Source organism: Duganella sp. CF458, assembly GCF_900113115.1.
Taxonomy (GTDB): Bacteria; Pseudomonadota; Gammaproteobacteria; order Burkholderiales; family Burkholderiaceae_D; genus Rugamonas.
Genome location: NZ_FOOF01000016.1, coordinates 57,672 through 115,342, shown reverse-complemented (window position 1 = coordinate 115,342; position 57,671 = coordinate 57,672). Strand labels below are relative to the sequence as shown.

Annotated in this window: 44 protein-coding genes, 4 tRNA genes and 2 riboswitches (2 of these 50 cut by a window edge); of the genes, 25 read left to right on the top strand and 23 right to left on the bottom strand. The window is 61.0% G+C overall.

The window, feature by feature from the left end; genetic code table 11:
- A protein-coding gene (locus BM269_RS22955) for an oligosaccharide flippase family protein (protein WP_090442683.1) crosses the window boundary here: on the bottom strand, positions 1-60 show its start. The gene continues 1,368 nt to the left of window position 1, outside the view; the window shows 60 of its 1,428 coding nt (coding positions 1-60); the start codon lies at positions 58-60; its stop codon lies off the left edge, out of view.
- A 1-nt stretch (position 61) separates the two neighbouring features.
- Positions 62-2,143, bottom strand: a complete 2,082-nt coding sequence (locus BM269_RS22950) for a glycosyltransferase (RefSeq protein WP_229204760.1) — start codon at positions 2,141-2,143, stop codon at positions 62-64.
- 98 nt (positions 2,144-2,241) lie between these two features.
- Here BM269_RS22950 and BM269_RS22945 point away from each other — a divergent pair, with 98 nt between their 5' ends.
- The gene (locus BM269_RS22945) at positions 2,242-2,946 is read left to right on the top strand and encodes a GNAT family N-acetyltransferase (protein WP_090442680.1); all 705 of its coding nucleotides are present in this window, start codon (positions 2,242-2,244) and stop codon (positions 2,944-2,946) included.
- Positions 2,931-3,551, top strand: a complete 621-nt coding sequence (locus tag BM269_RS22940; protein WP_090442678.1) for a hypothetical protein — start codon at positions 2,931-2,933, stop codon at positions 3,549-3,551. The genes BM269_RS22945 and BM269_RS22940 overlap by 16 nt, the downstream gene beginning before the upstream one ends.
- On the opposite strand, the gene prsR is transcribed toward BM269_RS22940, so the two are convergent.
- Positions 3,525-4,871: a PEP-CTERM-box response regulator transcription factor gene (gene prsR / locus BM269_RS22935; protein ID WP_090442806.1), complete on the bottom strand. Its 1,347-nt coding sequence runs from the start codon at positions 4,869-4,871 to the stop codon at positions 3,525-3,527. The two genes, BM269_RS22940 and prsR, sit on opposite strands and share 27 nt — an antisense overlap.
- Positions 4,872-4,972: 101 nt before the next feature.
- Between prsR and nadB the strand changes: the two genes are divergently transcribed.
- The gene (gene nadB, locus BM269_RS22930; protein WP_090442675.1) at positions 4,973-6,580 is read left to right on the top strand and encodes an L-aspartate oxidase; all 1,608 of its coding nucleotides are present in this window, start codon (positions 4,973-4,975) and stop codon (positions 6,578-6,580) included.
- Here nadB and BM269_RS22925 read toward each other — a convergent pair.
- Positions 6,577-7,320: a substrate-binding periplasmic protein gene (locus BM269_RS22925; protein WP_090442673.1), complete on the bottom strand. Its 744-nt coding sequence runs from the start codon at positions 7,318-7,320 to the stop codon at positions 6,577-6,579. The genes nadB and BM269_RS22925 overlap by 4 nt on opposite strands.
- 39 nt (positions 7,321-7,359) lie before the next feature.
- Between BM269_RS22925 and BM269_RS22920 the strand changes: the two genes are divergently transcribed.
- Positions 7,360-7,902 (top strand): GNAT family N-acetyltransferase, encoded by a 543-nt coding sequence (locus BM269_RS22920; protein ID WP_090442669.1) that lies wholly within the window; start codon positions 7,360-7,362, stop codon positions 7,900-7,902.
- Here BM269_RS22920 and BM269_RS22915 read toward each other — a convergent pair whose 3' ends face one another.
- Both BM269_RS22915 and BM269_RS22910 read right to left on the bottom strand, forming a co-directional pair.
- Complete coding sequence (locus BM269_RS22915; protein WP_090442666.1) at positions 7,903-8,136, bottom strand: hypothetical protein; 234 nt, start codon at positions 8,134-8,136, stop codon at positions 7,903-7,905. It abuts the gene before it with no gap.
- 87 nt (positions 8,137-8,223) lie between these two features.
- Positions 8,224-10,311 (bottom strand): 3-hydroxyacyl-CoA dehydrogenase NAD-binding domain-containing protein, encoded by a 2,088-nt coding sequence (locus BM269_RS22910; RefSeq protein WP_090442663.1) that lies wholly within the window; start codon positions 10,309-10,311, stop codon positions 8,224-8,226.
- Positions 10,312-10,625: 314 nt separating this feature from the next.
- Between BM269_RS22910 and BM269_RS22905 the strand changes: the two genes are divergently transcribed.
- The 3 genes from BM269_RS22905 (at position 10,626) to BM269_RS22895 (ending at position 16,708) form a co-directional block, all read left to right on the top strand.
- Entirely contained in the window at positions 10,626-12,377 is a 1,752-nt protein-coding gene (locus BM269_RS22905) for a S8 family serine peptidase (RefSeq protein WP_090442660.1), read from the top strand.
- Positions 12,378-12,572: 195 nt separating this feature from the next.
- Positions 12,573-12,659, top strand: a riboswitch (cyclic di-GMP riboswitch).
- Between the two features lie 109 nt (positions 12,660-12,768).
- Positions 12,769-14,520 (top strand): S8 family serine peptidase, encoded by a 1,752-nt coding sequence (locus BM269_RS22900; protein ID WP_090442657.1) that lies wholly within the window; start codon positions 12,769-12,771, stop codon positions 14,518-14,520.
- Between the two features lie 243 nt (positions 14,521-14,763).
- Positions 14,764-14,850, top strand: a riboswitch (cyclic di-GMP riboswitch).
- A gap of 94 nt (positions 14,851-14,944) precedes the next feature.
- Positions 14,945-16,708, top strand: a complete 1,764-nt coding sequence (locus tag BM269_RS22895; protein ID WP_090442654.1) for a S8 family serine peptidase — start codon at positions 14,945-14,947, stop codon at positions 16,706-16,708.
- Positions 16,709-16,774: 66 nt separating this feature from the next.
- Here the strand turns inward: BM269_RS22895 and BM269_RS22890 are convergent, their stop codons facing one another.
- Positions 16,775-17,653: a PEP-CTERM sorting domain-containing protein gene (locus BM269_RS22890; RefSeq protein WP_090442651.1), complete on the bottom strand. Its 879-nt coding sequence runs from the start codon at positions 17,651-17,653 to the stop codon at positions 16,775-16,777.
- Between the two features lie 233 nt (positions 17,654-17,886).
- On the opposite strand from BM269_RS22890, the gene BM269_RS22885 reads away from it, so the two are divergent.
- The 8 genes from BM269_RS22885 (at position 17,887) to BM269_RS22850 (ending at position 23,954) form a co-directional block, all read left to right on the top strand.
- A complete protein-coding gene (locus tag BM269_RS22885) occupies positions 17,887-19,350 on the top strand; it encodes a protein adenylyltransferase SelO (protein WP_090442803.1) in 1,464 nt (487 codons plus the stop codon).
- A gap of 9 nt (positions 19,351-19,359) precedes the next feature.
- Positions 19,360-19,758: a peptide-methionine (R)-S-oxide reductase MsrB gene (msrB, locus tag BM269_RS22880; protein WP_090442649.1), complete on the top strand. Its 399-nt coding sequence runs from the start codon at positions 19,360-19,362 to the stop codon at positions 19,756-19,758.
- Between the two features lie 4 nt (positions 19,759-19,762).
- A complete protein-coding gene (locus BM269_RS22875; RefSeq protein WP_090442646.1) occupies positions 19,763-20,392 on the top strand; it encodes a septation protein A in 630 nt (209 codons plus the stop codon).
- Entirely contained in the window at positions 20,389-20,661 is a 273-nt protein-coding gene (locus BM269_RS22870; protein ID WP_090442643.1) for a BolA family protein, read from the top strand. The genes BM269_RS22875 and BM269_RS22870 overlap by 4 nt, the downstream gene beginning before the upstream one ends.
- Before the next feature lie 119 nt (positions 20,662-20,780).
- Positions 20,781-21,560: a peptidylprolyl isomerase gene (locus BM269_RS22865; RefSeq protein ID WP_090442639.1), complete on the top strand. Its 780-nt coding sequence runs from the start codon at positions 20,781-20,783 to the stop codon at positions 21,558-21,560.
- Between the two features lie 64 nt (positions 21,561-21,624).
- Complete coding sequence (locus tag BM269_RS22860; protein ID WP_090442636.1) at positions 21,625-22,401, top strand: peptidylprolyl isomerase; 777 nt, start codon at positions 21,625-21,627, stop codon at positions 22,399-22,401.
- Positions 22,402-22,432: 31 nt separating this feature from the next.
- Entirely contained in the window at positions 22,433-23,128 is a 696-nt protein-coding gene (locus BM269_RS22855) for a DNA alkylation repair protein (RefSeq protein ID WP_229204758.1), read from the top strand.
- Between the two features lie 145 nt (positions 23,129-23,273).
- Positions 23,274-23,954, top strand: a complete 681-nt coding sequence (locus BM269_RS22850; RefSeq protein ID WP_139232838.1) for a hypothetical protein — start codon at positions 23,274-23,276, stop codon at positions 23,952-23,954.
- 3 nt (positions 23,955-23,957) lie between these two features.
- Here BM269_RS22850 and purL read toward each other — a convergent pair whose 3' ends face one another.
- Positions 23,958-28,001 (bottom strand): phosphoribosylformylglycinamidine synthase, encoded by a 4,044-nt coding sequence (purL, locus tag BM269_RS22845; RefSeq protein ID WP_090442627.1) that lies wholly within the window; start codon positions 27,999-28,001, stop codon positions 23,958-23,960.
- Positions 28,002-28,220: 219 nt separating this feature from the next.
- Between purL and BM269_RS22840 the strand changes: the two genes are divergently transcribed.
- Both BM269_RS22840 and BM269_RS22835 read left to right on the top strand, forming a co-directional pair.
- Positions 28,221-29,831: a tetratricopeptide repeat-containing response regulator gene (locus BM269_RS22840; protein WP_090442624.1), complete on the top strand. Its 1,611-nt coding sequence runs from the start codon at positions 28,221-28,223 to the stop codon at positions 29,829-29,831.
- A 12-nt stretch (positions 29,832-29,843) separates the two neighbouring features.
- Positions 29,844-31,481, top strand: coding sequence for a response regulator (locus BM269_RS22835; RefSeq protein ID WP_090442621.1), 1,638 nt, complete (start codon positions 29,844-29,846; stop codon positions 31,479-31,481).
- On the opposite strand, the gene BM269_RS22830 is transcribed toward BM269_RS22835, so the two are convergent.
- The gene (locus tag BM269_RS22830) at positions 31,478-35,095 is read right to left on the bottom strand and encodes a hydantoinase B/oxoprolinase family protein (protein WP_090442617.1); all 3,618 of its coding nucleotides are present in this window, start codon (positions 35,093-35,095) and stop codon (positions 31,478-31,480) included. The two genes, BM269_RS22835 and BM269_RS22830, sit on opposite strands and share 4 nt — an antisense overlap.
- A 54-nt stretch (positions 35,096-35,149) precedes the next feature.
- Here BM269_RS22830 and BM269_RS22825 point away from each other — a divergent pair, with 54 nt between their 5' ends.
- Positions 35,150-36,676, top strand: coding sequence for an NAD(P)H-hydrate dehydratase (locus BM269_RS22825; protein WP_090442615.1), 1,527 nt, complete (start codon positions 35,150-35,152; stop codon positions 36,674-36,676).
- A gap of 4 nt (positions 36,677-36,680) precedes the next feature.
- Here the strand turns inward: BM269_RS22825 and BM269_RS22820 are convergent, their stop codons facing one another.
- Positions 36,681-37,379: an ABC transporter ATP-binding protein gene (locus BM269_RS22820; protein ID WP_170860458.1), complete on the bottom strand. Its 699-nt coding sequence runs from the start codon at positions 37,377-37,379 to the stop codon at positions 36,681-36,683.
- A 4-nt stretch (positions 37,380-37,383) separates the two neighbouring features.
- Here BM269_RS22820 and BM269_RS22815 point away from each other — a divergent pair, with 4 nt between their 5' ends.
- Complete coding sequence (locus BM269_RS22815; protein WP_373994406.1) at positions 37,384-38,013, top strand: arylesterase; 630 nt, start codon at positions 37,384-37,386, stop codon at positions 38,011-38,013.
- The gene (gene mnmH / locus BM269_RS22810) at positions 38,010-39,065 is read left to right on the top strand and encodes a tRNA 2-selenouridine(34) synthase MnmH (RefSeq protein ID WP_090442606.1); all 1,056 of its coding nucleotides are present in this window, start codon (positions 38,010-38,012) and stop codon (positions 39,063-39,065) included. The genes BM269_RS22815 and mnmH overlap by 4 nt, the downstream gene beginning before the upstream one ends.
- A gap of 217 nt (positions 39,066-39,282) precedes the next feature.
- Here the strand turns inward: mnmH and BM269_RS22805 are convergent, their stop codons facing one another.
- From BM269_RS22805 to BM269_RS22750, 12 genes are all read right to left on the bottom strand, one after another.
- A complete protein-coding gene (locus BM269_RS22805) occupies positions 39,283-41,184 on the bottom strand; it encodes a SurA N-terminal domain-containing protein (protein WP_090442604.1) in 1,902 nt (633 codons plus the stop codon).
- Between the two features lie 126 nt (positions 41,185-41,310).
- Positions 41,311-41,387: transfer RNA gene (locus tag BM269_RS22800), tRNA-Asp, on the bottom strand.
- A 24-nt stretch (positions 41,388-41,411) separates the two neighbouring features.
- Positions 41,412-41,488, bottom strand: a tRNA-Asp gene (locus BM269_RS22795).
- A 27-nt stretch (positions 41,489-41,515) separates the two neighbouring features.
- A tRNA-Val gene (locus tag BM269_RS22790) sits at positions 41,516-41,591 on the bottom strand.
- A 41-nt stretch (positions 41,592-41,632) separates the two neighbouring features.
- Positions 41,633-41,905, bottom strand: coding sequence for an HU family DNA-binding protein (locus BM269_RS22785; protein WP_055927923.1), 273 nt, complete (start codon positions 41,903-41,905; stop codon positions 41,633-41,635).
- A gap of 212 nt (positions 41,906-42,117) precedes the next feature.
- Complete coding sequence (lon, locus tag BM269_RS22780; RefSeq protein WP_090442601.1) at positions 42,118-44,526, bottom strand: endopeptidase La; 2,409 nt, start codon at positions 44,524-44,526, stop codon at positions 42,118-42,120.
- A 235-nt stretch (positions 44,527-44,761) separates the two neighbouring features.
- Positions 44,762-46,030 carry an ATP-dependent Clp protease ATP-binding subunit ClpX gene (gene clpX / locus BM269_RS22775; RefSeq protein WP_090442598.1) on the bottom strand — a complete coding sequence of 423 codons (1,269 nt, stop codon included), beginning with the start codon at positions 46,028-46,030 and terminating at the stop codon, positions 44,762-44,764.
- Positions 46,031-46,164: 134 nt separating this feature from the next.
- Positions 46,165-46,782, bottom strand: a complete 618-nt coding sequence (clpP, locus tag BM269_RS22770) for an ATP-dependent Clp endopeptidase proteolytic subunit ClpP (protein WP_090442595.1) — start codon at positions 46,780-46,782, stop codon at positions 46,165-46,167.
- A gap of 57 nt (positions 46,783-46,839) precedes the next feature.
- Positions 46,840-48,177, bottom strand: coding sequence for a trigger factor (tig, locus tag BM269_RS22765; RefSeq protein WP_090442592.1), 1,338 nt, complete (start codon positions 48,175-48,177; stop codon positions 46,840-46,842).
- A 36-nt stretch (positions 48,178-48,213) separates the two neighbouring features.
- Positions 48,214-48,300 (bottom strand) — tRNA-Leu (locus BM269_RS22760).
- Between the two features lie 183 nt (positions 48,301-48,483).
- On the bottom strand, positions 48,484-51,609 hold the full coding sequence (locus BM269_RS22755) for an efflux RND transporter permease subunit (RefSeq protein WP_090442589.1): 3,126 nt from the start codon (positions 51,607-51,609) through the stop codon (positions 48,484-48,486).
- Complete coding sequence (locus BM269_RS22750) at positions 51,606-52,679, bottom strand: efflux RND transporter periplasmic adaptor subunit (protein WP_229204754.1); 1,074 nt, start codon at positions 52,677-52,679, stop codon at positions 51,606-51,608. The genes BM269_RS22755 and BM269_RS22750 overlap by 4 nt, the downstream gene beginning before the upstream one ends.
- A 166-nt stretch (positions 52,680-52,845) precedes the next feature.
- Between BM269_RS22750 and hpnC the strand changes: the two genes are divergently transcribed.
- From hpnC to BM269_RS22725, 5 genes are all read left to right on the top strand, one after another.
- Positions 52,846-53,670 carry a squalene synthase HpnC gene (gene hpnC / locus BM269_RS22745; RefSeq protein ID WP_090442586.1) on the top strand — a complete coding sequence of 275 codons (825 nt, stop codon included), beginning with the start codon at positions 52,846-52,848 and terminating at the stop codon, positions 53,668-53,670.
- A gap of 38 nt (positions 53,671-53,708) precedes the next feature.
- Positions 53,709-54,542, top strand: a complete 834-nt coding sequence (hpnD, locus tag BM269_RS22740; protein ID WP_090442584.1) for a presqualene diphosphate synthase HpnD — start codon at positions 53,709-53,711, stop codon at positions 54,540-54,542.
- The gene (gene hpnE / locus BM269_RS22735) at positions 54,535-55,881 is read left to right on the top strand and encodes a hydroxysqualene dehydroxylase HpnE (protein ID WP_090442581.1); all 1,347 of its coding nucleotides are present in this window, start codon (positions 54,535-54,537) and stop codon (positions 55,879-55,881) included. The genes hpnD and hpnE overlap by 8 nt, the downstream gene beginning before the upstream one ends.
- A 126-nt stretch (positions 55,882-56,007) precedes the next feature.
- Positions 56,008-56,793, top strand: coding sequence for a DUF1700 domain-containing protein (locus BM269_RS22730; RefSeq protein WP_090442579.1), 786 nt, complete (start codon positions 56,008-56,010; stop codon positions 56,791-56,793).
- An 11-nt stretch (positions 56,794-56,804) separates the two neighbouring features.
- On the top strand, positions 56,805-57,620 hold the full coding sequence (locus tag BM269_RS22725; protein ID WP_307154360.1) for a head GIN domain-containing protein: 816 nt from the start codon (positions 56,805-56,807) through the stop codon (positions 57,618-57,620).
- Here BM269_RS22725 and BM269_RS22720 read toward each other — a convergent pair.
- Positions 57,594-57,671: the final stretch of a TIGR03862 family flavoprotein gene (locus tag BM269_RS22720; protein WP_090442577.1), read on the bottom strand. 1,143 nt of this gene lie beyond the right edge of the window; 78 of the gene's 1,221 nt are visible here — the last part of the coding sequence; the start codon falls outside the window, past its right edge — the gene reads right to left on this strand; the stop codon is at positions 57,594-57,596. The two genes, BM269_RS22725 and BM269_RS22720, sit on opposite strands and share 27 nt — an antisense overlap.

Here is a 57,671-nt window from a genome sequence, read left to right as displayed (position 1 = left end):
GGTGGCCTGCAGGTATTTCTCGGCAAAGCCGAAGGCAAAGTTGCGCGCCAGGCCGCGCATTTCATGTCAACCCGTCGTAGAAGGCCTCTACCTGCGCGCCGATCACCGGCACTGCGTACCTCGCCTCCACTTCGGCCCTGCCCCGGCGGCCCATTTCGCAACGACGCGCAGGGTCGTCAAGCAATGCGGTGATCGTGCTGACGGCGCCATCGATGTCACCAGGCGCAAGCAACTGTCCGCCGGCGCTGCCTTCCAGGATGTCTTCACTGCCGGGCACGCGTGTCGCCAGCGCGGGTACGCCGCAGGCCATGGCTTCGATGGTCGCGATGCCGAATCCCTCGCGGCGGCTGACCAGCAGGTGCAGGTCCATGGCGGGAATAATTGACTCGACCTTCGACTGGAAGCCCGTGAAGATGACGCGCCGTGTCAAGCGCTGGCGACGGACCAGGTCCCGCAATGAAGACTCCAGTGGACCGGTCCCCACCAGCAAGAGCTTCAACCTGGGCCGCGATTTCGCCAGGAGGGCGAAGATCGCCAGCAATTCCTCCGGACGCTTCTGCACAGAGAGGCGGCCTACGCTGCCAATGACCTCGTCGTTGTCGGCAATGCCCCACTGCCGCCGTGCGGCCGCGCGGCGCCGGGACGACGCCTGGAAGCGCCGCAGGTCGACGCAGTTCGGAATCACGGCCAATCTAACGTGCGCAGGCAGCCATTGGCGGTACAGCGCCAGGAAATGCTTCATCGCAGAGTCGGACACGGCATACACACCCTTCACTCCCGACATCGCGCGCTGCAGCAGTCCGCGCTGCCACTCATTGAATTCCGTGTGCGGGAATGCATTGTGCACGCTGATGACGGCCGGCACCCCGCAATGCTGCGCCAGCCACAAGGCGCTGGCGCCGTAAGTGGTCCAGCAGAACGCCACATGCACCAGGTCGGGACGCAGCTTGCGCAGGGCCGGCGCGCTGAATGCCATCGCACGCACGCGGTTGAGACGCCGCCAGGACCATTCCTCCAGCATGGGCGGTACATTCAGGTCGGCTAACTCGACGCATTCATCCTGTGCCGACTGGCGCCAGCGTTCGTCACCGACAAAACGCGGCGGCGCCAGTACGCAGTCGTAGCCAACCCCCTTCAGGAATCGTGCCTCGTCCAGCATGCGTAGTTCCATGCCGCCAAGTTCGCCGGAAAAGCTGGTCAGGACGATACGACGGCTGGCAGGACGTTTGGTGGCGGCCGCCGCTTCGGCGATGTAGCCGCCAAGGTAAGCCAGTTCCCAGCGCCGCTGGAAAATCCGTTCCGGATGGCGCAACAGCATGGCTGCGGCCAGGCCGCACAACTCCTCTGCGTATTTGCGCAGCATCCAGCGCGGCGCGCCGAACAGCTCGGGAAACTGGCCAGGCTTGGCCAAGCGGCAAGCGCCGCGCCCGTAGCGCCGGGCGCGCGCCATCACCCAGTCAGGAGTCAGTTGCACCGGGCGGATGTGGTGGGCGACCCGGGCCGTGGGACAAAACCAGGACTGGAAGCCCGCTCCTTCCAGCAGCCGGGTGAAACTGACTTCGCCGCCCATTGCGTATTCACCGGCCGCCGGCCCGATCGATTCGTCGAATCGGTAGCCGTGGCGGAACACCTCGCCGCGCACCGCCATGTTGGCACCCCACACCAGTCCCGGATAGACCGGACCCTCCGGCAGCAACGGGTCGGTCAGGCCGTACGTCAATCCGCAAGGCACCAGGCGCAGCAACCACTCCGGCGGCGCCTCGCTCCAGTCCGGTACGATACTGCCGCCGAAAATCGCGAAGCCCTGCCGTTCGTTCGCTGCGTCGGCATAGCGGACAAGCCAGTCGCGGTCAGGCGTGGCGTCATCGTCGGTGAACACGAACAGGCGGGTTTCCGGCCCCTTCATGGCCAGCGCCAGGCCATGGTTTAGCGCCGCGTTCTTGCCGCGCCGGGGTTCGTAGGCATAGTGCAAAGGGAGCCGGCCGGCATAAGACATCAGCAATTCGCGCGTACCGTCGTCACTGCCGTTGTCCACGACCAGCAGGCGCCACCCCTCTTCCGGGCTATGCAACTGCGTGTAGGCGTCCAGCACCTGCGGCAAAGTACGCACGCCATTGAACGTAGCCATCAGCACAGTCAGCATGATGATTCCTCCCTGGAGGTCCCAGTCTATGCAAGGCGCCGGCGCAAGCGCTTGCGTTAGCTCAAAGAGCCCGCGCGAAGCTTTGCTGTAATGGCTGTATGTCCACGCACTTCCTGCACACTGTTTCGGAACTCGGCGCCGGCAATGCGGCCTGGTACGCCGCCGCGCGCCTCCTGCGCATCGTTGGCCTGCCTATGTGGCGCTACCATTTCGTCGCGCAGCGTGTAGCGCCGGCCGCAATGCGTAACTCACCCGGAAAGCTTGTGATGTGCCCCATCGCCAGCCTGGCCGACTTGCCGTGCCAGTATCCCCGTCCGCGCGAAGTTGTTGCGGCACGCTTTCGCCAGGGCGGCTACAGCATCGCGGCCTGGAAAGGCCGGGAGCTCGCCGCAATCCTGTGGTACCAGTTCGGCGCCTACGAGGAAGATGAAGTGCGCGCGCGCTACTGCCTGCCTTCGCCTCGCTCATGCTGGGACTACGATGTCTTCGTGCAGCCGAACATGCGCCTGGGGACGGCCTTTTGCCGCCTTTGGGACGAGGCTCACCGGCGCATGCATGCGCGCGGCATTGAATGGACCTGCAGCCGGATCTCAGCCTTCAATCCCGGTTCGCTGCGGGCACACCGCCGTCTCGGCGCCGTGCATCTTGGCAGCGCCACATTCATCGCACTGGGACGATGGCAATTGATGCTTGCCAGCCATGCGCCATACATCCATCTGTCTGCCGGACCCCATTCGCGGCCACAACTTGTATTCGATACGCGCCCGCTTGAACATGGAGAACAGCAATGTCGGCTTACCTGATCCTGCTCGCCGCCCTCGCCGGCGATTGTCCGCCCTACAGCAAGGGCGCAACCGGTGGCGATTACTACGACGTGGAAGACGCCAAAGGCCTGGCAGTGGTCGAAACTTTTCATTTCGGTCCCCAGGTCGAGTCCCTTAAGCAGGGGGCGTCAAGCATGTTGGGAGGCGACATCGGCTACACGCTGGAGCACTTTCCCAACCATCCGCGCGCCTTGGCCGCGATGGCCCGCCTGGGCTTGCGCGTCAAGAAAGTCCAGGCGCCGGGCGCGCATCACACGGTGGAGTGCTACTTCCAGCGCGCGATCGCCTTCGTACCCAACGACGGGGCGACGCGCGCCCTGTTTGGCGCCTACCTGCTGTCCCTGCGGCGCGACGCCGACGCCATCGGACATCTGCAAGCGGCGCTTGAACTGCAGCCCGGAAATGCAAGCGCATGGTACAACCTGGGCCTGGCCGAGGTGCGCCGGAAGAATTGGGGGGCCGCATTGGAAGCTGCACACAAGGCGTATCGCCTCGGATTCCCTCTCCCCGGGCTGCGCCAGCAACTGAAAGCCGCGCGACAATGGCGCGAAGCGGAATCACTTGATCCCGTGGTGGCTCATTAAGTCATACAGCGTGGGACGGCTCACGCCAAGCAGTTCCGACGCGCGCGCAATATTGCCCCCTGTTCGCGCCAGCGCCTTCACCATCACCCGATATTCGGCGGCATTGCGCGCATCGCGCAAATCGATGTTTTCCGCCTGGGGCGAGCCGGCCGGAAGGCCCAGGTCTTCCAGGGTGATATGCGGCCCTTCGCTCATGATCACAGCACGCTTGATGCAATTCTCGATTTCGCGCACATTGCCCGGCCAGCCATAGGCTTCGATGGCGGCCAGCGCATCGGGGTGGAATGGCAGCGCCGGGCGCCCTTCCGCCTGCAGGAAGCGATGCCGGAAATGTTGCGCCAACAGCAGCGCGTCCCCGATCCGCTCGCGCAGCGGCGGCACCACCAGTACGATTTCACTCAGGCGGTAGAACAGGTCTTCGCGAAAGCGGCCCTCATCCACCATGACCTTCAGGTTGCGGTGCGTGGCGCATACGATGCGCACGTCCACCGCGATTTCACTGCGGCCGCCCAGGCGCTCGATCACGCGCTCCTGCAGGAAGCGCAGCATCTTCGCCTGCAGCGGCAAGGCCATGTCTCCAATCTCATCGAGGAAGAAGGTACCCCCGGCCGCCAGTTCGATCTTGCCCAGGGTTTGCCTTTCGGCGCCGGTAAACGCCCCCTTCTCGTAGCCGAAAAGTTCGCTCTCCAGAAGATGCTCGGGAATCGCCGCGCAATTGATGGCCACCATGCGCCGCTCATGGCGCGCGCTCAGTTCGTGCAGGCCGCGCGCCAGCACTTCCTTGCCGCAGCCGGACGCCCCCATCAACATCACGGTGGCCGAACTCGGGGCGACTTTTTCTATGCTCCGGCACACGCGCAGCATGCCTGGATCGCGCGTAACCAACCCCGCCAGTGGGGAATCAACCTCGGTCTGCAGCATGCGCCGGTTATCCTGCTGCACCGCGTGCAGGAAGAAGGCGCGCTCCGCCATCAGGCGCAGCATGTCGCCATCCAGTGGCTTCTGGTGGAAATCGTAGGCGCCGAGCGCCATCGCCTTCAGCACGTTTTCGCGGTCCTGGTTGCCGGACAGGACGATCACCTTGGTATCGGCCGCAATCGCCAGCATCTGCTGCAGCAAAAGCAAGCCTTCGCTCGCGCTGTCGGGCTCCGGCGGCAGGCCCAGGTCCATCGTGACCACCGCCGGCTGGTGCCGGCGCAACTGCCCAAGGGCAGCGTCGCGATTACCCGCGAACACCACCTCGTACCCGTCCAGGGCCCAGCGCAACTGCTTCTGCAGGCCCACGTCGTCCTCCACCACCAGCAGCTTTTTCTTGGTCATGAGCTGATGATGCAGCATGCTGCCAGTGGGGCTTTTGAGGCAGCGCAACGGCAAATAGTTTATATTGTTGCTTATTACGCGAAAAAACAGCCCGAAACACCATGAAATTCGACGTTGTGATTGTCGGCAGCGGCCTGGCCGGCCTCTCTGTTGCACTCCACCTGGCGGAAAGCCGCAAAGTAGCCATCATCTCCAAACGTGCCCTGCTCGATGGCGCCTCCAATTGGGCCCAGGGCGGCATCGCTGCCGTGCTCGATTCCGGCGACAGCCATGAGCAGCATATTGCCGACACCCTGGTGGCCGGCGGCGGCCTGTGCGACGAAGGCGCCACCCGTTTCATCGTCGAGCATGGCCGCGAAGCGATCGAATGGCTGATCGACCTTGGCGTTCCCTTCACGCGCGACGAAAACGCGGAACTTGGCTTCCACCTGACCCGCGAAGGCGGCCATAGCCAGCGCCGCATCATCCATGCGGCCGACGCCACCGGCCACGCCGTCCAGGTCACGCTGGAAGAAAAAGTCCGCGCGCATCCGAATATCAGCCTGTTCGAGCAGCACTGCGCGATCGACCTGATCACCACCGACAAGCTGGGCCCGCGCCCAGCGAATTCCCAACCGCGCTGCCACGGCCTATATGTGCAAGACGTGACCACCGGCCAGGTGCACACCGTCTCCGCGGAACACACGGTGATGGCCACCGGCGGCGCCGGCAAAGTCTACCTGTACACGACCAATCCCGACACCGCCAGCGGTGACGGCATTGCCATGGCCTGGCGTGCCGGTTGCCGCGTGTCGAATATGGAATTCATCCAGTTCCACCCGACCTGCCTGTACCACCCCTACGCCAAGTCGTTCCTGATCACGGAAGCAATCCGCGGCGAAGGCGGCCTGCTCAAGCTGCCGCCGGAAGCCGGCGCCGCCGCGGGCCAGCGCTTCATGCTGGCGCACGACGAACGTGCCGAACTGGCGCCGCGCGATGTCGTCGCCCGCGCCATCGACTTCGAGATCAAGAAACGCGGCCTCGATTATGTGCACCTGGATATCAGCCACAAGCCGGCCGACTTCCTGATCGAGCACTTCCCCACCATCTACGCACGCTGCCTGGAGCTGGGCATCGACATCACCAGGCAGCCCATCCCCATCGTTCCGGCAGCCCACTATACCTGCGGCGGCGTGGTGACCGACCTGTTTGGCCGCACCGACCTGCCGGGCCTGTATGCCGTAGGCGAGACGGCTTGCACCGGCCTGCATGGCGCCAACCGCCTGGCCAGCAATTCGCTGCTCGAATGCGTCGTGATCGGACGCGCGTGCGCGCAGGATATCCTGGCCCAGGACAAGGAAAGCACGCCATATCTTCCTGATTGGGATGAGAGCCGCGTCACCGACGCGGATGAAGAAGTGGTTATCGCCCACAACTGGGATGAGCTGCGTCGCTTCATGTGGAATTACGTGGGCATCGTCCGCACCACCAAGCGCCTGGAGCGCGCCCAGCACCGTATCGCCCTGCTGAAAGAAGAAATCGACGAGTATTACCGCCATTTCCGCATCACCAGCGACTTGCTGGAGCTGCGCAACCTGGTGGAAGTCGCTTCCCTGATCGTCAACAGCGCCCTGCAACGGCGCGAAAGCCGCGGACTGCATTTCAGCCGCGACTACCCGGCCACGCTGCCGAAGGCGCTGCCGACCGTACTCACGCCGGAGCGCCGCTAAGGTACGTTCACCTCATGGCGCAAGCCCAGGCGCTTCAACTCTCCGCTATCGACCAGGCGCTGGAATTCCATATCGAATTCCTTGCGCAGGGTGTCGGAAGCCGAGCGCTTGGGGAAAGCAAAATAGCCATCCTGCACCTCGATCACACGGGGCAGCATGGCTAACTGGCCGGAAAGCCCCAACCTGCCCAGTACCGGTTCAGTATTGCGGCGATTACTGGCAAACATCTGCGCGTGTTGTGCCGCCAGCATCTTCAAGCCGCTATCGACGCTGTTCACCACATCCAGGCGAAGCTGCGGCCGCGCCTTGTCGAACGCCGTTCCATAAGACCAGCCGTTCACTATCGCAATGCGCTGTTCGGACAGGGAAGCGTAGTCCCCGCTCCAATCCTGCATCGCCCCTTTACGGACGTAGAACACCATCTGGTCCTGGTAGAACGGCATTTTCGAGAACGACATCAACTGCTGGCGTTCGAATGTCTTGTAGGGGCCGACGAGGATATCGGCCTTGCCCTGGGCGACCAGGGCCTGGGCGCGCGCCCAGGGATAGAGTTCGAAGATCGCCCGGTGCCCCAGGCGCTGGGCGATGAGGCGCACCACTTCCGGCCCCAGGCCGATAATTTCACCCTCCTGTCCACGTTCGTAGACGCGTTCGAAATGCGTGCCGATCACCAGCAGGTCGCGGGCGGCCGCCGGCAGGCAGCAGAGCAAGGCGAAGATAGCAGCAGCGAATTTGCGCATGGTTTCTCCCTGGGTGCCACCCTATGATAGCATTTCCGAATGACAAATCCAGCCACATTGCGCGCTGCAACAACAGCCGATATCCCGGCAATGGAAGCCCTGATCCGGCGCTCGGGAATCCAGCTCAGTAAAGGCTTCTATACCGACGAGCAGGCCGCAGCGGTAACCCGCCACGTGTTCGGCGTCGACACGCAATTGGTGGAAGACGCAACCTACTTCGTGATCGAACGCGATGGCGAACTGCGGGCCTGCGGCGGCTGGAGCAAGCGCGCCACACTGTTCGGCGGCGACCAGCACAAGTCCGGGCCGGATCCCCTACTCGATCCGGCGAGCCAGCCTGCCCGCATCCGCGCATTCTTTGTCGATCCGGCGGTGCCGCGCCAAGGCTTGGGCCGCATGCTGATGGAGCACTGCGAACGCGAGGCCGCGGCAGCTGGCTTCCTGTCCATGGAACTTGCCGCGACCATGCCAGGCGTGCCGCTCTACGCTGCCTGCGGTTTCGAGCCGATAGAAGACATGGCGCTTGCCCTGCCCGGCAACGTCTCGGCACCCTTGTCACGCATGCGTAAGCGCATTGCCTGATTACCTGCCTGTTCCGGAATTCACGCCTTGGTGTGGACGGCCATTGCGTTCAATCGAGTCACGATCGATCACTTCCATGTTCACGGTCTGGCGTTTGCGCTTCAGGTGCGAACCGGTCTGCTCCACAACTTCATCTTGACTGGCGTATTTTTGCTCGCCGGCAGCTTGATCCGGAACATTGGCGCAACCAGCAAACAAGATCGACAGTGCGGCGACGGTAAAAATTTTGATCATAAGAAACCCCTATCGGAAAGAGATTGCGAATTTAGCATGCCTTAACCGATAGTTTTTATCTTTTTTGCAAAAGTTTGTCGCTCTCTGTCAACTATTGAAACTCCGGCCTTCCGCCGCCAGCTTTGCCAGCAGCGGCGCCGGCTTCCACGCCTCTCCATGGCGGCCCTGCGCGAACTTTTCGACCGTCGCCAACACATTGACCAGGCCAACCGTATCGGCGTAGAACATCGGCCCGCCGCGGTACAGGGGGAAGCCGTAGCCCGTCAGGTAGACCATATCGATGTCGGAAGCGCGCAAGGCGATGCCCTCTTCGAGGATCAAGGCGCCTTCATTCACCAGGGCGTAAATCAGTCGCTCGACAATCTCCTGTTCGCCGATCTGGCGACGTTCGATGCCGATGTCAGCCGAATGCCTGGCGATCATCTCGTTCACCACCGCGCTTGGATAAGCCTTGCGGTCGCCTTCCTTGTAGTCGTACCAGCCACCGTTGGTCTTCTGGCCGAAACGGCCCATCTCGCACAACAGGTCGGCAGTCTTTGAATACACAACCTCCGGCTTCTCGATGTAGCGGCGCTTGCGGATGTACCAGCCGATATCGTTGCCGGCCAGGTCGCTCATGCGGAACGGTCCCATCGGGAAGCCGAATTTCTCGATTGCCTTGTCGACCTGCTCCGGCGAGGCGCCCTCTTCCAGCAGGAAACCGGCTTGGCGGAAGTACTGTTCGATCATGCGATTGCCGATAAAGCCGTCGCAGACACCGGAAACCACACCGGTCTTTTTCAGTTTCTTCGACAGCGCCATGGTGGTGGCCAGTACATCCTTGCCGGTTGCCTTGCCGCGCACCACTTCCAGCAGCTTCATGACATTGGCCGGGCTGAAGAAGTGTGTTCCAACCACGTCCTGCGGGCGCTTGGTGAACGCTGCAATCTTGTCCAGGTCGAGGGTCGAGGTGTTCGAAGCCAGGATTGCGCCCTGCTTCATCACCTCGTCCAGTTTGCGGAATACAGCCTCCTTCACGCCCAACTCCTCGAAAACCGCTTCGATGACAATGTCGGCATCTGCGATGGCCGCATAATCCAGGGTGCCGCCGATCAGGGCCACGCGCTTGTCGAATTTATCCTGCGTCAGCTTGCCCTTTTTCAGGGTGTTCTCGTAATTCTTGCGGATCGTGGCCAAGCCTTTGTCCAACGCTTCCTGGCGCGTTTCCAGCAGCACGACAGGAATGCCGGCGTTGGCGAAGTTCATCGCAATGCCGCCGCCCATGGTACCGGCGCCGATCACGGCAGCCTTGCGGATCTCGCGCACCGGAGTATCGGCCGGGACGTCAGGGATCTTGCTCGCGGCGCGCTCCGAGACAAAAGCATGGCGCAGCGATTTGCACTCTGAAGTCTGCATCAGGTGCAGGAAGCGCTCGCGCTCGAACTTCAGACCTGCTTCAAACTCCATCGTGACGGAAGCAGCCACCGTCTCCAGGCACTCCAGCGGCGCCGGGAATGGGCCTGCCACGGCCTTGACCGAATTGCGGCTGAACTGCAGGAAGGCTTCATGATTCGGATAGTCGACTTTCCGGTCGCGTACTTTCGGCAAGGGGCGCAGGTCGGCAATACTGCCGGCGAAGGCCCTTGCTTCGTCCAGCAAGTCGGCACCGGCAGGCAGCAGCTTATCGAACAGCGCGGTACCGGCCAGCTTTTCCGACAGCACGGGCGTGCCGGAGACAATCATATTCAGTGCCATCTCGAGGCCCAGCACGCGCGGCAAGCGCTGGGTGCCGCCGGCGCCCGGCAGCAAGCCGAGTTTCACTTCCGGCAAGGCGATCTGGGCGCCCGGCAGCGCCACGCGATAGTGGCAGCCAAGCGCCAGTTCCAGCCCGCCGCCCATGGCAACCGAGTGAATCGCCGCTACCACCGGCTTGCTGCACCCCTCGACCGCGCGGATCAGGCTGTGCAAGGTCGGCTCGGTCAAGGCTTTGGTGGAATTGAATTCCTTGATGTCGGCACCACCGGAAAATGCCTTGCCGGCGCCCGTCAGCACGACAGCCTTGACCGAACTATCCTCCTGCGCCCGGCGAATGCCTTCGATTGCCGCAGTGCGCGTCGCCAGGCCAAGGCCGTTGACTGGAGGATTATTCAGGGAAATGACAGCGATGGAACCGTGGACTGCGTAATCTGCGCTCATGGATTGTCTCTTCTTTATAGGTTTGATTGTGAAGCCTGCCAGCTACTATACCCCAGCAATAGAACGATCGTACGCTTCAATTGGGGGGGTATTGCCGAGGATTATATAAAACTTTCCTGATGATAATCGGTCTTTTAATAAACTCAATATTTCAAGGATTTTCATAATGACCAGACAAATTCGCCACAATTCCCCCATCCATAAGAACGCGCTTGCTACACCTTAATTGGGCGCCTAACATCGGCTTCAGCATCTCCGCTCTTCGTGTGACCACTTTTTTTAATCGGTTCATTTAAAAAACAGGGACTCGCACCATGAAAACTCTCATCGCATTTTCCATAGCAATTGCCCCAGCCTTAATTGCAGTCGGAGCCCCCGCCCGCGCCGCGCCGCCGGAATCGTTTGCCCCTGGCCGTATCCTGGTGGAGCCTCGCGCCGGCCTTGCCGTCGGCGCGATGTCGAAAATTCTGGGCGTAGAGGAAACCGGCAAGGCCCTGAAGCTTGGCCAGAGCAATATTCACACCCTTGAAGTAGCCGTAGGTTCGGAACGGGCCATGGTCAATAAGCTCAAGAACAACCCGCACTTCAAGTTCGCCGAGCTGGACCAGATGGTGCCTATCGCCGCCACCCTCAACGACCCCTATCTTGGCAGCGAATGGCATATCAGCAAGATTGCTGCCAACACTGCCTGGGATACCACCCAGGGGACCGGTGTAACGATTGCGATCCTGGATTCCGGGATCGATTCAGCCCATGCCGACCTGGCGGGAAACCTGGTAGCCGGTTACAACAGCTACGACAACAACACCAATACCGCCGACGTGTGCGGGCACGGCACCAAAGTGGCAGGATCGGCGGCCGCAGTCAGCAATAATGCCCTGGGCGTCGCTGGCGTTGCGGGTAAAGCCAAGATCATGCCGGTCCGCATCGCATTCGTCAGCTCCGGTTCATGCTACGCATATTTTTCCACCATGGCCAATGGGCTTACCTGGGCCGCCGACCACGGCGCGAAGATAGCCAATATCAGCTATGCCAGCGTACCAACCAGCCTGGCCGTACAGAGTGCCGGCAATTACTTGCGCAGCAAAGGAGGCCTGCTCTTCGTATCAGCCGGCAACTACAACCGTAATGAAGGCTTTATCCCGACCACCACCATGATTCCGGTCTCGGCCACGGCGTCCAACGATACGCGTGCCAGCTTTTCCAGTTACGGCACCTTTGTCGCCTTGTCCGCACCCGGTTCAGGCATTTACACCACCGTTCAAGGTGGCGGCTACGGCGGCGTCAACGGCACTTCCTTTGCAAGTCCGATCGCGGCGGCCGTCGGCGCGCTCGTGATGTCCGCCAATCCCTCGCTAACCGCAGACCAGGTCCAGGGCATCTTGTTCAGTACTGCAGTTGACCTTGGCACAGCGGGCCGCGATATCTATTTTGGCTATGGCCGGGTCAATGCCGCCGCCGCGGTGGCCGCCGCCTTGGCAATACCCGTGCCCGACACCGTCGCGCCCAGCGTCGCCATCGCCAGCCCGGCGGGCAGCAGCACTGTGTCCGGTTTGGTGCCGATCAACGTGAATGCTAGCGACAACGTAGGCGTATCCCGCGTCGAGCTGAACGTGAACGGCGCTGTGGTTGCATCCGACACCTCCATCCCATTCGGCTTCAGCTGGGATTCGACAGGCGTTGCGAATGGGATCAACAGCCTGCTTGCTCGGGCCTATGATGCGGCAGGCAATGTGGCCACGTCGAGTACCGTGCAAGTGAACGTCGCCAACACCGCGCCCCCGGTCGGTGACACCAAACCACCGGTTATCACCATCGCCAGTCCCCTGCCCGGTGCTGTCTCCGGCGTTGTCAGCGTCAACGCGAACGCAGTCGACGATCGCGGCACAAGCGGAATCATCATGGACCTGTTCGTCGACGGTAGTTTGAAGGCGACCGGCACGGGCGCCACTGTCTCATATAGCTGGAACACCCGCAAAGAGGCAAAAGGCGGCCACACTATTCAAGTTGTGGCGCGGGATGCGGCCGGCAATATCTCCAGCAAGAGTGTTCAGGTCAGCCGTTAAATCAACAGATCTCTTCCTTGGCCCGGTTTAATACCGGGCCTTTTTATTTAAACGCATCATTGTGGCTACGAATTTAAAAGTAACAATGGGCAATTAATATTTCTTTGATTCCAGACATATTCGCGACATTCAAAAAAAGTTTTTAAATTCCGCTTGCCACACGGCAATTAACGACATAAGATTCCGTACAGCAAGATCTGATAAGGGCAAACCGCGGGAAACTGCGGGACGCAAAGTCATCGGTCTAAAGAGCTTCGGCTCCATGACGGCAGGACTGCCAGACAAAAGCCTCTCGGAAGGGCCGTGTGCCTTTGCGTGATGCAGTCTTCTACCGGTGCAAACCGGCGGGCAGTCCTCGTTTTTTGATTTTTTGAAAACAGGGACTCACCAAATGAAGACTATCTCCACCATCCAGTTCGCTAAAACCCGCCTGGCTGTTGCCGCCACCCTGGCAATCGGCACCGTGATGGCTGCTCCAGCCTTTGCGCAGACGGACGAACCGGCACAGTGGGCCAGCGGCCGCATCCTGGTATCGCCTAAGGCAGGCCTGCCGGAAGCCGCATTCAAAAAGCTGATCAAAGAACATGGCGGCAACGCCAGCCGCAAGCTCAACGGCCTGAATGTCTACGTCGTGGAACTGAACCCGGGCCGCGAAAAAGCCATGGCGCAGGCCCTCAAAGGCAACAAGCACGTCAAGTTCGCCGAACTCGACGGCGTGGTGCAGATGGCCCAGACCCCGGTCGACACCTACTACGCCAACGAATGGCACCAGGCCAAGATCCAGGCGCCTGCCGCCTGGGACATGGCCACCGGCAGCGGCATCACCATCGCCATCCTCGATACCGGCGTCGATGCCGCCCACCCGGACCTGGCAGCGCGCATCGTGCCGGGCTGGAACACCTACGACAACAACAGCAACACCACCGACGTCTTCGGCCATGGCACCATGGTCGCCGGCGCTGCCGCCGCGATCGGCAACAACTCGGTCGGCGTCGCCGGCACCGCATGGAACGCCAAGATCATGCCGATGCGTATCAGCGATACCTCCGGCAACATCGCCTACTACAGCATGGTCGCCAGCGCCCTGACCTGGGCCGCCGACCACGGTGCCCGCGTCGCCAATATCAGCTACACCGTGCAGCACGTTGCCGCGATCCAGACTGCGGCCCAGTACATGCGCAACAAAGGCGGCTACGTCGTCACCTCCGCCGGCAACACCGGCGCCGTCAGCACCGCGGCCACCAGCAACACCATGCTGACCGTCGGCGCCACCGACGCCAACGACGTGCGTGCCGGCTGGTCCACCTACGGCGCCCTGGTTGACGTCAGCGCCCCGGGCGTAGGCATCTACAGCACCCTCAAAGGCGGCGGTTACGGTGCTGTCAACGGCACTTCCTTCTCCAGCCCGATCACTGCTGGCGTGGTAGCCCTGATGCTGTCGGCCAACCCAGCCTTGAAGCCGGACCAGATCGACTCGATCCTGCTGTCGACGGTCGACGACCTCGGCGCCGCGGGCCGTGACGACTACTACGGTGCCGGCCGCGTCAACGCCTACCGCGCCGTGAGCGCCGCCAAGTCGGCCGTGACCAGCGATACCCAGGCACCTACCGTCGCCATCGCTTCGCCAGGCAGCACCGTCAAAGGCACCGTGAACATCAACGTCACCGCCAACGACAACCTGGGTGTGAGCCGCGTCGAACTGTACGTCGGCGGCACCCTGGTGGCCACCGACACCACCGGCCCATACAGCTTCAGCTGGGATACCACCGGCCGCGCCGACGGCGCCGTCTCCGTGGTCGCCAAAGCCTATGACAGCTCGGGCAACGTGGGTTCCAGCACCATCAACGTGACCGTGGCCAACACCACCACGACCGACGTCACCCCGCCGACGGTGACCATCACCAACCCGACCAGCGGTTCCATGGTCTCCGGCAACGTCAACATCGGCGTGAGCGCTTCCGACAACGTCGCCGTATCGAGCGTCAGCCTGTATGTGGATGGCGTCCTGAAGGCAAGCGGCAACGGCAGCATCACTTACACCTGGAACAGCCGCAAGGAAGCGAGCGGTGCCCACACCGTGCAAGCCGTCGCCCGCGACGCAGCCGGCAACAGCACCACCAAGTCGGTCCAGGTTTATAAGTAATTCGACTTCCTCCTGAAAGTGCCGGTGAATAACTGGCATTTTCATCTGGATTACTCATTCATTAATTCAAATTCCCAAAAGAATTAATATCCCTTTTATCATAAAAGTTGCCGCGCATAATTGCTTGACTTGTTGTATACGTTCAATCTTTCGATTGATTAAAATTGTGCGCGCATAACTTTAGATAATGCTCAGACCAATTTGCAATATCAGTACATAGTTTCTAATAGGAAGCTGGCAGCACTCTGATAAGGGCAAACCGGATGAAAGTCCGGGACGCAAAGTCATCGGTCTAAAGGGCTTCGGCCCAATGACGGCAGGACTGCCAGACAAAAGCTTTCCTTTGCGGAAAGCAGTCTTCTACCGGTGCGAACCGGCGGGTAGTCCTCGTTTTTTTGTAAGCTTTTGAAACAGGAACTCCCTAATGAAGATTACCGCCACCACCAAGTTCGCCAAATCCCGCCTCGCCATTGCCGCCACCCTGGCACTGGGCGCCGTAACAGCAGTTCCCGCCTTTGCGCAGGCAGACGAACCCGCACAGTGGGCCAGCGGCCGCATCCTGGTATCGCCGAAAGCCGGCCTGCCAGAAGCAGTGTTCAAGAAACTCATCAAGGAGCACGGCGCCCACGCAAGCCGCAAGCTGAATGGGCTGGATATCTACGTGGTCGAACTGAATCCTGGCCGCGAGAAAGCGCTGGCACAGGCATTGAAGCGCAACCCGCACGTGAAATTCGCCGAGCTGGACGGCGTGATCGAGATGGCACAGACGCCAGTCGACACCTACTACGCCAACGAATGGCACCAGGCCAAGATCCAAGCGCCTGCCGCTTGGGATATGTCCACCGGCGCTGGCGTCACCATCGCCATCCTCGATACCGGCGTCGATGCCGCCCACCCGGACCTGGCAGCGCGCATCGTGCCGGGCTGGAACACCTACGACAACAACAGCAACACCACCGACGTCTTCGGCCACGGCACCATGGTGGCCGGCGCTGCCGCCGCGATCGGCAACAACTCGGTCGGCGTCGCCGGCACCGCATGGAACGCCAAGATCATGCCGATGCGTATCAGCGATACCTCCGGCAACATCGCCTACTACAGCATGGTGGCTAACGCCCTGACCTGGGCTGCCGACCATGGCGCCCGCGTTGCCAACATCAGCTACACCGTGCAGCACGTTGCTGCGATCCAGACTGCAGCGCAGTACATGCGCAACAAAGGCGGCTACGTCGTCACCTCCGCCGGCAACACTGGTGCCCTGAGCAGCGCGACCACCACCAACACCATGATGACCGTCGGCGCCACCGACGCCAACGACGTGCGTGCCGGCTGGTCCACTTACGGCGCACTGGTCGACATCAGCGCCCCGGGCGTGGGCATCTACAGCACTCTCAAAGGCGGCGGTTATGGTGCGGTCAACGGCACCTCGTTCTCCAGCCCGATCACTGCTGGCGTCGTGGCCCTGATGCTATCCGCAAATCCTAACCTGAAGCCGGACCAGATCGACGCCATCCTGTTGTCAACCGCAGTTGATCTCGGCACCGCAGGCCGCGACAACTACTACGGCGCAGGCCGCGTCAATGCCTACCGCGCCGTGCTGGCCGCCAAAGGCTCCGTTGCTTCCGACACCCAGGCGCCATCCGTGGCAATCACCTCGCCGGGCAGCACCGTCAAGGGCATCGTGAACGTAGGCGTCAACGCGACCGATAACATGGGCGTAAGCCGCGTGGAACTGTATGCCGGCGGCACGTTGGTCGGCACTGACACCACCGCGCCTTATAGCTTCAGCTGGAACACCGCGAGCCGTACCGACGGCGCGACCACGTTGACCGCGAAGGCATATGACAGCACGGGTAATGTCGGCTCCGGCTCCGTCAACGTGACAGTTGCCAACGCGACCACTACCGCGCCTACCACTGACGTGACGCCTCCGACGGTCGCCATCACCAACCCGATCAACGGTTCGACGGTGTCGGGCAACGTTAGCATTGCTGTTTCCGCCAGTGACAATGTTGGCCTGTCGAGCGTCAGCTTGTACGTTGACGGCGCGCTCAAGGCGTCCGGCACCGGCGCTCTGTCATACACCTGGAACAGCCGCAAGGCAACCAAAGGGAGCCATACGGTGCAAGCCGTGGCACGTGACAAGGCGGGTAACAGCACCACCAAGTCGGTCCAGGTCTGGCGGTAATTCCTGCTAGCCCCAAATGAAAACGCCGGCAGTTCCAGCCGGCGTTTTTTTAGTGCTTAAGCTTCATCAGGACCGATCCCAACGACGCCCACGCCTTACTGCGATTGCAGAGCCGAGCAGTCCAAGGCCGAACAGCAACATGGAGTTAGGTTCTGGAATGAAATTCGGGCCGCAATCTTCTACATTCGGGTCGCATGGCGGTTCCCCAATTCCTTCACCTTGGAAGTGCGTCCACTCTTCATACCCGTCGTTATTCCGTTCGAACCGAGAATACAGGTAGAGGAAAGCACCGTTCTGCAGATCTTCAGTATCCAAGCCGAGTGCGAGGAAGGCCGAAGCGAACATCTCGATCGGGATATCGAGGATCATATCGCCGCTGCCGCTGCCGCCGTTCAGGTCGTAGTTCAGAAGCGCGCCGTTCGTAAGGTCACCGGCGTCCATTTGGTATACGATGGCTGAATCAGCGAGGTGGGCAAGTTCACCGTTTGCGAGCGGGTCTTCGTTGTCTTGATTTGGTGTCAGCGACAGGAAGATCTGTACCTCGCTCAGCAGGATGAGCGGATTTGCCCCGGTTTGGTTGATATCCAACAGGAAACGCATCACAACACCACCGTCCGTGTCTGGGCCATTCAGGTCAAGAAAACCGATTTCCCCGACAGTAATTTGGTGGTTGAAGTTTTCGGCACCATCGTTCTGATAGGTTTTGGCCACCGTGGTGTTGTAGCCTTGCACCGTCGAGTCGTTGGCATCCCTGACGCGCACAAAGGAATCAATATAGCCTGTACCAGTTGGTTGCGCGTCAACGGTAGTGTATGTTGCTCCATTGATCATGCCGGAAGCGCCAATGGCGCTCGTCAAATCGATTTCCCCCGCTTGCGCTCCGGACCCAGCCGTCAGCGCCAATATTGCGACCGCTGACCCCATCAGTGTTTTAAGGAAATTCATGGTACCCCCTTATTGTTAGTTGCACCTTAGCTGTACGCATTAACCGTGCCTAAGGGTATCGAACTAATAGATTCAAAGAGTTACTCTCAGCCGTTTGACTCCGCAGTCATCGGGTGTAAGACTTTCCGACAGCAAGTCACTTGAAATCAGGAATTTAGTAGTGACCTGTAGATACTTAGCTTTCGCTTAGGATAAATTCCACGCGCTTGCGCCTGCGTTACAATGCGGCAGATATGACCGCTACTCACTTTCAGTTTGAGAATTCCTTCGCTGGTTTACCGCCAGTGTTTTACACGCACCTGATGCCGACGCCATTGCCGGCGCCTTATCGGGTTGCAGTGAGCCCGTCTGCCGCGCGCCTCATTGGCATCGAGCCGGCGGCACTTGCAACGCAAGAAGCAATTGAAATCCTGATCGGCAACCGCGTGGCAGAAAGCTCTAAGCCGCTAGCTGCCGTGTACTCCGGCCACCAGTTTGGTGTCTGGGCCGGACAGCTTGGGGATGGGCGCGCCATCCTGCTCGGCGATATCGCCACCGCAGACGGCCCCATGGAACTGCAACTCAAGGGTGCCGGCATGACGCCCTACTCCCGAATGGGCGACGGGCGCGCCGTGCTGCGCTCCTCCATCCGCGAGTTTCTGTGCTCGGAAGCGATGCATGGCTTGGGCATTCCGACCACCCGCGCCTTGTCGGTGGTGGGTTCGGACCAGGGCATTGTGCGCGAATCGATCGAAACCGCGGCAGTGGTCGTGCGCATGGCGCCAAGCTTCATCCGTTTCGGTTCTTTCGAGCACTGGTACTACAATCACAAGCCGGAAGAGCTCAAGCAACTGGCCGACTACGTCATCGCGTGCTTCTACCCTTCCCTGCGCGACGAGGAAAACCCGTACGCGGCCTTGCTTGAAGAGGTGACCCGCCGTACCGCGCGCATGATTGCGCACTGGCAGGCTGTCGGCTTCATGCATGGTGTAATGAATTCCGACAATATGTCGATCCTGGGCCAAACCCTTGATTACGGCCCCTTCGGCTTCATGGATGGCTTCGACGCCAATCAGATCTGCAACCATAGCGACGACCATGGTCGTTACTCCTATTCCAACCAGCCTCAAATCGGCCATTGGAATTGCTATGCCCTGGCGCAAGCCTTGCTGCCGCTGATCGGAGAAGTGGAACTGACGCAGGAAGCGCTGGATGTTTACCAGCCCGAGTTCGCCCGCCACATCGACCAACTGCTGCACGCCAAGCTCGGTTTGACCACCACGCAGGAAGGCGACCGTGAATTGCTGGATGGACTGTTCGGCATCCTGCAGGCCAACCACACCGACTTCACCATTTTCTTCCGCCGCCTGAGCCTTTTGCGCGCCGGCGGTCCGGAAGGCGACGAGCCGCTGCGCGACCTGTTCATTGACCGTCCCGCTTTCGACAACTGGGCCGAAGCTTACCGTGCGCGCCTGCGCGCCGAAAACAGCGACGATGCGGCTCGAAAACTTGCGATGGATCAGGTCAACCCCAAGTATGTGCTGCGAAACTATATGGCACAGGTGGCTATTGAAAAGGCGCAGGCCAAGGATTTTTCCGAGGTCGAGCGCTTGCTGGCACTGCTCGAACGTCCCTTCGACGAGCAGCCCGAAAATGAACAATACGCAGGCTTCCCGCCGGACTGGTCCAGCCAGCTTTCGGTTAGCTGCTCTTCGTGAGGTAAGAAAATGAGCGACAAAGTAGTCAAGACTGACGCGGAGTGGCGCGCCCAACTCGACCCGGTGGAATACCAGGTCACCCGCCACGCCGCCACCGAACGCGCCTTCACCGGCAAATTCTGGGACCACCACGAGCACGGCATTTACACCTGCGTGTGCTGCAGCACTCCGCTATTTGAGTCGGATGCCAAATTCGATTCGGGTTGCGGTTGGCCGAGCTACTTCAAGGCCCTTGATCCCGCGAATATCATAGAGAAAACCGACCGCTCGCATGGTATGCTGCGCACCGAAATCATCTGTGCGGTATGTGACGCCCACCTGGGCCACGTCTTCCCGGATGGTCCACCGCCGACCGGATTGCGCTATTGCATTAACTCGGCTTCGCTGCGCTTTGAACCACAGCCCTAATAAGATGAAGATTATTTTTGACCTGTTCCCGCTGATCCTGTTCTTCGTCAGCTACAAATTTGCCGGCGGCCACCAGGAAGCGGCACACGCCATGCTGAATGCCCACCTGGGCGGCCTGGTATCCGGCGGTGCAATTCCCGCGTCCCAGGCGCCTATCGTGGTTGCCACCATTGTCGGTATTATCGGCACCGCGGCCCAGGTGTTATATCTGCTGGCGCGCCGCAAGAAAGTCGATGGCGCCCTATGGGTTTCCCTCGTAGTGTTTATCGTATTCGGCGGCATGACCATCTATTTCCACGACGATGACTTTATCAAGTGGAAGCCGACCATTATCTACTGGTCGCTGGCCACCGCAATGCTGGTTGCCTACCGCTTCTTCGATAAAAACATGATTCGCCTGGCGATGGAAAAGCAGGTGCAACTGCCCGAGCATGTCTGGGTACGCCTGCATTTCATGTGGATTACCTTCTGGCTGGTACTGGGTTTCGTCAACCTGTTTGTCGCCTTCATCCTGTTCAAGTCGGATAACGATGCCTGGGTCAATTTCAAGGCGTTCGGGGTGACCGGATTGATGCTGGTGTTCTTTATCGCCCAGGCTTTCTACCTCTCTAAACATATTAAGGATGAAGTATGAGCGATCCGCGCCTGGCCAAGATTCGCGAGCGCCTGGAAGCGGCGCTGGCCCCGTCGGAAATCGTGCTCGATGATGAGTCCGCGCTGCATGCCGGCCATGCCGGTGCAGCCTCCGGCGGCGGTCATTACAGACTGAAAATAGTCTCTACTAAATTCGAGGGTGTGAAACTCGTCATGCGCCATCGTCTGGTGTATGATTCCGTGCACGATATGATGCATAAAGAAATTCATGCATTGGCCATTACCGCACTGGCACCGTCCGAAGTATGATATGCGCGGAGTTTTTGGGAAAATCAAAAAGAACCTCGATCGTTGAATAGTAGAGACATCTCGGCGAACCAGCCCAAAATCCCCGCAATTCAGTAAACTTTCCCTAGGAATTAAACTAAATGACTTTCAAGCCAGCCCGCTTGCTGCTCGCACTTATCGCCGTTGCCGCTGCACCAGCTTTCGCCCAGAACGCCGCTGTCGTTAATGGCAAAGCCATCCCGACCGCCAAAGTTGACGCCCTGGTCAAGCAAGTCGTTGCCCAAGGTCAGCAGCAAGACACCCCACAACTGCGCGACATGATCAAGAAGTCCCTGATCGGCCGCGAAGTAATGATCCAGGAAGCCGAAAAGCAAGGCCTGTCCAAGAGCAAGGACGTTACCGTCGCTCTGGAACAAGCCCGCCAGGACATCATGCTGAACGCCCTGGCCGCTGATTACGTGAAGAAGAATCCGGTTGGCGATGCCGAAATCAAGGCCGAATACGAGCGCGCCGTTACCGCCGAAGGCGACAAGGAATACCACGTCCGCCACATCCTGGTGGAGACCGAAAAGGAAGCCACCGACATCATCGCCAAGCTGAAAGGCGGCGCCAAGTTCGAAGACCTGGCCAAGAACTCCAAGGACACCGGTTCCGCAGCGAATGGCGGCGACCTGGACTGGGGCACCCCAGGCAACTTCCCTAAAGTCTTCGCAGATGCCTTCACCGCGCTGCAAAAAGGCCAGGTTACCGAGAAGCCAGTGCAAACCCCAAGCGGTTTCCACGTGATCAAGGTTGACGACACCCGCGCAGTCAAGCTGCCGACCCTGGAAGAAGTGAAGCCACGTATCGCCGATTCCCTGATGCGCGCAAAGCTGCAGGCTTATCAGGAATCCCTGGTTAAGAAAGCCAAAGTACAATAATCCGTCACGGACCTGATCCGGCGCCCGAGTGGCGCCGGATTTATTTTAACTAAGGAAACACTCAATGAAATTTAAACCAGCCACCCTGCTGTTGGCCCTGATCGCAGTTGCAGCTACCCCTGCCTTTGCCCAGAACGTCGCTACCGTGAACGGTAAAGCCATCCCATCCGCCCAGATGGAAGCGGCCGTCAAACAAGCCGCCGCCCAAGGCCAGCCTGACTCGCCACAACTGCGCGACATGATCAAGAAATCCCTGGTCGGCCGCGAAGTGCTGGTTCAAGAAGCGACCAAGCAAGGCGTTGCCGCCAACAAGGAAGTGAAAGAAGCCCTGGAACAGGCTCGCCAGGACATCATCATCCGCGCCCTGCTGGTTGACTATGTCAAGAAGAATCCGGTAAGCGACGCCGAAATCAAGTCCGCTTACGACCAGTTCAAGGCGTCCAAAGGCGAAAAGGAATACCACGCTCGCCACATCCTGGTGAAGACCGAGAAAGAAGCGACCGACATCATCGCCAAGCTGAAAGGCGGCGCCAAGTTTGAAGAACTGGCCAAGGCCTCGCAAGACCCAGGCTCCGCTGCCAACGGCGGCGACCTGGATTGGGCCGCACCAGGCAACTACGTGAAGCCATTCGCGGATGCCATGGTCGCCCTGAAGGACGGCCAGGTCACCGACAAGCCGGTGCAATCGCAATTCGGCTACCACGTGATCAAGCTGGAAGGTTCGCGCGCTGCCAAAGTGCCGGCGCTGGAAGAAATCAAGAGCCAGATCGCCGAGTCCCTGACCCAGCGTAAAGTTGCGGCTTACCGCGACCAGCTGGTTGCCAAGGCCAAGGTGCAGTAATAGTCCCGGTGCGCCTTCACCGGCCGCCTTGATGAAGCGCCCCACGGGGCGCTTTTTTATTATGCCAACGACTAAAGACTTCGTTTCCGCCCTCACCCCGCTGGCCGACGCCGGCCGCGCGCCCGCGATGCGGGCCTACATGCGCGACCAGTTCCCCTTCCTCGGCATTGCCACGCCGGCGCGCCGCGCGGCAATCAAACCAGTGATCAGCCTGTTCAAGGGTGTGCCCCCGGCCGAGCTCATCGGCGTGGCTGGTGAGCTGTGGCAACTACCTGAACGGGAATACCAATATGCCGCCCTCGATTTGATGTCAGCGCAGTGGAAGCAATTCGACACTGGCGACCTGCCCCAATTGCTGGCTTTTGTATTGCGCAAATCGTGGTGGGATTCGGTCGATGGAATTGCCGGCATTGTCGGCGACGTGCTGCGTTTCGACCACCACGGAATGGATTCGGCCTTACAGCACGATAATTTCTGGATGCGGCGAATTGCCCTGCTCCACCAATTAGGCTGGCGTGGAAAAACCGATGAAATGCGACTATTCCGATATTCCATGGCACTCGGCCATGAAAATGAATTTTTCATTCAGAAAGCAATCGGCTGGGCCTTGCGCGATTATGCCCGGCACGCCCCACATAATGTCGCTCAATTTATTAATGAAAATAATTCGACATTGTCGAAGTTGAGCATTCGTGAAGCGGGGAGACACCTGACACCCTTGGGCTAAGCCTGGATCTGGCGTGTACACGCCAGTTGTTAGCGTGCATTCCGCTAGCCAAGGGGCGACGCCAAAACAACAGCCGATAATGCGAACAATTGCCGTCTCTTAAAATATCGCGTTAAACTCGTGACAACTAAAAGGAGGCTGGAAAATGATTGGACTCGCATTGCGGCAGCTAATCGCTGGTGCCGCTTTTATTACTGCGGCACCCGCAATGGCAGGCGTCATCGCCACATTTGATGACCTGGCCTTTCCGCCCGCGCTCGATAGTGCAACCGGCATCCAGTGGACCAATGCGTCGGCCAGCCTGGAATACCAAGGCGTCATTTGGGATGCCCGCTTTGGCGTCGTCGGCGACCAATACCGTGTCGGCGGACCGGGCGGCCCCTTATTTGGCATTCCAAACTCCGGCCATTATTTCGTCTCCAATTCCACTGGTTCCAGCGGCATGACGATCACCACCGACAAGGTGCTGACCGGCGCCTGGTTTGGCCGCAACCAGTACTACGGATTCGGCGAGGGCGGCGCGGACCAGGTCACCATCGTGGCCCTGAACGGCGCGAGCGAGCTCGGCTCTGTCGTCTTTGATTTGCCGGAAAGTCACCCCGGTTTGCCGGAGCCCCTGTCCTTTGTCGATACCAGCATTTTCGCGGCACTGGGACCCATTACAGGCTACCGGATCGATAGGCGCGAGCTGGGACAGTTGAATGGAAACTGGGTCGCCGACGACTTCCAATTCGTCGATGCGACCCAGGTGCCGGCCCCGGGCGGGGCCGTATTGATGCTCGGCGGTATTGCCGCCCTGCTGGCGGCCCGCCGGCGGCGCGTTTAAGCCTTAACCGATGAACTTGCGCGCATTGCCCCAGATGCGCGCCCAAGGCGAATCTTCGCCCCAGCCGTCCGGATGCCAGGAGTTCTGCACCGTGCGGGAAACGCGTTCCGGGTGCGGCATCATCACGGTGAAGCGGCCGTCGGCCGTGGTCACCGAGGTCAGGCCGCGTGGCGAACTGTTCGGATTGTACGGATAGGTTTCGGTGGCGCTGCCTTTGTTGTCCACGAAACGCAGTGCACCGATTGCTTCGTCGATATTGCCGGTCTGGCTGAAGTCGGCAAAACCTTCACCGTGCGCGATCGCGATCGGGGCCAGGGTGCCTGCCATGCCCTGCAGGAAGATGGACGGCGAATCCAGCACTTCCACCATCGAGAAGCGTGCTTCGAACTTCTCGGACTTGTTGGTGGTGAACTTGGGCCATGCATGCGCGCCCGGAATCAGTGATTTCAGGTTCGACATCATCTGGCAGCCGTTGCAGATGCCCATGCCGAAGGTGTCTTTACGCTGGAAGAATTTGGCGAACTGGTCAGCCATTTCCGGGTTGAACAGGATGGACTTGGCCCAGCCTTCGCCCGCACCCAGCACGTCGCCGTACGAGAAGCCGCCCACGGCAATAATGCCCTGGAAATCATCCAACGAAACGCGGCGCGCAATCAGGTCGCTCATGTGCACGTCGACGGCGGCGAAACCGGCGCGGTGCATCGCCCATGCAGTCTCGATATGCGAGTTGACGCCCTGCTCGCGCAGGATGGCCACGCGTGGACGCACGCCCGACGACAGGAACGGTGCCGCGATGTTTTCCGCCATGTCGAAGCTGACCTTTGGCTGCATGCCTGGATCGGTTTCGTCCAGCAGGCGATCGTATTCCGCATCCGCGGTGGCGGGATTCTCGCGCACGCGCGAAATACGCCAGCTGGTTTCGCTCCACAAGCGGTGCAGTTCGACACGCGGCTGCGAGTAGATGATCTTGGCGTCGCGGGTGAATTCAATCACGCCACGGTCGTTCAGCTTGCCGATGATGTGGCTGCAAGCGCCCAGGTTGAAGCTGCGCAGCACGTCCATGACGGCCGATTTCTCTTCGGCGCGAACCTGGATCACGGCGCCCAGTTCTTCATTGAACAGCGCGGACAGGGTCAGCTCGTTGCGGCGCTCTGCCACCTGGCCGGCCCAGTTCTTGGCGTCGCCATGATCCATGGTGCCTTCTTCGCCCAGGGTCAGCATGTCCAGGTTGACGGACAGGCCGGCGCGGCCGGCAAAGGCCATCTCCACCAGGGTTGCGTACAGGCCGCCGTCGGAACGGTCGTGGTAGGCCAGGATCTTGCCTTCCTTGTTCAATTGCTGGATGGCGTTGAAGAAGCCTTTCAGGTCTTCCGGCGAATCCACGTCCGGCGCGGCATTGCCCAACTGGCCCATGACCTGCGCCAGCGCGGAAGCGCCCATACGGTTCTTGCCGCGGCCCAGATCGATCACGATCAGGGAGGTTTCGCCCAGGTCAGTGCGTATCTGCGGGGTCAGCGACTTGCGCACGTCGTACACCGGCGAGAAGCCGGATACGATCAGGGAAACCGGCGAAATCACCGCCTTGTCGGCGCCTTCATCCTTCCAGGTCGTGCGCATGGACAGGGAATCCTTGCCGACCGGAATCGACAGGCCCAGTGCCGGGCACAGTTCCATGCCAACCGCTTTCACGGTGTCGAACAGGGCTGCATCCTGGCCCGGCTGGCCGCAGGCAGCCATCCAGTTGGCCGACAGCTTGATGTCGGAGATATCGTTGATTGGAGCGGCCGCCAGGTTGGTGACGGTCTCGCCGACAGCCATGCGGCCCGATGCCGGCGCGTTGATCACTGCCAGCGGGGTCCGCTCGCCCATCGCCATCGCTTCGCCCACATAGGCGTCGTAGCTCAGGGTGGTGACGGCGCAGTCGGCCACCGGCACCTGCCATGGGCCGACCATCTGGTCGCGCACGGACATGCCGCCCACGGTACGGTCGCCAATGGTGATCAGGAAGCTCTTGTCGGCCACGGTCGGCAGCAGCAGCACGCGCTTGGCCGCTTCTTCCAGCTGGATGCCGGTCAGGTCGATGGCCGGCAGGTCGTTCTGCACGTGTTTCACGTCGCGGTGCATCTTGGGCGGCTTGCCCAGCAGGACTTCCATCGGCATGTCGACCGGATTGTTGCCCATTTCCTGGTCGATCACCTTCAACTGGCGTTCCTCGGTTGCCACGCCGACCACGGCGAACGGGCAGCGCTCGCGCTCGCACAGGGCCTGGAACAGTGGCAGGTCGCTCGGGGCGATGGCCAGCACATAGCGTTCCTGCGATTCGTTGGACCAGATTTCTTTCGGGGCCATGCCGGATTCCTCCAGCGGCACCTTGCGCAGGTCGAAGATCGCGCCGCGCTTGGCGTCGTTGGTGATCTCCGGGAAGGCGTTCGACAAGCCGCCCGCGCCCACGTCGTGGATCGAGATGATCGGGTTCTTGTCGGCCAGCTGCCAACAGCCGTTGATGACTTCCTGGGCACGGCGTTCCATTTCCGGATTGCCGCGCTGGACCGAATCGAAATCCAGGTCGGCGGTATTGGTGCCGGTTGCCATCGACGAGGCTGCCGAACCGCCCATGCCGATGCGCATGCCCGGGCCGCCCAGCTGGATCAGCAGGCTGCCGACCGGGATGTCGTTCTTGTGGGTGTGCGAACCGGAGATGTTGCCGATACCGCCGGCAATCATGATCGGCTTGTGGTAGCCCATCACGGTATCTTTGCCGCCGGCGAATTGCTGGCCGATGTTCTGTTCGTAGGTGCGGAAATAACCACCCAGCACGCAACGCCCGAATTCGTTCGAGAAGGCCGCGCCGCCCAGCGGGCCTTCGATCATGATCTGCAGCGGCGAAGCGATGCGCTCCGGCTTGCCGTATACCTGGCTTTCGTCGCGCGTGCCGATAGCTGCGGTGACGTTGCCGGCGTTTTCCCAAGGCTGCACGGCGCCCGGAATCATCAGGTTGGACACGGTAAAGCCAGTCAGGCCGGCTTTAGGTTTGGAGCCGCGGCCAGTCGCGCCTTCGTCGCGGATCTCGCCGCCGGCACCGGTGGAGGCGCCTGGGAATGGGGAAATCGCGGTTGGGTGGTTGTGGGTTTCCACCTTCATCAGTGTGTGCACCAGTTCGGTCGAAGCGGCGTACTCCTGGCCCTCGCGCGGGTAGAAACGGGTGACTTCCGCGCCTTCGATGATCGAGGAGTTGTCCGAATAGGCCACCACGGTGCCGCGCGGGTTCTTCTCGTGGGTGTTCTTGATCATCTTGAACAGCGACTTGTCCTGCGCCACGCCGTCGATGGTCCAGTCGGCGTTGAAGATCTTGTGGCGGCAGTGCTCGGAGTTCGCCTGCGCGAACATCATCAGTTCAACGTCGGTCGGGTTGCGCTTGGCGTTGGTGAAGGCTTCCAGCAGGTAGTCGATCTCGTCGTCCGACATCGCCAGGCCCAGGTCGGTATTGGCTTTTTCCAGCGCGGTGCGGCCGGCGCCCATCACATCGATCGATTCCAGCGGCCTGGCTTCCAGGCTCGAGAACAGGCCTGCGGCCTGGTCCGGGTGGCGCAGCACGGACTCGGTCATGCGGTCGTGCAGCAGCGCAGCGACGGCCTGCGCCTGTTCGCTATCCAGCTTCTTGGCAGCGCCCAGGCCGGTGCCCAGGATGCCGCCCTTCAGGTTGATGCGGTAGGCAACGCCGCGCTCCACGCGATGGATGTGCGCCATGCCGCAGTTGTGCACGATATCGGTGGCTTTGGAAGCCCACGGCGAAATGGTGCCGAAACGCGGAATGACGACAAACTCTTCCACCACGCCTTCCGCGTGCTCCGGCAAGGCTGGCTCGCCGTAGGTCAGCAGGCCATTCATGCGGTTCAGGTCGTCTTCGGACAGGGGCGAAGCGGAGTCGACAAAGTGGATGAAACGGGCTTGGACCGACGTAATGGCCGGCAGAACTGCTTGAAGCTGGTTGAGGAGGCGTTGGCTACGGAAGGAGGACAGGGCGTTGGAACCCGGCAGAATCAACATAGTGGGGGCGTGAAGAATGCAGCGTAGCTGCGGTTTAAAGGAATACTGTGCACGAGCTGACTGGTCTTGCTGTATTTCGATTTGCCGACATTATACTTGTTTCAGGCATCACTTCCCACCCTTCCTTCATTGGTCCGAAAGCAACATTTGCTGCGTTTACGCCTGTTTTTTGCTCGTCCTTGGGGTATTCTGCCTCTATGACAGCCTTTTGCCTTCAAAATGCAAGAATATAGCGACCTGTCAGTCCTGGTTATCGACCCCAACCAGCATATGCGCAGCGGGCTGCACAATATGCTCGGCCAATTGGGGATCACCCGCATCGAGCACGGCGCGAGCGCAGGAACTGCCATCCGCCACCTCGAGAAGAAGGCGTTCGACCTGGTCTTCTGCGAGTACGACCTGGGCAACGAGCATGGGCAGGACGGGCAGCAGTTGCTGGAAGACCTGCGCCACCACCAGTTGATTTCCGCGTCCACCATCTTCATCATGCTGACCACCGAGGGCGTGTACAGCAAGGTCGTGAGCGCGGCGGAGCTGACGCCGACCGATTACATCCTCAAGCCTTTCACGGTCGACGTGTTGGCCCAGCGCATTGCGCGGGCGGTCGACCGGCGCTCCGCCCTGCTTCCGGTGCACCAGATGATCGAGCGGAACCGGCTGCGCGAAGCGATCTTGTCCAGTGAAATAGCGGCCGCGGCCAACCCGCGCTATGCCACGGAATGCGCCCGTTTGCGCGCCGAGGCGCATTCCGTCCTGGGCGAGGTGCCGCAGGCGGAAGCGCTTTACCGGGAGATCCTTGAAACGCGTCCCTTGGGCTGGGCCCAGCTTGGCCTGGCGCGCTGCCAGTTCCAGCAAGGCCAGTTCGCCGAGACATTGGATACCCTGCAACACCTGATCGACGACAACCCCAAGTACATGGCGGCCTACGACCTCATGGCCCGCACGCAGCAAGCGCTGGGCCAGCCCGAGGAAGCCCGGGCGGCGCTGGAGGCGGCGGTCTCGATTTCGCCCCACATGGTGCGGCGCCTGCGCCACCTGGGCCAGGTGGCTTTCGAGGCCGGCGATCTTGAAGCAGCCGAGAAGACCTTCAAACAGGTGGTCGCCAAATCGAAGTATTCGGAGTTCCGCGACCCGGAAGACCATGTGAGCCTGGTGCGGACCCTGGTGCGGAGAGGCGATGCCACCGGCGCGGCGAATGCCCTGCGCGAGCTGGATCGTTCGGCGCGCAGCGGTCCGGCGACGGATGCCTGCAAGGCCTTTTCCGCCGCCCTGGTGCAGGAAATGACCGGCAATGGCGCGGCCATGCATGCGGAATTGGCAAACGCCGTCCGCGCCGCCGGCGAAGCGAGCACCCTCTCCAGTGCGCTGAAACTGGGCCTGGCGGAACGCTGCCTGCAGCAGGGAATGGATGAGCAAGGCATGCATTTGCTCGATGCGCTGGCCGGCGATCCGGCCAGCGGCATCAGCGATGCCGATGCGGCAGCGGTCTACCAACGCACGGGCCGGGCGGAGTTGGCACAAAGCCAGGGCGACAGCGTGGAACGCTACCTCGACGGCCTGGTCAGGCAGGCGGCAGCGCGCAGCGGCCAGGGCGACCAGCGCGGCGCGATCGAGGTGCTCCAGGTGGCCGTGCGGCGCCGGCCCGAGAATGCCAACCTGATCTCCGCCCTCGCCTCAGCCATGCTGCGCCTGATGGGCGACAGCGGCTGGGAAGCGGCGCTGGGCGAGCAGTGTGCTGCACTGTTGATACGCATGCGCAAGGCAGATCCCCATCATCCGATGCTGGCTGCGCTATCATCACAATATGTCACCCTGCGGGGCAAACAATAAGAGACGAAGTCAATGCAATCGTATAGCGACCTGTCGGTGCTGATCATCGACCCCAACCCGGCAATGCGGGGCAACCTGCACAATATGCTGAACCAGGCCTCGATCACGCGGATCGAGTACGCCGTCAGCTCCGGCACGGCGATCCGCCAACTGACCAACAAGCGCTTCGACGTTATCCTGTGCGAATACGACCTTGGCAGCGGCAATGAAGACAGCGGCCAGGATGGCCAGCAACTGCTGGAAGACCTGCGCCACCACAAGCTGATCGACCGCTCGGCCATCTTCATCATGTTGACTTCGGAGGCGGTGCAATCCAAGGTGATCGGCGCCGCCGAACTGACGCCGACCGATTACGTGCTGAAGCCTTTCACTGTCGACGGCTTGATGCAGCGTATCGGTCGCGCCGTGGAGCGGCGCTCGGTCTTCATGCCGGTCTACCAGTTGATCGCCCAAAGCAAGCAGCGCGAAGCCATCGATGCCTGCCAGGAGGCCGAAGCAGCCAATCCCCGCTACGCCAGCGAGTTTGCCCGCCTGCGCGCCGAACTCAGTTACGAAGTCGGCGAGCTGGCGCAGGCCGAATTGATTTACCAGGGCATCCTGATCAGCCGTCCGACGGGCTGGGCCCAGCTTGGCCTGGCGCGCTGCCAGTTCGGTCTCGAACGCTATGCCGATGCCGTGGGCACGCTGGAACGCCTGCTCGAAGCCAACCAGAACATGATGGCGGCCTACGACCTGCTGGCTCGTTCGTATGAAGCGATGGGGCAGTCGCAGCAGGCGAAGAAGATCCTGGAGGACGCGGTTTCCATGTCGCCCAATATGGTGCGGCGTCTGCGTCACCTCGGTGAAGTTGCTTATGGCACGGGCGATATCACGGCGGCCGAGAAAGCATTCCGCCAGGTGGTGAGCAAGGCCCGCTACTCCGAATTCCGCGATCCGGAGGACCATGTGAACCTGGTGCGCGCGCTGGTGCGCAAGGGCGATGTCAACCAGGCCTCAGGCGTCATCCGCGACATGGAACGCTCGCTGCGCGCCAGCGCCAATACGGAAGTGTGCAAGCATATCTCCTCCGCCCTGCTGCTCGACATGACCGGGCACGCAACCGAGGCCGCCTCCGAGCTGTCGAATGCAGTGACGGCGGTCGGCATGGCGCGCGGCCTGTCGAACCGCCTGCGGATTGGTTTGGTGGATTCCTGCCTGAAGCATCGGCTGGACAAGGACGCAGCGGATGTCGTCATGCATATGATGAACGACAACGAGAAGCCGATCACCATGGAAGAGGCGGTGAGCGTCTTCGAAAAGGCCGGGCGCCATGACCTGGCGCAGGGGGTTGGCGAGAAAATCGACAACGTCATGCAGGAGCTGGTTACCGAGGCCGAGTCCATGGCCCGGCAGGGCGATCACCGCGCGGCAGTGGCGACCCTGCACCAGGCCCTGCGCCGCACACCGGGCAACCTGAAAGTACTGTATGCCGCGGTGCAGGCCATCCTGCGCCAGCTGGACGAGCTGGGTTGGGAAGCACCGCTGGGCGACCAGGCCGGTACCCTGATCGACCGTATCCGGCGCCTCGATTCGGGCAGCCCTGCGCTGGAAGCGCTGTTGACGCAGTATTCGGGCACTCAGCGCAAGTACGGTATTTCGACCACCGCCTAAGCTCCCGGGCTACGGACCGGGCCGAAGCCGCCGCCGCCCGGCGTCTCCACGACAAAGATGTCGCCGGGCTGCATATCCACTTTGCCGATGTGGCCCAATTGCTCGGTGCCGCCATCGGCGCGCTGCACCGTATTGCGGCCCAGCGCACCCGGCTCTCCGCCGGCCATGCCGAACGGCGCATGAATGCGGTTATTCGACAGGATGGCCGCCGTCATCGGCTCCAGGAAGCGCACCTTGCGCACGCCGCCATTGCCACCGTGCCAAAGGCCGCTGCCGCCCGAATCATGGCGGATCTCATAACTCTCCAGCCGTACCGGGAAGCGGAACTCAAGGATCTCCGGGTCGGTCAAACGCGAGTTGGTCATATTGGTCTGTACCACGTCGGTGCCATTGAAACCGTCTCCCGCACCGGAGCCGCCGCTGATGGTCTCGTAGTACTGGTACTTTGCATTACCGAAGGTGAAGTTGTTCATCGTACCTTGCGAAGCGCCCTGCACTCCCAGCGCGCCATACAGGGCGTTGGTAATGCAAGTCGACGTTTCGACGTTGCCCGACACCACCGACGCGGGGTAATGCGGGTTCAGCATCGAGCCGGGTGGAATCATCACGTGCAACGGCTTCAGGCAGCCGGCGTTCAGCGGAATATCGTCATTGACCAAGGTGCGGAATACGTACAGCACTGCAGCCATGCACACTGCGGACGGCGCATTGAAATTGTTGTCCAACTGGCCGGAAGTGCCGCTGAAGTCGATCTCGGCGCTGCGTGCGGTGGCATTGACGCGCACCGCGACCTTGATCACGGCGCCATTGTCGAGCTTCAGTTCGTAACTGCCGTCGCGCAGGGCACTGATCACGCGGCGCACTGCTTCTTCGGCGTTGTCCTGCACGTGCCCCATATAAGCGCGTACCACGTCCAAGCCGAAGTGCGCAACCATCTTGCGCAATTCTTCCACGCCCTTCTGGTTGGCCGCTACCTGGGCACGTAAATCGGCCATGTTCTGGTCGGGATTGCGCGCCGGGTAGCGTGCGCCCGCCAGCAAGGCGCGCGCTTCCGCATCGCGCAACTGGCCGCCGCAGGCACCGTCGACCAGCTTGAAATTGTTGATCAAGACGCCCTCTTCCTCGATACTGCGCGAGTCCGGTGGCATCGAGCCCGGCGTACTGCCGCCAATATCGGCATGGTGGCCGCGCGAGCCGACGTAGAACAGGATTTCGCCACCGGCTTCGTCGAACACCGGCGTGATGACTGTCACATCCGGCAGGTGGGTGCCGCCGTTGTAGGGGTCGTTCAGCATGTAAACGTCGCCGGGGTGCATCCGGCCGGCATTCTCGCGCATCACCGTCTTGATGCTTTCGCCCATCGAGCCAAGATGAACCGGCATGTGCGGGGCATTGGCAATCAGGTTGCCTTCGGCGTCGAAGATGGCGCAACTGAAGTCCAGGCGCTCCTTGATGTTGACCGAGTAGGCGGTATTCTGCAGTCGAAGCCCCATTTGCTCGGCGATCGACATGAACAGGTTGTTGAAGATCTCCAGCATGACAGGGTCGGCGGTGGTGCCGATGGCCCGGCGCACCGGCAGCGCTTCCACGCGGGTCAGCACCAGGTGGTCTTGCGGGGTGACTTCAGCCTGCCAGCCGGGCTCCACAATGGTGGTGGCGTTGGCTTCGGCAATAATGGCCGGGCCTTTGATGACGTCCCCGATGCGGGTCGCATCGCGCTTGAACAGCCCAGTGTCGTGCCACTGGCCGGCACTGTACATGCGTACGGTTTGCGACGGCGCCAGCGCTGCGGGGCGCGGCGCCTGCTGCGGCGCGGCCTCCGGCGGAGCATCGGATCTGCCGATTGCTTCCACCGAAACCGCTTCCACGATCATCGCCTTGGAAGGCATCAGGAAAGAAAAGCGCTTACGATACCCGGCCTCGAACTGCGACTTCATGCTGTCGAGGGTATCGAACAATACGATCAAGGCCGAATCCGTCCCTTCGTAACGCAAGTGGACGCGGCGCACCACGCTGATACGCTCGTCGGCGACGGCTTGCGCGCGCAGGTCGGCCACCGCTTCGGCGCCCAGTTCCTGCAAGCGGGCTTCCAGCACAGGCAGGGCTTCTGGCGCCAGCTTCAACTCGACGGCGCTTTCGCGCATCGCGGTCTGGTCGGCCAGGCCCATGCCGTAGGCCGACAGCACGCCGGCCAGCGAGTGAATAAACACCGTCTTCATGCCCAGGGCATCGGCCACCAGGCAGGCGTGCTGGCCGCCCGCGCCGCCAAAACTGGTCAACGCATACTCGGTCACATCATGGCCGCGCTGCACGGAGATCTGCTTGATCGCATTGGCCATATTGCCGACGGCGATCTCGATGAAGCCCTCCGCCACCTGCTCCGGCGAGGATTGGGCGCCAGTCGCCGCACGGATTTCTGCGGCCAGGGCGGCGAACCTCTCATGCACGGTTGCCGCATCGAGTGCCTGTGCGCCGTCGCTGCCGAATAATTTCGGGAAGAAGTCGGGCTGGATCTTGCCCAGCATGACGTTGCAGTCGGTAACCGCCAACGGGCCGCCGCGGCGATAACTGGCCGGGCCGGGATCGGCGCCGGCGCTGTCGGGCCCAACGCGGAAGCGGCTGCCGTCGAAATGCAGGATGGAGCCACCGCCTGCTGCGACCGTATGGATGCTCATCATCGGCGCACGCATGCGCACACCGGCTACCTGGGTCTCGAAAACACGCTCGAATTCTCCCGAGAAGTGCGAAACGTCGGTCGACGTGCCGCCCATGTCGAAGCCGATGATCTTGTCAAAGCCGGCCGCCCGGCTGGCTCTGACCATGCCGACGATGCCGCCGGCCGGGCCGCTCAGGATCGAATCCTTGCCCTGGAATTTCCGTGCGTCGGTCAAGCCGCCGTTGGACTGCATGAACTGCAGGTTCACGCCAGGCAGCTCGGACGCCACCTGGTCCACATAGCGGCGCAGGATCGGTGACAGGTAGGCATCGACAACGGTCGTATCGCCGCGTGCCACCAGCTTCATCATCGGACTCACCTGATGGGAAACGGAGACTTGCGTGAATCCGATCTCGCGGGCGATTTGCGCTAGCGCCGCTTCGTGCACGGTGTATCGATAGCCGTGCATCAGGACGATGGCGATCGAGCGCAATCCCTTGTCGTAATGCGCCTGCAGGCCAAGCCGCGCGCCCGCGGCATCAAGCGGCAGCACTACTGCGCCATGCGCGCCCATGCGTTCATCGATTTCCACCACCTGCTGGTAAAGCAATTCGGGCAGCACAATATGACGATCGAACAGGCGCGGACGGTTCTGGTAGGCGATCCGCAACGCATCCCGGAATCCCCGAGTAATCGCCAACACGGTCGGCTCGCCTTTGCGCTCCAGCAGCGCATTGGTGGCGACTGTTGTGCCCATCTTGACGGCATCGACTTGCTCGACAGGGATTTGGCCACCAGCAGCGACACCAAGCAAATGGCGGATACCGGCAATGGCGGCGTCGCGGTAATGTTCAGGACTCTCCGACAGCAGCTTATGGGTAGCCAGGCTTCCATCGGGCCGGCGGGCCACGATATCGGTGAAAGTACCGCCACGGTCGATCCAGAATTGCCAATCCATTGCGCTGCCTCGCTCTAGTCGTGAAGCAGTTATTGTAGTGCTAGAATGCCTCGCATGACGCCCCTCTTCACGATGGCAGAAATTCGCGCGATCGAGCACGCCGCCGCTCAGCGTTTGCCCGATGGTGCGCTCATGCAGCGCGCCGGCCAGGCTGGCGCCAACGAGGCGCTCGACCGCTTGCCCCTCACAGTCAACCGCGCCAAGCTACTGGTGCTGGCAGGTCCGGGCAACAATGGCGGCGACGCGCTCGAAACGGCAGCGCACCTCGGCCATGCAGGCGCGCAAGTCACAATCCTGCATTTCCCGCCCGCCGGCACTCCCGCAACGGAACGTATCGACGCCCTCCAGCGCGCACGCCTGTCCCCGGCCAGCTTCGCCGCGATCAATGGCGCCGCCGACGCGTGTGCCGTAGTGGCAGGCACCGAATGGACACTCGTTGTCGATGGCTTGTTCGGCATCGGCCTGTCGCGGCCAATCTCAGGCGACTTTGCAGCGCTGGTGAATGCGGTCAACGCCCTGGCCTGCCCGGTCATGGCCCTGGACGTGCCGAGCGGCCTCGACTCCGACACCGGCGCCATCATAGGCGCGGACGCACAAGGGGTGGCCGTGTGCGCGACGCATACGATCACCTTCATCGGTGACAAGCCTGGCTTGCACACGGCGCAGGGTCGAGACCACGCGGGCATCGTGATCGTCAACAATCTCGACATCGGCCGCGAGCTATTCCCTGCAGCGCGAGCCAAGCTGAATGACGTCGCATTGTTCGCGCACTGCGCGCGGCGCCGCCGCCATAGCTCGCACAAAGGCAGCAACGGCAGCGTGGCGGTGGTGGGCGGCGCGCGCGGCATGGCCGGCGCGCCAATCCTGGCGGCACGCACAGCGCTGACCAGCGGCGCAGGCCGCGTTTATGCCTGTTTTGTAGGCGAGCCGCCGGCATTCGATGCCGCGCAGCCCGAGCTGATGTGCCGCAGCGCGCAGGAATACGACTTCAATAGCGCGGTGCTGGTGATCGGCCCCGGCATGGGCAGCTCCGCTGCCAGCGCAGAAATGCTTGCCAGCGCACTGCACAGCAAAAGCCCGGTGGTACTGGACGCCGATGCATTGAACCTGCTTGCAGGTTCCGAGGCCCTGCGCGCGCAGCTGATGCAGCGCAAGGCGCCCTGCATCCTGACGCCACACCCGTTGGAAGCGGCGCGGCTGTTGGGAATCAGCACAGGCGAAGTGCAGGCCGACCGGCCATTTGCGGCGCGCGCGCTGGCCGAACGGCTGGCGGCTACCGTGATATTAAAGGGTTCGGGAACGGTGATTGCCGCGCGCGACGGCACCATTGTGGTCAACACCACCGGCAATCCGGCCCTCGCCACGGCAGGCACCGGGGATGTGCTGTCCGGCTTGTGCGGCAGCCTGCTCGCCCAGGGCTGGCCGGAATGGGAAGCGGCGCTGGCTGGTGTCTGGCTGCACGGCATGGCGGCCGACGATCTCGTCACAGAAGGTGCGGGCCCTATCGGCCTCACGGCCAGCGAACTGATTCCGGCCATCCGCACGGCCGTCAACCGCCTGGCCGTACACTACGGCACTTGATCGATCAGGCGATCCGCCCCGCCGCGATCGTGATAACGCGCCCGCAGCGGGCCGCGATATGGGTGTCGTGAGTGACCAGGACCAGGGTTGATCCATGCTCGCGGTTCAATTCGAACATCAACTGGATCACCGATTCACCGGTGGCCGCATCGAGGCTGCCGGTCGGCTCGTCGGCCAGCAATAATGGCGGCTGTGTTACGAAGGCGCGCGCCAGGGCGACGCGCTGCTGCTCGCCGCCGGACAGGAATTTCGGATAGTGCTTCAGGCGGCTGGAAAGCCCGACGCGGCCCAGCATGGCCTCGGCCTTCTCGCGCGCCGCGCCGTCGCCGGCCAATTCCATTGGCAGCATCACGTTTTCAACAGCTGTCAAATGGGGCAGCAGCTGGAAGGACTGGAACACGAAGCCCAGTTTTTCCTTGCGCAAGGCTGCCCGGCCATCCTCGTCCAGCGCGAAAATATCGACGCCATCGAGCACCACCTTGCCCTCGGTCGGCGTATCCAACCCCGCCAGCAGGCCTAGCAAGGTCGATTTACCGGAGCCGGAAGCCCCGACAATGGCAAGCGTCTCCGCCTTTTGCACTGTAAAATCCACTCCATGCAGGATGGTCAGTTCGCCGCTGGCGTCGGCCACCCGCTTGCCAAGGCCAGAAACGGAAATGGCCGCCTTGGCCACCTGGCTGGAGGATTGAGGAATATCTCGCATGATCATGTTCAAAAATATAGTCCGCTGCTTCGCGGTGCTGATCCTGTTGTCCAGCGCCGCCACAAACGCCTATTCTGCATCAAAAACCGTCCTGGTGGTGGGCGACAGTCTCTCGGCCGAATATGGCATCTCGCGCGGCGCCGGCTGGGTCGCCCTGCTCGACCAGCGCCTGAAGGACCAGAAGCTGCCGGTGAGCGTGGTCAACGCCAGCGTCAGCGGCGAAACCACCAGCGGCGGCCGCACCCGCCTGCCTGCCCTGCTGAGCAAGCACAAACCGACTATCGTGATCATCGAGCTGGGCGCCAACGACGGCTTGCGCGGCCTGCCCGTCGCTGCCGCCGAATCGAACCTGCGCGCCATGGTCGGCGAATCGCGCAAGGCCGGGGCACAGGTGCTGCTGGTCGGCATACGCATACCGCCCAACTATGGACGCGAGTACGCCGATAAGCTGTTTGCGATGTACGGCATCCTGAGCAAGGATTTGAAAACGCCGCTGGCGCCCTTCATGCTTGACGGGGTCGCGCAAAAGCCCGAACTATTCCAGCCGGACCGCATGCATCCGCTCGCGTCGGCACACCCCATTATCCTGGGCAATATCTGGCCCCATCTCCAGCCAATCCTGAAAACCAAATGAAGTATCCAGAAATCCTGCCTATCGACGACGTCCTGGCCCGCCTGGACGATTTCGACACCATCATCGACGCGCGCAGCCCGTCCGAATACGCCCTGGATCACCTGCCGAACGCGATCAACTGCCCGGTGCTGGACGACCAGCAGCGCATCACGGTCGGCACCATGTACAAGCAGGTCGGCTCGTTCGAAGCTAAAAAAGCCGGCGCGGCCATGGTGTCGAAGAATATCGGCTACCACATCGAGACACTGTGGCTGGACAAGCCGCGCGACTGGAAGCCTTTGATTTACTGCTGGCGCGGCGGCAACCGCAGCGGTTCCATGGCGACCGTGCTGGCCAAGATCGGCTGGCCGGTGGTGCAGCTCGATGGCGGCTACAAAGCCTTCCGCGGCGCCATCAATGCCCAGCTTGAACAAACCCCTGAGCTCGATTTCCGCGTCATCTGTGGCACCACGGGCAGCGGCAAGACCCGTTTGCTCGATACGCTGGAAGCGATCGGCGCCCAGGTGCTGGACCTGGAGCAGTTGGCGGCGCACCGCGGTTCGGTGCTGGGTAATATTCCCTGCCAGCCGCAGCCTTCGCAAAAGGCATTCGAGACCTCGATCTGGGACCGCTTGCGCCGTTACGACCCGAGCCTGCCGGTGTTTGTCGAGGCCGAGAGCCGCAAGGTCGGCAGCCTGCGCGTGCCGGGCGCGCTGATGGAGCGCATGCGCGCTTCGCCATGCATCTCCATGCAGGTATCGCGAGAAGACCGCGTCCGGCTCCTGATTGAGGATTACCAGCATTTCGCCTGCAACGCCCCTGCCCTGAATGCACAGCTTGAATTCCTGGTGCAGCTGCATGGCCGCGAGCGCATCGAGCGCTGGCAGTCCATGGCCAGCGCCGGCGACATGCCGGCACTGGTCGATGAACTGCTGGTGGACCACTACGACCCGGCTTACCTCAAGTCGATCCACCGCAATTTCGTGCAGTTCGAGAAAGCTATCGACGTGGCGCTGCCCGATATCTCGCCTGAGTCCTTTGTCGCCGCAGCACGCAAGCTGCACGAGGCATGACGAGCACCAGCATCCCTGCGAGGACCATCGCAATACCCGGTGGCTCCGGAATCGCAGGGGATACCCTTTGACGCCGGGACGCGCACATCAATTTTCCAGTTGAAGTCCAGCGCGCTGTCGGCGTCGAGGCGCCGTCCCCCGCAAGCCCTATCCGCACATAAGAAAAAAGCCGGTGTCCGTTTGCACGGGCCCCGGCCTTCGTAGTACGTACGGCTGCTTATTCGGCTTGCGTCTTGATCGTTGCAACCGGGTGCAGGATCTTCACCTTGGCCTTTTGTTTCAGCGCGTCGATGTAGCCGGTCATCTCTTGCTGCGAAACGATCTGGTTGATGCGCTGGCCTTCCTGTTCGCGGCGAGCGGCGTCCTGTTCCGCCGGCTGGCCGACCTTGCCGATGCGGTACACACCGTAACCCTGGCCTGGAATTTCCACGCCAACGTAAGCTGGCAGCTTGGACGCGTCAGCCTTCATCACCGCAGCCACGGCCGCCGGGTTGATGCCGTCGGCCTTGGAACGGGAGATGGTTTTTACGTCGCTGAAGCCGCTTGCGTCACCGGACTTCTTGGCGGCAGCCAGCTTCTCTTCGCCGGCTTTCTTGGCGGCTTTCACAGCCTCTTCCAGCGTTACCTGCTGCTTGATGGCGGCTTCGACTTCCGCCAGCGGCTTCTTGGAAGCTGGCTTGAATTCGACGATGCGCCCGGAGACCAGGGTTTGCGGAGCGACTTCAACTGCTTCGGTATTGCGTTTGTTCTTCAGTGCGTCGTCCGAGAACAGAGCGGTCAGGAACTTGGCATTGTTGAATGGTGCCGCACCCAGGATCGGGTTAGGCTGGCGTGAAATGCCGGCCATGGTTTCGATCTTCAGCTTCAGCTTGTCGGCAGCCGGTTTCAGGCTTTCGTACTGCGAATACACGGTGTCGGTGAACTGCTCCGACAGATCGGAGTACAGCTTGGCAGCCTTCTGCTTCTTGATTTCCGCAGCGATTTCGCCCTTCACTTCTTCCAGCGGCTTCACCTGGGCCGGCTTGACTTCGGTTACGGTGATGATGTGATAGCCGTACTCGGATTCAACCAGGTCGCTGATCTCACCCTGCTTCAGCTTCAGGATGGCATCTTCCACCGGCTTGACGAAACGGCCTTTTTCCAGGACGCCCAGGTCGCCGTCTTTTTCAGCGGAACCAGGGTCTTCCGATTTAGCCTTCGCGATCTTGCCGAAATCGGCAGGATTCTTGCGCACGTCCGCCAGGATCGCTTCCGCTTTCGCCTTTGCAGCGGCCTTGTCCTTCTCGCTCAGGATCAGGATGTGCGAGGAACGGCGGGCTTCCTCATCGGTGTAGCGCTTCTTGTTCGATTCGTAGTAGCCGGCCACTTCTTCATCGCTGACGGTGGTTTGCGAAGCAATCGCGTCGGCATTCAGCACGACGTATTCGATCTTGGCCGACTCAGGGATCTCGAACAGCTTGGCGTTCTTGTCGTAGAAGGCTTTCACCATTTCGTCGGTGACCTTCACGTTCGGCAGGAATTGGGAAACCGGCAGTGCCAGTTCCTGCACTTCACGCTCTTGTGCGCCGAAATCGGAAATCGCCTTGGACACGGTGCGCGGCACGAAGCCGCTCAGTTCCACGCCGGTGGCAACCTGCTGCAGTGCCAGGTCGTGGCGAACCTGCTCCTGGTGCATGCCGGCGTTCATGCCTTGCGCTGCCAGGATCTGCAGGTACTGTTCCTTGTCGAAGCTGCCGTCAGCCTTGAACAGCGGCAGTTGGCTGGTGATGGCTTCCTGCACCTTCTGCTCGCTCACGGTCAGGTGCGCAGTGCGGATTTCCGCGTTCATGGCGCGCTGGGCGATCAGCTGGTCCAGGATGTTCTGCTTGAACTCGGGGGTGTCGAACGCCTTCTGGTCAAAGTTCTTGCCCATTTGCTGGCGCATCTGGTCCAACTGGCGGCGCTGGGCGTTTTCCCATTCCTGCTGGGTCAGCGGATAGCCTGCCACTTTGGCGATGGTGTTCGCGTCTTCGCCGAACAGCTTGACGCCGCCGACGCCGACCAGCACAAACGAAGGCACAATCAGGAGCGCCAGGATAATCTGCATCAGCTTTTGATGCGTGCGTACAAAATCAAACATGTCAGCTATTTTTTTCCGTATAGAGGAGGCGTGAAAACTGCTCGCGCGATTTTACAGTGCAGTTGCTGAAGTTGCAAATGAAAAAGCCCCACAGTCTTTCGGACGTGTGGGGCTTTCTCGGTATCCTGGCGGAGCGGACGGGGCTCGAACCCGCGACCCCCGGCGTGACAGGCCGGTATTCTAACCAACTGAACTACCGCTCCAGGTATTGCGTCGTGTGTGTTTGCTGGCGGAGCGGACGGGGCTCGAACCCGCGACCCCCGGCGTGACAGGCCGGTATTCTAACCAACTGAACTACCGCTCCAGCATTCACAACACTTTGTTTAAGCTTTGGTGGGCGCTGAGAGGCTCGAACTCCCGACCTAATCCTTGTAAGGGATCCGCTCTACCAACTGAGCTAAGCGCCCGCTTAAACTGCCCGGTAAGCATTGCTGCTTACCGAAGGCCATTATTGTACAGCGTCTTTCAAAGCTTTACCAGCTTTAAATTTAGGAACTTTTGCCGCGTCGATCTTGATCTCTTCTTTGGTGCGCGGATTGCGGCCGGTACGGGCTGCGCGCTCGCTCACGGAGAAGGTGCCAAAGCCAACCAGGGTGACGCTGTCGTTCTTGGCCAGGGTGGTGGTTACGCCATCGATCACAGCGTCCAGGGCGCGTGCAGCTGCAGCCTTGGAGATGTCAGCGGAAGTCGCGATGTGGTCGATCAGTTCGGTCTTGTTCATTACAGTCCCCGTCACAAAGGTTTATATCGTTTATACCGTTTTTTGATGCAGCTTTTTAGTGTGCACAAAAATCTCAGGGGCGTATTAAACAGGCGGGGGTTGCACTGTGTCAAGGGCAAATCAAGGCATGAAACAAAAAGGGCGCCATTTCTGGCGCCCTTTAAACCGGTAAACCAGGGTCAGACCCTTGGGTCTGACCCGGATTTACCGGTTTAGTGCTTAACTACTTCGCTGCTTCCATCAGCTGCTGCCACGGCCGGCACTTCCACCGGCGCCACAGGCTCGGTGATCGCTTCCGGCTGGCGTTCCAGCGCCACTTCCAGCACCTTGTCGATCCAGCGCACCGGCACGATTTCCAGCTTGTTCTTCACATTGTCCGGAATCTCGGCCAGGTCTTTCACGTTCTGCTCAGGAATCAGCACGGTCTTGATGCCGCCACGATGCGCCGCCAGCAGCTTCTCTTTCAAGCCGCCGATCGGCAGCACTTCGCCACGCAGCGTGATCTCACCGGTCATTGCCACGTCCGCACGGACCGGGATGCCGGTGAAGGTCGACACCATCGCCGTGGTCATCGCAATACCTGCCGATGGGCCGTCCTTCGGCGTCGCGCCTTCCGGCACGTGGATGTGAATGTCTTTTTTCTCAAAGGCTTCGTTCTTGATGCCCAGGCGTGCGGCACGGCTGCGCACCACGGTGCGGGCAGCTTCGATCGATTCCTTCATCACATCGCCCAAGGTACCGGTGCGTATCACATTGCCCTTGCCGGGCATGCTGACCGATTCGATGGTCAGCAGGTCGCCGCCCACTTCGGTCCATGCCAGGCCGACCACCTGGCCGATCTGGTTGGTTTTCTCGGCCACGCCGAAATCGTAGCGGCGCACGCCCAGGAATTTGTCCAGGTTTTTCGGCGTGACGCTCACCTTTTTGTCCGACTTCTTCAGCAGCAGCATCTTCACGACCTTGCGGCAGATCTTGGAGATCTCACGTTCCAGCGAACGCACGCCCGCTTCACGGGTGTAGTAACGGATGATGTCGCGCACCGCTGCTTCGCTGACGGAGATTTCCTCGTCCTTCAGGCCGTTGTTCTTCACCTGCTTTGGCAGCAGGTAGCGCAAGGAGATGTTGGTCTTCTCGTCTTCCGTATAGCCGGACAGGCGGATCACTTCCATGCGGTCCAGCAGCGCCGGCGGGATGTTGTACGAGTTCGAGGTCGCAACGAACATCACGTCGGACAGGTCGAAGTCGACTTCGATGTAGTGGTCCGAGAAGGTGTGGTTCTGCTCAGGATCCAGCACTTCCAGCAAGGCCGACGACGGATCGCCGCGGAAGTCCGCGCCCATCTTGTCGATTTCATCCAGCAGGAACAGCGGGTTGCGCACGCCGACTTTCGACAGCGACTGCAGCACCTTGCCCGGCATCGAGCCGATATAGGTACGGCGGTGGCCGCGGATCTCGGCCTCGTCGCGCACGCCGCCCAGTGCCATGCGCACGTACTTGCGGTTGGTTGCCTTCGCGATCGATTGGCCCAGCGAGGTCTTACCGACGCCTGGCGGACCCACGAAGCACAGGATCGGCGCCTTCAACTTGTCCACGCGTTGCTGGACCGCCAGGTACTCAACGATGCGTTCCTTGATCTTTTCCAGGCCGTAGTGGTCGTGGTCGAGCACTTTTTCGGCGTTGGCCAGGTCGTTGTTGACCTTGGATTTTTTCTTCCATGGCAGCGACACCAGGGTGTCGATATAGTTGCGCACCACGGTCGCTTCGGCCGACATCGGCGACATCAGCTTCAGTTTCTTCAACTCGGCCTGCGCCTTTTCCAGCGCTTCCTTCGGCATCTTGGCGGCGACGACCTTCTTCTCGAGTTCGTCGATATCGGCGCCCTCTTCGCCCTCGCCCAGCTCCTTCTGGATGGCTTTGACTTGTTCGTTCAGGTAGTACTCGCGCTGCGACTTTTCCATCTGGCGCTTGACGCGGCCGCGGATGCGCTTTTCCACCTGCAGGATGTCGAGCTCGCCTTCCAGTTGGCCGAGCAGGTGCTCCAGGCGCTTCGAGACTTCGATGATTTCCAGGATCACCTGCTTCTGTTCGAGCTTGAGCGGCAGGTGGGCGGCCACGGTGTCGGCCAGGCGGCCGGCATCGTCGATACCCGACAGCGAAGCCAGGATCTCAGGCGGGATCTTCTTGTTCAGTTTGACGTACTGGTCGAACTGCTGGACGATCGCACGGCGCATGGCCTCGATCTCCGACTCATCGCCCTGCTCCGATTCGAGCGGCATCAGGTCGGCAATAAAATGGGTTGGACTATCAGTGATCTTCTTGATGCGCGCACGCTGTGCACCTTCGACCAGCACCTTCACGGTGCCGTCAGGCAGCTTCAACATCTGCAGGATGTTGGCCACGCAGCCGATTTCATAGATATCCGAAGGCGAAGGTTCGTCCTTGGCAGCGGCTTTCTGCGCTGCCAGCATGATGCTCTTACCCTGCTCCATGGCAGCTTCGAGCGCCTTGATGGACTTTGGTCGGCCAACGAACAACGGGATTACCATGTGCGGGAAGACGACTACATCGCGCAGTGGCAACAGAGGCAGTTGAGTTTGCTCAGTTAATTTGGTAGTTGTCATGGCGTACCTTATTTTAAAAGCTTGGATCTGATATAAGCCCCAGCGGCCAATTCACAAGCCCAGTACTACAATTATATTTGCTTTGAGGGAAATGCTTTGCACTCTAACTTAATGCCGATTCAGAACAAAAAAAGCCACGCGCGATGATTGATCGCGAGTGGCTTTTCGACTGAAGCCGGCGTTATGGTTATTGAGACCGATTGTAACGCCTTGCCTCAGGGATTCAAAACCCTATTTAGTTTTCCCCTGCTGCTTTTGGGGATTCCTGATAAATCAGAAGGGGTTTTGCGCCACTGGTGATCGTATTTTCATCGATAACGACTTTGGTGACGTTCGTTTGGTTCGGCAGGTCGAACATAATGTCCAGCAACGCGTGTTCCAGGATGGAACGCAGGCCACGGGCACCGGTCTTGCGAGCCAGCGCTTTGCGGGCGATGGCGTGCAATGCGGCAGGACGGATTTCCAGTTCGGCGCCTTCCATTTCCAGCAGCTTCGAATACTGCTTGACCAGCGCATTTTTCGGCTCGACCAGGATTTCGATCAGGGCTTCTTCGGTCAACTCAGCCAAGGTTGCCACCACCGGCAGACGACCCACCAGTTCAGGGATCAGGCCGAACTTGATCAGGTCTTCCGGTTCAGCGTCCAGCATCAGGTCGCTGTTCGAGCGCTGCTCCTTGCTCTTCACTTCCGCCGAGAAGCCGATGCCGGACTTTTCGGAACGGTTGGAGATGATCTTCGCCAGACCGTCAAACGCACCGCCGCAGATGAACATGATGTTGGTCGTGTCGATCTGCACGAAGTCCTGGTTCGGGTGCTTGCGGCCGCCTTGCGGAGGCACCGAAGCCATGGTGCCCTCGATCAGCTTCAGCAGCGCCTGCTGCACGCCCTCACCCGATACGTCGCGGGTGATCGATGGGTTGTCGGACTTGCGGGAAATCTTGTCGATTTCGTCAATGTAGACGATGCCGCGCTGCGCCTTTTCCACATCATAGTTGCAGCTTTGCAGCAGCTTCTGGATGATGTTTTCCACGTCTTCCCCCACATAACCGGCTTCGGTCAGGGTGGTGGCGTCGGCAATCACGAACGGCACATTCAGCATGCGCGCCAGGGTCTGGGCCAGCAAGGTCTTGCCGGAGCCGGTCGGGCCTACCAGCAGGATGTTGGACTTGGCCAGTTCGACGTCGTCCTTCTTGCCCAGGTGCTTCAGGCGCTTGTAATGGTTGTACACGGCCACGGACAGGATGCGCTTGGCAGTCGACTGGCCGATCACGTACTGGTTCAGCAGCTCGGTAATCTCCAACGGGGTTGGCAGGTCCGACTTGGCGCCCGTGACAGATTCGATGCTGGAGGTCTCGTCGCGGATGATGTCATTGCACAAGTCAATGCATTCATCGCAGATGAAGACGGACGGGCCGGCAATCAGCTTCTTCACCTCGTGCTGGCTTTTGCCGCAGAACGAGCAGTAAAGGAGTTTCTCACCGCTGGAGGATTTTTTCTCTGACATGGGACTAATCTTTAGTTTTGGTGCAAATTTGCCGTGCGCACAAGCAAGAAATCCTGCGCACAACCACATGCTACCCGAAATAAAAGCAAAACGCCCGAACGTTGTAGCGTCCGGGCGTCGACTTGCAAGGACGCTTATCCGCGACTGGTCAAGACTTTGTCGATCAGGCCATATTCCGCTGCTTCATCGGAAGACATGAAGCGGTCACGGTCGGTATCCTTGGCGATTTGCTCGATCGACTGGCCGGTGCGCTCTGCCATGATGCTATTCAGGCGGTGACGCAGGTACAGGATCTCTTTCGCCTGGATTTCGATATCCGACGCCATGCCTTGCGAACCACCGGACGGCTGGTGGATCATGATGCGGCTGTTCGGCAGCGAGAAACGCTTGCCCTTGGCGCCAGCGGCCAGCAGGAAGGCGCCCATGGAGGCGGCCATGCCGGTGCACAGGGTCGACACGTCAGGCTTGATGAACTGCATGGTGTCGAAGATCGCCAGGCCCGCGGAAACGGAACCGCCTGGGGAATTGATGTACAGCGAGATGTCCTTGTCCGGATTTTCGCTTTCCAGGAACAGCAGCTGGGCGACAATCAGGTTGGCCATCTGGTCGTTGACCGGACCGACCATGAAGATCACGCGTTCCTTCAGCAGGCGCGAGTAGATATCGTACGAGCGCTCACCGCGGCCGCTTTGTTCGATCACCATCGGCACCAGGCCGAGCATTTCCGTATCGAGTGCGGGATTACGATTCATTCCAATTCCTTTGAAAACAACGCCGGCTCGGGGCCGGCGTCGAATGATATCAAGCTATTAAGCTTGTACGCTTCCCATGAGTTCGTCGAAAGGAATTTCTTTCGAGACGTTCTTGCACAGGCCCAGGACGTAAGTAACGACGTTTTCTTCCAATACAAGAGCTTCGACTTCGGCCAGGCGGCGGCGATCGGAGTAGTAGTACTTCAGCACTTCGCGCGGATCTTCGTAGCTTTGTGCGAAGTCTTCGATCTGTGCCTTCACCTGGTCAGGGGTAGCCTGCAGGTTCTGGTCGCCCACCAGCTTGGACAGGATCAGGCCCAGGCGTACGCGACGCTCGGCTTTGTCCTTGAACAGCTCTGGAGGGAATGGTACATCTTTTACGTTCATGCCGCGCTGGGCCATGTCCTGGCGGGTCATTTCAGCCAGGCGCTCGGTGTCCTGGGCGATCAGCGACTGTGGCACTTCCAGGGTCGCGGTCTTCACCAGGGTGTCCATCACAGCTTCTTTGTTGCGCGCCTTGACGCGGCCAGCAACTTCGCGCTCCAGGTTGACTTTGATGTCTTCGCGCATTTTGGCCAGGTCGCCGTCAGCCACGCCCAGGGATTTGGCGAATTCCGCATCGACTTCCGGCAGGTGCGCCCATTCCAGGTTCTTCAGGGTGATGGTGAACTCGGCGGTTTTACCGGCCACGTCCTTGCCATGGTAGTCCTCTGGGAACGACAGCGGGAAGGTCTTGGCTTCGCCGACTTTCAGGCCGACGGTAGCGGCTTCGAATTCCGGCAGCATGCGGCCTTCGCCCAGCACGAACGGGTAGCCTTCAGCTTTACCGCCCGGGAATTCCACGCCGTCGATGGAGCCGACGAAGTCCACGGTCACACGGTCGCCGTTAGCAGCGATAGCTTCGCCGCCGTCGCCGTGTTCGCCCTTCTCGCCCTTCACGTGGAAGTGCACGCGCTGCTTGCGCAGGATGTCGATGGTCTTGTCGATTTCTACGTCGGTCACGTTGGACTTGACGGTTTCGATCTCAACATTGGTCAGGTCGCCGACTTCAACTTCCGGATAGACTTCGAAGGTTGCGTCGAAGGACAGTTGGCCTTCTGGTGCGTCTTGTTTTGGCTCGATGCGTGGGAGGCCAGCTACGCGCAGCTGGTTTTCATTGGCGGCATCGTTGAAAGCGCGGCCGACTTTGTCGTTCAGCACTTCAGTTTCGATCTGGTAGCCGTATTGTGCGGCAACCATCTTCATTGGCACTTTACCTGGACGGAAGCCAGGAGCACGTGCGGAGCGAGCCTGTACTTTCAGGCGCTTTTCCACCTCGGAACGTACGTCCGACAGTGGGAAGGAAATCGTCATGCGGCGTTCGAGAGTGCCCAGGGTTTCAACTGCAGTGGCCATTGTAAAAATCGTCCAATAAAAATTTAAGTGTACTTATGGTGCGAGGAGGGGGACTCGAACCCCCACACCATTGCTGGCGTCAGGACCTAAACCTGGTGCGTCTACCAATTTCGCCATCCTCGCGGCATATTTGCACAAAAGCAAAGGGCGACCTTACAGTGAAAACGGGGTCGCCCGGGGCTTTCAACTTCAACCCGGCATTCTATACGGTGTTGCTAGAGTGCGGTAGTGGTTTTTTTGCGTTATGCGCAACATTTGGGCAAAACCGGCAAATCTGGGTCTGACCCAAGGGTCAGACCCACCTGCTCAGCTTGCCCGGTGCGGGTCAGACCCTTGGGTCTGACCCTGGTTTACCGGTTTTGGCACGCGGAACCAGGCGGCGTAAAGCGCCGGCAGGAACAACAGGGTAAGCGCAGTTGCCAAGATCAAGCCGCCCATGATCGCCACCGCCATCGGCCCCCAGAACACGGAGCGCGACAAAGGAATCATCGCCAACGCCGCCGCTGCCGCGGTCAGGATAATCGGACGACAACGCCGCACGGCCGATTCCACAATCGCATCCCAGGCCGGCACGCCAGCCTTGATGTCCTGCTCGATCTGGTCCACCAGGATCACCGAGTTACGGATAATCATCCCGAACAGCGCAATAATGCCCAGGTTCGCCACAAAGCCCAGCGGGCGCCCCATCACCAGCAGTGCCATCGCCGCTCCTGCCACGCCCAGCGGCCCGGTCAGGAACACCAGCAGCGAACGCGAGAAACTATGCAGTTGCAACATCAGCAAGGTAAAGATGATGAACACAGCCAGCGGCAGGTTGGCGGCAATCGATTCTTCCGCCGCGCTGCTGTCCGAGGCAGCTCCCTTCACCTTGATCTCGTAGCCCGGCGGCAGCTTAGCGCGCAACTCGTCGAGTTTCGGATTGATCTGGCCCGACACGGTCGGCCCCTGCACGCCTTCCACCACATCCGACTGCACGGTAATTGCCCATTCCCTGCCCTCGCGCCAGACCACGCCCGGCTCCCACACGAAATGCACGCGCGCCAGTTGCGAGATCGGCACCGAACGGCCGCTATTGGTCGGGATGTAAGTGTCATTCAGGACCGCGATGGTGTTGCGCTCGTCCAGCGGCTGGCGCACCTGGATATCGATCAGGCGGATGCCTTCACGGAACTGGCCGATCGGGGTGCCGGAAAGGATCGTGTTCGCAGCCCGCATCACGGTTTGCGAGGTGACGCCCAGCGCGCGCATCTTATCCTGGTCCAGGTCAAGGCGCAGCACCTTGATCGACTCGTTCCAGTTGTCGTTGACGCCCACCGCATTCGGATTGGCGCGCATGATGTCTTTCACCTGGTCGGCAATCGAACGCACGCCTTCCACTTCGGTGCCGGTGATGCGGAATTGCACCGGATACGGCACCGGTGGGCCGTTCGGCAGCAGCTGCACGCGGCCACGGACTTCAGGGAAGTCGGTCTTGAAGACATTGCTGATCTTCTTGCGCAGCTCTTCCCGCGAATGCAGGTCTTTCGCCAGCACCACGGTCTGCGACACGTTCGTCTGCGGGAAGATCTGGTTCAGCGGCAGGTAGAAGCGCGGGCTACCGGTACCGACATAGGTCGTCACGCTGGCCACGCCTGGCTCCTTGCGGATGAACTCCTCGAATTTCTTCGCCTGGCGTTCGGTCTGGGCGAACGCCGTGCCTTCCGGCGACCACATCTCCACCATCAGTTCTGGGCGGCTGGAGTCCGGGAAGAACTGCTTCTCGATGAACTTGAAGCCGTACACACCCAGGAAGAACACCACCAGCGTCGCCACAATGGTGGTCTTGCGATACTCCACGCACCAGTTCACGACGGCGCGGAACTTGCGGTAGCCGGGCGTATCGAACAGTTCGTGATGGCCGCCGCCCTCGGAATGCGGCTTCACCTTCAACAGGATATATCCGATGTAAGGCGTGAACACCACGGCCACGATCCACGACGTCACCAGCGCGATCGCATTCACGGAGAACAGCGAGAAGGTGTACTCGCCTGCAGCCGATGCCGCAAGGCCGATCGGCAGGAAGCCTGCGACGGTGATCAAGGTGCCGGTCAGCATCGGCATCGCCGTGGAGGTATACGCGAAAGTCGCCGCTTCGAGCCGTGAATGGCCCTCCTCCATCTTTCGTACCATCATTTCAACGGCGATGATGGCATCGTCGACCAGCAGGCCGAGCGCGATGATCAGGGCGCCGAGCGAGATCTTGTGCAGGTCGATGTCCAGGATGCGCATGAACAGGAAGGTCACCGCCAGCACCAGCGGGATGGTCAGTGCCACCACCAGGCCCGGGCGCGTGTCCAGGCTCAGCTTGGGCTTGGTATGCAGGCCGAGCGAGACGAAACTCACCGCCAGCACGATCAGTACCGCTTCGATCAGGGTGTGCAGGAATTCACCCACCGAGGCGGTGACGGCGGCCGGCTGGTCCGACACGCGCTCCAGTTCAATGCCGACCGGCAGCTTGGTCTTCATGGAGTTGACGGTCTTCTCCAGGTCCTTGCCCATCTGGATGATATTGCCGCCCTTCTCCATCGACACGCCCAGGCCGATGACCTCCTTGCCGTTAAAGCGCATCTTGTCGCGCGGCGGGTCGAGGTATTCGCGCTTGATCGCTGCGAAGTCGCCGAGGCGGAAGGTCGTATTATTGGCGCGCAGCTCCAACTCCTCCAGGTCCTTGACCGTGCGCAGCGCGCCCGAAACGCGCACCTGCAGGTTGTCGGTCGGCGTCACCACCACGCCCGTCGCCTCCACCACGTTCTGGGTCGCGATCTGGTTGGCGATCTGCTCGATGGTCAGGCCCAGCTGGGCGAATTTCTTGTGCGAGAACTCGATATTGATCTTCTCATCCTGTACGCCGAACAGTTCGACCTTGGAGACCTTTTTCACCCCAAGCAGTTGCTGGCGCACCAGGTCGGCGTAGTCCTTCAGCTCCGCGTACGTGAAGCCGTCGCCGGACAGCGCAAAGATCGAGCCATAGGTATCGCCGAATTCATCGTTGAAGACGGGGCCCTGCACGCCGGACGGCAGCGTCGAGCGGATATCGCCGATCTTCTTGCGAACCTGGTACCAGGCCTGCGACACTTCCTTCGGCGGCGTCGATTCGCGCAAGCTGAGGATGATCAGCGTCTGGCCCGGCTTGGAATAGCTGGTGATTTCATTGATGAACGGCGTTTCCTGCAGCTTCTTTTCCAGCTTGTCGGTGACCTGTTCCGCCATTTGCAGCGACGTTGCACCGGGCCAGAAGGCCTGCACCACCATCGAACGGAAAGTGAATGGCGGATCTTCGTCCTGGCCCAGGTTCTTGTACGCCAGCATGCCGCCCAGCAGCAGCACGGCAATCAGGTAGCGCGTGAGCGGAATGTGCTCCAACGCCCAGCGCGAGAGGTTGAAGCCCTTCATTTAGCCGCTCCGAGAATGGTGACTTTCTGGCCAGGCTTCAGCAGGTTGACGCCTGCCGTGACCACGGTCTGGCCGGCCTTCACGCCGCTGCCCAGCACCAGGTCATTGCCCGACACGCCGTTCACCGTCACCGGCACCAGGCGCACCGCGCCATTTTCGACCACCCACACGGAGGTTGCGGACTTTTCATGGAACAGCGCCGTCAACGGCACCTTGATCTGAGGCTGCGGCGAGCGCGAAGCAAAGGCCACCAGCGCAGTCATGCCCAGCTTTGCCTCGGACAGGCTGGCCGGAATCGACACCCGGAACGCGTAGGTGCGGGTAAACGGGTCGGCCACCGGCGAGATTTCGCGGATCTTGCCCGGCACTGTCTTGCCCGGGCTGGCCCACAGGCGCACATGCACGTCGGAGATCGAGCGCAGCGTATCGACCTTATCTTCCGGCACGCCGAACACGATTTCCTTTTCATCGGTCTTGGCGACACGCACCACCGGCGTACCGGGCGATACCACCTGCCCTACTTCCGCATCGACTGCCGTGACCACGCCATCGATGTCGGATTCAAGGCTGGCGTAGCCGGCCTGGTTGGACATGCCGCGATAAGCCGCTTGCGCCGAATCGACCTGGGCCTGCGCCGATTTATAGCTCGACAGCTTGGCGTCCAGGATGGCCTGGCTGACGAAGTTCTTTTCGCGCAGCTCCTGGTAGCGCTTCAGCTCGGCGCTGGCCAGGTCGCGCGTGGTCTCGGCAGCGCGCAAGGCGGCCATCGACTGCGCCTGCGACAGCTTCAAGTCCTGCGGATCGAGGTCCATCAGGACCTGGCCGCGCTTGACCACGCTCCCCACATCCACTTTGCGGGAGATAATCTTGCCGCCAACCCTGAAACCGAGGCGCGATTCCACGCGCGAACGGACTTCACCGGAGAATTCGGCATTCACATCGATGTCCGAGCTTTGCAGCACCATGGCGCGTACCGGCCGGATATCTTCGGTCTTGGGGGCTTCTTTCGAGCAGGCTGCGAGCAGCAAGGCGCAGGCCGCAACCAGGGGTAGTTTTTTCGCTACGAACACGATGGAATTCCTTTTTAGTGTCTCTGGCAATTGCCGGGAGTGCATGTTTGCCATTATTATTTCCCGTTTGGAACTAAATGACTTTCCGTTTAGTAAGAAAAAATTATATCCGGGTCAACCGTACTTGCAAATGACTTTCGCGTCATTAATTTAGAACAGCACCTCTATGTCCGTTGACCATTACGAGAATTTCCCTGTCGCCTCCATCCTCATGCCGCGCCGATTGCGCCCGGCGGTGGAAGCGATTTATGCCTTCGCCCGCAGCGCCGACGATATCGCCGACGAGGGTGTCGCCACGCCCGAACAGCGCCTGGCTGGCCTGGCTGCCTATGAAGAAGCCCTGGGCCGCATCGAGCGCGCCGAGGACGGCCATGAACCGATGTTCGCGCGGCTGGCCGCCGTGATCGAGCAGCATAAACTGCCGCTGCGCCCTTTTTACGACCTGCTTTCCGCCTTCAAGCAAGACATTGTGGTGCACCGCTACCAGGACTACGCGTCCCTGCTGGATTACTGCGCCCGCTCGGCCAATCCGGTCGGGCTGCTGATGCTGCACCTGTATGGCGCGGCCGACGAAGAGAACATCCGCCAGTCGGACGCCATTTGCTCGGCCCTCCAGATCATCAACTTCCTGCAAGATGTGGCGGTCGACGAGCATAAGGAGCGCATTTACCTGCCGATGGAAGACCTGGCGCGCTATGCGCTGTCGCCCGCCCACCTGGCGCGCCCCGACAACAGGGCCAAATGGCGCGCCATGATGAAATTCCAGGTTGACCGCGCCCGCGCCCTGATGCTGGACGGCGCCCCGCTGGCCTGCCGCCTGAAAGGCCGGATCGGCCTGGAGCTGCGCATGGTGGTACAGGGCGGCCTGCGTATTCTTGAGGCAATCGAGGAAGTCGATTATGACGTTTTCCTGCGTCGTCCGAAGCTTGAAAAGCGCGATTGGTTCAAGGTTTTATGGCGCGCGCTTCGAATGAAGCCTTCTTCACTATAAAATAGCGCCTTTGTCAGCATTACCCAAGCCAAAAGAACATGTCCCCCGACGAATACTGCCAGCAGAAGGCCGCCGCCAGCGGTTCCAGTTTCTACTACAGCTTCCTGTTCCTGCCCCCGGAGCGCCGCCGTGCCATCACGGCGCTGTACGCCTTCTGCCGCGAAGTCGACGATACCGTCGACGAGTGCAGCGACGAGTCGCTGGCGCGCATCAAGCTGACTTGGTGGCGCAATGAGATCGCCCAGATGTACCAGGGCAAGCAGGCGCACCCCGTGACCCAGGCTTTGCAGCCGCATCTTGCAACGTATGACCTGAAGCAGGAACATATGCAGGCCATCATCGATGGCATGGAGATGGACTTGAACCAGACCCGCTATCTCGATTATGCGGGCATGTCGAAGTACTGCTGGCATGTGGCCAGCGTGGTCGGCATCCTGTCGGCGTCGATTTTCGGCGTGACACGGCCCGAAACCCTGCAATATGCCGAAAAGCTGGGGCATGCCTTCCAGCTCACCAACATCATCCGCGACGTGGGCGAAGATGCCCGTAAAGGCCGCATCTACCTGCCGGTCAATGAACTGCAACAGTTCAACGTGACCGCGGCGGACCTGCTCAATGCCCGTGAATCCGAGAATTTCTCGAAGCTGATGGCATTCCAGGTGGCGCGCGCGCAGAAAGCTTACGACGAAGCGTTTGCGCTGCTGCCCAAGGAAGACCGCCGCGCCCAGCGTCCGGGCCTGATCATGGCCGCCATTTACCGCACCCTGTTGAACGAAATCGAAGAGGACGGCTACCACGTCCTCAAGCAGCGCATTTCGCTGACGCCGATCCGCAAACTGTGGCTGGCCTGGAAGACCTGGGTTCGTGGCTAAGCACTTTGCCGTCGCCGGCGGCGGCTGGGCAGGCTTTGCTGCTGCCGTCGAACTGGCGCGCGCCGGTCACCGGGTAAGCGTTTTCGAAGCGGCCCGCACTTTGGGCGGCCGCGCGCGACGGGTTTCCTTCGATGGGCGCGAGCTCGATAACGGCCAGCACATCATGCTGGGAGCGTATTCCGAATCGCTGCGCATCATGCGCGCGGTCGGCGTGGATTTGCGTTCGGCCGTTCTCACGCTGCCTTTGCAGATGCGGTATCCGCCAGCTGCCGGCGGCATGGATTTCCTGGCGCCTCGCTTGCCGGCACCGCTGCATGTCGGCATCGCCCTGCTGCGCGCGCGCGGCCTGGCGCGTGAGGACAAGATGGCGCTGGCGCGCTTTACCACCACTGCGCGCTGGATGGATTGGCGTTTGAACAACGACTGCAGCGTGGCGGAGTTGCTGGAGCGCTTCGACCAGACGCCGCGGCTCGTGACCCTGATGTGGCGGCCCTTATGCCTTGCGGCGCTGAATACGCCGCCGGAACGCGCGTCGGCCCAGGTTTTCCTTGCCGTGCTGCGCGACAGCCTGGGCGCCAAGCGCGCCGCGTCGGACATGCTGGTGCCGCGCGCCGACCTTTCCGCCCTCTTTCCGGAAGCCGCCGCGGCATGGCTTGAAGGGAAAGGCAACACCATTCACCTGGGCGCCAAGGTGACCGCGCTCCGCCCGCAAGCCGACGGCTGGAGCGTCCACGCAAGCGGCGCGGCGCTTGGCGGCGACTGGACCGGCAATTTCGATGGCGTGGTGCTCGCTGCCTCGCCCAGCGCGAGCGCCGGCCTGCTCGGCGACTCGGCGCAGTTTGCCGAACTGGCAAGCCAATTGGCGGCGTTCGAGCCGGAGCCGATCACGACCTGCTACCTGCAGTACGCCCCCGGCACGCGCCTGGACATTCCGTTCTACGCCTTGGTTGACGATCCGGCAAGCCAGCGCTGGGGCCAGTTCGTCTTCGACCGCGGCCAGCTCGATGCCAGGCAGGACGGCCTGTTCGCCGTCGTCATCAGCGCAGCCAGTGCAGCGGCCAGCCTGTCGCAAGACCAGCTGGCAGCGGCGGTGGCGGCCCAACTGGCTGCCGACCTGGCGCAACCGGCGCTCGCCAAGCCGGCCTGGAGCAAGGTGATCACCGAAAAGCGCGCGACCTACGCTTGCACCCCTGGCCTCAAGCGCCCAGGCAACGACACACCGGCCAAAGGCCTGTTCCTGGCCGGTGACTACACTGCCGGGGAATACCCTGCCACGCTTGAAATGGCCGTCCGCAGCGGCGTACAAGCCGCCCGCCTGCTGGCCAAGGCGAAACCTTGATGCTCCGCCTGTCCGGCGTTTTAGTCGCCTGCTCCCCCATTTCTGCATCCTGTCGTAAACAGCTCGAGCCCCTCCAGTGCGCGCGATACAGTGCAATCATGGAACAACAGGAGGCTTGAGTTTCCTATGAGCAAGAATGAGTACCTCGACGCACTGAGGAAGGCCCTCGACGGCTTGCCACCTGATGTGGCAGCCAAGACCATGGCTTACTACGAGCAGCGCTTTGTCGACAGCGTGGCCGCCGGCAAGACGGAACAAGAAGCCGTCGCCGAGCTGGACGAGCCGCGCAAAATCGCCATGACCTTGCGCGCCAACGCCCACCGCAACGCCTTCGAGCAAAAACGCAATCCGGCCAACCTGGCCCGCATGATGTTCTCGCTCATCGGCCTTGGCATCTTCAACCTCTTCATGGTGGTGCCGGCCGCCGTGTTCTCGGCGCTGCTGGTGTCGATCTACGCCAGCGCATTCGCCTTCTACATCAGTGGCATTGCCGTCACCGCGACAGGCCTGGCCGGCGCCAACGAGTTGGTGCTGACCGGTCCCTTGCGCCACCTGGTCGTCTTTGACGACGAAGGCGACCAGGCCGACGCCCGCATGCAGACCAAGATTTCCATCAGCGACCAGGGCATCGATATTTTCCAGGAACCTTCGGCCGGCCTGCGCAAGGAATGGGATGAAGCGGACAGCAAGTCCGAAAATTGGCTGGAAGGCGCCGAAGCCATGGCCGAAGGCGGCGTGCGCATCACCTCCGACCTCGATAACGAATCGCGCGCTACGCAGACTGCCGTCGGCATCGGCCTGGTACTGCTGGGTATCGTGCTGAGCCTGCTGAGCATCGTGATCACGCGCTACTCCCTGATTGGCTTGAAACGCTACATCCAGATGAACGTTTCGCTGCTGCGCGGGCATTGAAAGGAAACGCAATGAATATCCGTTCCCTGCTCAAGATCGGCTTCGGCATGGCCTTGCTCGCCGTACTGCTCACCGCCGTCACCTATAGCATGCTGCGTGCCCAAGGCGCCGCCAACCCAACCAGCGTGGCCGGCCGCGCCGCCCGCACCGAAGTGCGCGAAATCAGCGCGACGATTTCCAATGTTGAGCTGGTAGGCCCGATTGACCTGCGCCTGAAACAGGGCGACGTGGCGTCCCTCAAGGTGCGCGGCGAGCAGCGCCTGCTGGCCAATATCGGCACCGAACAGGATGGCGCGACCCTGCGGATCGGATCGAAAGGCCTGCTGCTGCATCCGCGCCGCCCGATTGAAGTGGAGCTGGTGCTGCCGTCCCTGAGCGAACTGGTGATCAACGGCAGCGGCGACAGCAACGTCAACGGCTTCAACGGCGAGCACCTGAGCGTGCAATTGCAAGGATCGGGCAACCTGACCTTCAATGGCCGCTACAAGAATGTGGAAGCCGGCGTGCATGGCAGCGGTGACCTGAACCTGAACACCGGCCACGGCGAGAAAGTGATGCTGGAGATGATCGGCTCCGGCGCCATCACCTCCAGCGGCAGCTGCAAGGAGTTGACTGCCGAAGTCACCGGCTCCGGTGACCTGGATGCGCAGCACCTGGCAACCGACAAGGTGGTCGTGACCCTGCAAGGCTCGGGCACCACCAATGTGTTTGCGCGCCAATCGGCCGATCTCACCGTCAAGGGAACCGGCAATATCCGCGTGTTTGGCAATCCATCCGAACGCAACGTCAGCCGCAGCGGCTCAGGCGGCGTCAGCTGGGTTCATTAAGTACCTCAGCATGTCCTTGCCGGCGGCCAGGCCGCTGGCGAAACACGCGGT

Bases quoted from the DNA above. Each gene is read 5' to 3' on its own strand.
- BM269_RS22950 (WP_229204760.1), bottom strand. From the start codon at position 2,143: ATGCTGACTGTGCTGATGGCTACGTTCAATGGCGTGCGTACTTTGCCG.
- BM269_RS22945 (WP_090442680.1), top strand. From the start codon at position 2,242: ATGTCCACGCACTTCCTGCACACTGTTTCGGAACTCGGCGCCGGCAAT.
- BM269_RS22940 (WP_090442678.1), top strand. From the start codon at position 2,931: ATGTCGGCTTACCTGATCCTGCTCGCCGCCCTCGCCGGCGATTGTCCG.
- prsR (WP_090442806.1), bottom strand. From the start codon at position 4,871: ATGACCAAGAAAAAGCTGCTGGTGGTGGAGGACGACGTGGGCCTGCAG.
- nadB (WP_090442675.1), top strand. From the start codon at position 4,973: ATGAAATTCGACGTTGTGATTGTCGGCAGCGGCCTGGCCGGCCTCTCT.
- BM269_RS22925 (WP_090442673.1), bottom strand. From the start codon at position 7,320: ATGCGCAAATTCGCTGCTGCTATCTTCGCCTTGCTCTGCTGCCTGCCG.
- BM269_RS22920 (WP_090442669.1), top strand. From the start codon at position 7,360: ATGACAAATCCAGCCACATTGCGCGCTGCAACAACAGCCGATATCCCG.
- BM269_RS22915 (WP_090442666.1), bottom strand. From the start codon at position 8,136: ATGATCAAAATTTTTACCGTCGCCGCACTGTCGATCTTGTTTGCTGGT.
- BM269_RS22910 (WP_090442663.1), bottom strand. From the start codon at position 10,311: ATGAGCGCAGATTACGCAGTCCACGGTTCCATCGCTGTCATTTCCCTG.
- BM269_RS22905 (WP_090442660.1), top strand. From the start codon at position 10,626: ATGAAAACTCTCATCGCATTTTCCATAGCAATTGCCCCAGCCTTAATT.
- BM269_RS22900 (WP_090442657.1), top strand. From the start codon at position 12,769: ATGAAGACTATCTCCACCATCCAGTTCGCTAAAACCCGCCTGGCTGTT.
- BM269_RS22895 (WP_090442654.1), top strand. From the start codon at position 14,945: ATGAAGATTACCGCCACCACCAAGTTCGCCAAATCCCGCCTCGCCATT.
- BM269_RS22890 (WP_090442651.1), bottom strand. From the start codon at position 17,653: ATGAATTTCCTTAAAACACTGATGGGGTCAGCGGTCGCAATATTGGCG.
- BM269_RS22885 (WP_090442803.1), top strand. From the start codon at position 17,887: ATGACCGCTACTCACTTTCAGTTTGAGAATTCCTTCGCTGGTTTACCG.
- msrB (WP_090442649.1), top strand. From the start codon at position 19,360: ATGAGCGACAAAGTAGTCAAGACTGACGCGGAGTGGCGCGCCCAACTC.
- BM269_RS22875 (WP_090442646.1), top strand. From the start codon at position 19,763: ATGAAGATTATTTTTGACCTGTTCCCGCTGATCCTGTTCTTCGTCAGC.
- BM269_RS22870 (WP_090442643.1), top strand. From the start codon at position 20,389: ATGAGCGATCCGCGCCTGGCCAAGATTCGCGAGCGCCTGGAAGCGGCG.
- BM269_RS22865 (WP_090442639.1), top strand. From the start codon at position 20,781: ATGACTTTCAAGCCAGCCCGCTTGCTGCTCGCACTTATCGCCGTTGCC.
- BM269_RS22860 (WP_090442636.1), top strand. From the start codon at position 21,625: ATGAAATTTAAACCAGCCACCCTGCTGTTGGCCCTGATCGCAGTTGCA.
- BM269_RS22855 (WP_229204758.1), top strand. From the start codon at position 22,433: ATGAAGCGCCCCACGGGGCGCTTTTTTATTATGCCAACGACTAAAGAC.
- BM269_RS22850 (WP_139232838.1), top strand. From the start codon at position 23,274: ATGATTGGACTCGCATTGCGGCAGCTAATCGCTGGTGCCGCTTTTATT.
- purL (WP_090442627.1), bottom strand. From the start codon at position 28,001: ATGTTGATTCTGCCGGGTTCCAACGCCCTGTCCTCCTTCCGTAGCCAA.
- BM269_RS22840 (WP_090442624.1), top strand. From the start codon at position 28,221: ATGCAAGAATATAGCGACCTGTCAGTCCTGGTTATCGACCCCAACCAG.
- BM269_RS22835 (WP_090442621.1), top strand. From the start codon at position 29,844: ATGCAATCGTATAGCGACCTGTCGGTGCTGATCATCGACCCCAACCCG.
- BM269_RS22830 (WP_090442617.1), bottom strand. From the start codon at position 35,095: ATGGATTGGCAATTCTGGATCGACCGTGGCGGTACTTTCACCGATATC.
- BM269_RS22825 (WP_090442615.1), top strand. From the start codon at position 35,150: ATGACGCCCCTCTTCACGATGGCAGAAATTCGCGCGATCGAGCACGCC.
- BM269_RS22820 (WP_170860458.1), bottom strand. From the start codon at position 37,379: ATGCGAGATATTCCTCAATCCTCCAGCCAGGTGGCCAAGGCGGCCATT.
- BM269_RS22815 (WP_373994406.1), top strand. From the start codon at position 37,384: ATGTTCAAAAATATAGTCCGCTGCTTCGCGGTGCTGATCCTGTTGTCC.
- mnmH (WP_090442606.1), top strand. From the start codon at position 38,010: ATGAAGTATCCAGAAATCCTGCCTATCGACGACGTCCTGGCCCGCCTG.
- BM269_RS22805 (WP_090442604.1), bottom strand. From the start codon at position 41,184: ATGTTTGATTTTGTACGCACGCATCAAAAGCTGATGCAGATTATCCTG.
- BM269_RS22785 (WP_055927923.1), bottom strand. From the start codon at position 41,905: ATGAACAAGACCGAACTGATCGACCACATCGCGACTTCCGCTGACATC.
- lon (WP_090442601.1), bottom strand. From the start codon at position 44,526: ATGACAACTACCAAATTAACTGAGCAAACTCAACTGCCTCTGTTGCCA.
- clpX (WP_090442598.1), bottom strand. From the start codon at position 46,030: ATGTCAGAGAAAAAATCCTCCAGCGGTGAGAAACTCCTTTACTGCTCG.
- clpP (WP_090442595.1), bottom strand. From the start codon at position 46,782: ATGAATCGTAATCCCGCACTCGATACGGAAATGCTCGGCCTGGTGCCG.
- tig (WP_090442592.1), bottom strand. From the start codon at position 48,177: ATGGCCACTGCAGTTGAAACCCTGGGCACTCTCGAACGCCGCATGACG.
- BM269_RS22755 (WP_090442589.1), bottom strand. From the start codon at position 51,609: ATGAAGGGCTTCAACCTCTCGCGCTGGGCGTTGGAGCACATTCCGCTC.
- hpnC (WP_090442586.1), top strand. From the start codon at position 52,846: ATGTCCGTTGACCATTACGAGAATTTCCCTGTCGCCTCCATCCTCATG.
- hpnD (WP_090442584.1), top strand. From the start codon at position 53,709: ATGTCCCCCGACGAATACTGCCAGCAGAAGGCCGCCGCCAGCGGTTCC.
- BM269_RS22730 (WP_090442579.1), top strand. From the start codon at position 56,008: ATGAGCAAGAATGAGTACCTCGACGCACTGAGGAAGGCCCTCGACGGC.
- BM269_RS22725 (WP_307154360.1), top strand. From the start codon at position 56,805: ATGAATATCCGTTCCCTGCTCAAGATCGGCTTCGGCATGGCCTTGCTC.